Origin of the sequence: Phaeodactylibacter sp. (assembly GCF_022763345.1) — a bacterium.
In the GTDB taxonomy this organism is placed as follows: domain Bacteria; phylum Bacteroidota; class Bacteroidia; order Chitinophagales; family Saprospiraceae; genus Phaeodactylibacter.
Genome location: NZ_JALEGS010000090.1, coordinates 1 through 41,562, shown reverse-complemented (window position 1 = coordinate 41,562; position 41,562 = coordinate 1). Strand labels below are relative to the sequence as shown.

Here is a 41,562-nt window from a genome sequence, read left to right as displayed (position 1 = left end):
AGTATCTCGTCGGCAACTTGTTCTAGCTCGCTCGGGGTGGGGGTTGGCTTCTTCATACTTTAAAGATAGCTAACTTGTGCAATTTGTTATACACACCTCTCGATATGCCTTCGTATATAATTCCAAAGGCAATCATTTGAATTATCCGTGAGCCTTGTTATTGAATAAAACGGATAATACACCTCAGACGGACGCACAATTTGATGCGCGCCCTGGCAAACAAAAAACAACAGACAAGTCTGCACTTTACTATTCGTTACACTTTCGGTCCATCCGAAAGGTGTAATAGCTATGTTTTTTGCAGCCCTTTTATAATCGCAAACTCAATAAAGTCAATTTATGAAGATTAGAGACTACTTAATTTTATTACTGGTTTTTTGCAGCCTGCCATTTGTGGGCAGCGCGCAGATGACCTTTACCGCCGAGCTTAGCGGGCGCAATGAAGCGACTCCGGTAGTTAGCCGTGCTTTCGGGGAAATTACGGCTGTACTGGACGGCAATGAACTGGCTGTATCGGGCAGTTTCACCGGGCTGGAAGGCAACTTCGACGTCACGGTAGCGGGCGGTTCTCACATTCACACCGGTTATGCCGGAGAGAATGGAGGGATTACCTTCGAGCTAAGCCCCAATCTTGGTATCCTCCTCAAAAGCGGTACATTTGAAGCCGCGTCCAATACCTTTACGCTGTCTGCCGAGGAGATGGATGCGCTGATGGAACGCCGGATGTATGTGAATATCCATACGACTCTTTATCCCGGTGGAGAAATCCGGGGGCAGCTTTTGCCGGAAGGCAACAATTACTTTATCAACCTCTCCGGAAGCAATGAGGTGCCATCTGTCTCTACCAATGGACACGGTGCTCTTGCACTTGATCTAGTGGATGATCAACTGACCGTTACCGGTAGTTTTGCGGACCTGGAGGGCGATTTTGATGCCTCCGTACTGGGGGGTGCCCACCTGCACCTTGCCCTGCCCGGGCAAAACGGAGATGTAGACATTCTGCTGAATGCCACAACTAACCCTGATCTGAAAGGAGGCGTATTCACCGCTGCGGATAACACGTTCGGGCTGGAGCAGAGCCAGGTTGAAGCACTGGAAAACCGCCTTTACTACGCCAATATCCATACGACAACCTACGGCGCAGGCGAACTCCGGGGGCAGGTTGCCTCCATAGCAGCTTCAACCGTTCTGCGGGCACACCTCTCCGGCACCAATGAGCAGCCGGCGGTAACGAGCTACGCAACAGGCGTGGTGCAGGCAGAAGTCATTGAAGACAGCCTGATTGCCTACGGTAGTTTTACCGGTCTGGAAAGCGAAGTAGCCACCGATATCGCTGGTGGTGCCCATATTCATACCGGTCTGGCTGGTGAAAATGGTCCTGTCACCTTTGCACTGACAAGCGACCTGGAGAACAACATGACCGAGGGTACATTTGAGGCGGCAAGCAACCGGTTTGCCCTTACACCAGATGATTTGACGGCCATTTACGACCGCGGCTTTTACGTTAATATTCATACGGCTGATCAGCAAGCTGGCGAAATACGCGGGCAATTATTGCCTGAAGCGCCAATATACCTGACAGCAGTCCTCGGCGGCGGATTTGAAGCCCCTCCGGTCACGACCCGTGCCTTCGGTGCCGTGAAAGCTGAACTTCGGGGCAATATGCTTACCGTATCAGGTTCTTTTAGTGAGTTGAGCAGTGCCGTCGATGTAAGTATCGTCGGTGGTGCCCACCTGCATGTGGGGCTGCCGGGCGAAAACGGGCCGGTGGAATTCCCACTCGCCATTGACCTAAACGATGACCTCAACGGGGGTACATTTGATCCCGTAGACAATACCTTTGAACTGACAGAAGAACAGGTCATGTCGGTCATGAACCGTGCTTACTACGTCAATATTCATACCTTAACGAATGGCGGTGGAGAGCTGCGCGGGCAGCTGCTTGGCGAAGCACGCTATTATATGAATGCAGCTCTGTCCGGAACAAGTGAGGTGCCTGCTGTAAATACGACCGCCACCGGTCAGGTACTGATGGAAGTTCGATCTGATGATATTATCAGTGTCGGCTCTTTTTCCGGGCTTTCCGCTCCGTTTGATGCTGCTGTAGCAGGTGGCGCGCACCTGCACAGCGCACTGGCCGGAAGCAATGGAGGCATAGAAGAAAACCTGTCTTCAGATATCGCCGGAGATGGGCTGAGTGGCGCTTTCCCGGCTGCTGATAACGTGGTGCCTTCCACGGAGGCACTTCGGTCGAGCCTGCGCAACCGCGGGCTATATGTGAATATACACACTGAGGACTTTCAAAGCGGTGAATTGCGCGGACAGACCTTGCCTTTTGCCACGGCTTATTTCACCACATCGCTGGACGCTTTCAATGAAGTGCCGGTAGCTGTGAGCCCTGCCGTTGGTGGCCTTAAGCTGGAGCTCAACGGTGACCAATTGACTGTAACCGGCGCGTTTAGTGGCCTTACTGATGAATTTGATCCGAACATTGGCGGAGGCGCGCACCTCCACCTTGGTGCTCCGGGCGAAAACGGAGGTGTTGATATTGTAATCAATGCCATGACCGCTTCCGATAACCTGTCCGGAACCTTTATGGCCAATAATAACACCTTTACACTTTCAGAAGAGCAGGCCGTTGATCTTATTGCCGGAAATTACTATGCCAATATCCACACGATGGCATACCCTGGTGGTGAACTGCGCGGGCAGATACTCCAACAGAGTAACTTCTTCCCGGTATCCGCCCCTATGATCAACTTCCCACCCGACGGGACAGACTTTCTGCTGGAAGGTGGTGCAACGACGGATTTCTCAGCCACCTGGAGTGCGGCTACCGATGATAGTCCGCTCGCCTATGTGTGGCAGTTGTCCACGGATGCAGACTTTGAAGATATTGTCTTCCAGCAAAATGTAGGCAATAGCACCGAATTCGTAACAGATTTCGAAACGGTTGACGGCCTGTTGGGCAGCCTTGGCGTAGACGTAGGCACAGAGGTCACGGTCTACCACCGGGCGGTAGCCACGGACGGTGCCGTAGCTACAGCGGGTGCGGCTTCTGCTGTCAACATTACGCGTGGAGAAGTAATGGAAGACCTCTTCGAAACCACGCTTTCAGGGCATAATGAAGCACTGCCCATTCTAAGCACAGCAACAGGCTTTGTCTCTGCCTCCCTGTCTGGCAACGAACTGACCGTCTCCGGTGGTTTCGAAGGCCTGAGCAGTAAGATTGCAGAAGAAATTGCAGGGGGTGCCCACCTGCATGCCGGTTTTGCCGGTGAGAATGGACCGGTACTTTATCCGCTAAATATTGAAGTCAGCACGGATTCGCTCAGTGGAGCATTCCTTTCTGACGACAACGTATTCACCCTGAGTGATGAAGAAGTGGCGATGCTTCGCAACAGAGAAATGTACGTCAATATCCACTCTGATAACTTCGGTGGCGGTGAACTTCGAGGTCAACTTACGCCAGTATCCGAAGCCATATATACCATGTCCCTACTGGGTAGCAATGAAGTGCCATCAGCCGTGACATCTGGTCAGGGTGCACTGGTGCTGGAAGTTGCGAATGGCGAACTGACGGTCAGTGGTGCCTTCTCCGGGCTGGAGAGCGATTTTGATGCTGATATTGCTGGTGGTGCCCACTTGCACATTGGGCAGGCGGGTGAAAACGGTGGTATCGAAATTGGTCTCAACGCCGACGTGGATGCCGAACTGAGAAGTGGGGTCTTCCGCGCGGAGGACAATACCTTTACCCTAACCGAGGATCAGCGCGAACTGCTGAACAACCGGTCCCTGTATGCTAATATCCATACGGCAGACTATCCGGGCGGCGAGCTGCGCGGTCAACTTGCAGGTACGCCAAGAGCGGTCTTCCGTGCGCACCTGTCTGGTGCCAATGAAGCTCCTGCTGTAACAAGTATGGCAGGCGGTGCTGTTGTTGCTGAATTGATGGACGACTCGACGATTGTGGTTTCCGGTTCCTTCTCCGGTCTGGAAAGCGCATTGAATACGGATATTGCCGGTGGCGCTCATATCCACATGGGCTTGCCGGGTGAGAATGGCGATGTCATTTTCCCGCTCAACGTTACCGATGAGGGTGGAAATGCAGGTCGTTTCCTGCCATCCGATAACACCTTTACCATCAACGCGGATCAGCTGGAAGCCATGATGAGCCGTGGCTTGTATGTCAATATCCACTCTTTGAATCAGCCATCAGGTGAAATCCGCGGTCAGCTGATGCTGGAAAGCCAGGTGGTCTTCACCGGGTACCTGTCAGGCATTTTTGAAGTGCCTGAAGCTGCCACCGAAGCCCTCGGTGCAGTACAGGCAGAATTGTCTGGTAGCCGGATGACCCTTGCAGGTACCTTCGCCGGGCTGAGCAGCCCTGTAGCTACGGATATTGCCGGCGGTGCACATATTCACGCCGGTTATGCCGGTCAGACGGGTGATGTACTTATTCCATTGGATCTTGACCTGGACGGTGATAATCTTGGGGGTACTTTCGCAGCTATGCCCAACACCTATCAGCTGGAAGAAGATCAAATTGAACTGATGAAAGCCCGTGGTCTGTATGTCAATATACACAGTACCAATATTCAGTCGGGCGAATTGCGTGCCCAGGTGCTGCCCGAAGCCCGGACCTACTTCTATGCGCCCCTCAGTGGTGCCAGTGAGGTACCAGCTGTCAATACGGAAGCAGTAGGTGCGCTCGCACTGGAAGTCAACCCCGGACGGATTACTGCAACAGGTAGCTTTAACGCCCTGTCGAGCATGCTGGAAACCGATATTGCCGGTGGCGCGCACATCCATTTGGGCTACGCCGGTGAAAATGGTGGCGTCCAGAATGTACTGGGTGTACTGGCTGACGCCAATGGCACCAACGGCATCTTCCCCGCCGCCGACAACACCAACATGGCGAGCGAAGGTTGGATAGACACTTTGCGCATGCGTCAGTACTACGTGAACGTCCACTCTATGGATTTCCCATCGGGCGAAGTGCGTGGCCAGCTGCTACCCTTGTCTACCACCTACTTCACCAGCAGCCTGAGTGGCTTCAATGAAGTACAGCCGATCGGATCAGAAGCAGTGGGCGGCATTAAGGCCGAACTGACTGGCGAGACCCTAACGCTGACTGGTGCGTTTTCCGGACTGGAAAGCCCATTCGATGAGAATGTAGCCGGTGGTGCACACCTCCACCTCGGTGGCCCGGGTATGAATGGAGATGTTGATCTTGGGCTGATGCCTACGATAGATGCCGATCAAACAAGTGGAGCATTTATTGCTGCCGACAACACCTACGCCCTCACAGCAGAACAGGTGGAAGCGATCCGCAGTGGCAGCTACTATGTGAATATCCACACGGAGGAGCAACCCGCCGGAGAACTCCGCGGGCAGGTACTTCCGGAAATCAACCGCTTCCCATCGGATGAAGCAGAGATTACAGCTCCCATGGACGGTGCCGCACTGACCATTGAGGGCGATCCAGAAACGCCATTTGCAGCAACCTGGTCTGAAGCAAGCGATCGCGATGACTTGGTGTATATTTGGCAGCTCGCTTCTGAGGAGGATTTTACCGAAGTGCTCGTACAGCAAAATGTGGGCGCGGAGCAGACCTTCGAGACCACCTTTGGTGTGGTGGACCAAATCCTGGAAGACGGGGGCATTGCCATTAACCAAACCGTAACGCTGTACCACCGTGCAGTAGCTTCAGATGGAAGTGTAGCCACTCCGGGCGGCTTCTCAACCGTAGAAGTGACCCGTGGGATGATTACTTCCACACTGGATGTGGCCGCAGCCGGTTTGGGCTTGAAAGCTTTCCCAACGGTTACCCGCAATAACCTAACCGTAGAAATGAGCAGTCAGCAAACCCGGAAAGGACAACTGATGGTGCATAACGGCAACGGGCAGGCGGTACACATTGTACCTGTGGAGCTGTCTTCCGGTACAACAGTTGAGCAACTTGACGTCCGGCAAATGCCTGCGGGCACCTACTTCCTGCGTCTCATCGTAGAGGGGCAGCAAGTCGCAACCCGTCGGTTCATCGTCGAATAAGGCGCTTAATTAGTTAATGGAGAATTGATCAGAGCCGGTAGTGCACGTCACTGCCGGCTTTTTTTAGAGCTTGTTGGGATTTTGCTTTTGGAGCGAACGTAGCCAAATTTTGTTCTGGTCAAGGCGTGATGAGGAAACATAGCCTTAGCTACGTGACCGAAGAATAACGAAGAGCAGGATAAAATTTGGCAAGAGCAGCCCGAAGTGTGAAATCCAAACAAGCTCTTACATTGAAAGGCGCTCTACGGTAAAATCAGGCCCGATCATATGCCGGGCAAGGGCTTTGGTGCCCTGCAGAGGGCCGGAGAAAAAGAGTTGGTGCCTGGTTTCCGCAGAAGGGGAGGCGAGCAGGTGGTGCTCGGTAAGGACCCGTTGTAGTTGGCGGGCTACGGCGGGAGCCGGGTTGATGATAGTTCGTTCCGGGCCGATGATGTCCTGCAGTAGCGGTGCTACAAAAGGGTAGTGGGTACAGCCCAGCACAAAGGTATCGGCCTGCTGCCGGATCATAGGCAACAGGATAGCCTCCAAAAGTTGCCGGGTAGCGGAGGTGTTGAGCTCGCCGGCTTCGATTTGCTCCACCAGGCCAATGCAAGGGTCTTCCAGCAGCGTGATGCCACTGGCGTAGCGCTGCATGAGGTCCGCATAGCGCTGACTTTTAAAAGTGCCGGCGGTAGCGAGTACGCCCACCACACCGGTCTGCGTGGCGTTGGCACCAGGCTTGACGGCCGGCTCCATGCCTACAATGGGTATGTCCGGCCAGGCAGCCCGCAAGGTGCCCAATGCAGCAGCAGAGGCGGTATTGCAAGCCACCACAATAGCTTTAGCGCCTGACTCGATCAGGTACCGGGTAATATCCAGGCTGTACTGACGGATGGTATCGGCAGGCTTAGTGCCGTAGGGGATACGGGCGGTATCGCCGAAATAGAGGAAGGGCTCGGAAGGTAGCAAATCGATAATGGCACGGGCGACCGAAAGGCCGCCTATGCCAGAATCAAATATACCGATGGGTAGGTTGGGCATTGCCGGCAGGCTTAGTTGGCCAGCTTCGCCTTTACCAAATCATTCACATTCTGAGAGTCTTCAGCGTAAAGCAGCACATTTTGGTCGAAAATGAACTGGAAGCCATTCTCTTCTGCTACATCCTTGATGGCCTGATTGACCTTCTCGTAGATCGGGCCCAACAGTTCTTCACGCTTATCGGAAACCTGCTTGCGCATGTCCTGCTCAAAAGCAGCAATTTCCTGCTCGCGTGCCTGCAGCTTTTGTGCTTCTTCCTCCTGTTGCTTAGGAGACAAGTCGCCGCTCTGAACTTTCTGCTGCAAGACACCATAGTCTTGCTGCAACTGCTCCAGCATGCTCTGGCCTTTTTTCTGCAACTGCTTTTGCAGGGCTTCAAGGTTGGCATCCGCTTGCTTTACCTCCGGCATTTCAGCCAGGATAGCTGCAGAGTTGACATAGCCAAACTTTTGGGCCTGTAGCGTGCCAGCGGTCGCTGCAAAGAGGGCTACAAGACAAGTGATTTTCAACAAACTTTTCATTCGTATGCGGTTTGAATTTGTATTGGATCAAATAATTGATCTTTGTTTTTTGCGGGTGCAAAAATAAGAATTTCGTGCTTTTTTGCCTGAAATCCTGCGCCTTATTACTTCAGCTTCTTCATGACGTCTTCCGTTTTGTCGTAAGACGGGTTGGAAAAGATCATGCCGGCACCGCTGGATTTATCAAAAATGAAGTCATAGCCGCGCTCCTGAGCATATTCTTCAATCGCAGCGTAGACGCGTTCCTGAATGGGGCGCACGAGGTCCTGCCGCAGCTTGAATAGATCGCCTTCCGGGCCGAAGCGGGACTTTTGCAGGTCGCGCACTTCCTGCTCCTTGCCCATGATCTCTTCCTCACGGCGCTGTCGTTCGTCTTCGCTCAAAAGGACTTGCTCCGCCTGATAGCGGTTGTACATCCCCTTGATTTTATCGTATTCCTGAGCGATTTCCTGCCGCCATGCCTGTGCGGTTTTGTCGAGGTCGCGCTGCGCTGCCTGGTATTCGTCAATGCTTTCCAGAATGGTATTGACATTCACATAGGCAATGCGCTGGGCGAAGGTGGTGAAGGTGCCGGCTGCCACGATGGTTAGGGTCAGCAGCGCCTTCTTTAGTGATAACTGGTTCATATTTTCGTTGTTTTTGATTTTTTGACGAATGTACGGAACACAACACCATAACGCAACATCCTTCTGTTTGGGTGCCTCAACTGCCCGTTGTTTAACCTCGATTTAACGCACAAAGGCTTTTTTAACGCGGGCGCAACAATTGCCCCGGTTGCTGCTGTTGTACTCATCAATACAACACAACTATGGCTGCATCTCAATCCGTTACCACCATTTCTTTTTTCCGGTATCAGTCTCTGCCCAACCGTTGGTGGGGCTTTAAGCAAATGGGGCTGGCCGGGGAATCGCTGTCTCAGGTAGAAGGGTTGCGTTTCCACAAAATGCTGGGCAGCGGGGCAGGCAATGGCTTCAGCATCTGGCCCAATTTCGGTGTTTACGGTCTGCTTGGAGTATGGGAAAACGAAGGTGCGGCAACGCGCTTCTTTCAAAAGCATGCGCTGTTTGCGGAATTCCGGGAGCGCTGCGCGGGCTGGTGGACGGTCTACATGGAGGCGGCCAAAGCGCATGGCGAGTGGGAAGGGGAGATGCCTTTCCCCATCACTACAGATTATGATCCCGCCCGCCCGGTAGCGGTAATCACCCGGGCGACCATTCACACCCGCCACCTGTGGCGATTCTGGCGTTTTGTGCCCCCGGTAAGCCGCTCGGTGGAGGACAAGGAAGGGCTGCTGTTTTCCGTAGGCATTGGCGAGCTGCCCCTTGTACAGCAGGCCACCTTCAGCCTCTGGCAAAACAGTGAGCTCATGACCGCTTATGCCTACCGCAGCCAATACCACAAAGAGGTGGTGCGCCGTACCCGTGAATTGGGCTGGTACAAGGAGGAGCTATTCTGCCGTTTCCACCCTTACCGTACGGAGGGAGATTGGGAAGAGGGGCGTACGCCGGCATCGGTGTTGTTTCAGCCAGCATAATTACAGACTTTTGCACAAAAGAAAAACGACCCATGCTCGAACTCAACTATAAAACCTTCGGACAAGGCGAACCGCTCATCATACTGCACGGGCTGTTCGGCACCCTCGATAACTGGCAGACCCTTGGCAAAAAACTGGCGGAGCATTACACCGTTTATCTGGTAGACCAACGCAACCATGGGCGCTCGCCCCACGATGAGGCACATACCTATACCGCCATGGCCGAAGACCTGCACCACTTTATGGAGTCCCACTGGATTTTCAAAGCCCACATCCTGGGGCACTCCATGGGCGGCAAAACAGCCATGGCCTTCGCCCAACATTACCCGGACATGGTGGACAAATTGATTGTGGTGGATATTGCCCCCAAAGCCTACACCGGTGGGCATGAGGAGATATTCAAAGCCCTGCAAAGCCTTGACCTGTCCGCGATTGACAGCCGGGGAGAAGCCGAGGATATGCTGAAAGCCCAGATCAATAGCCTGGGTATCCGCCAGTTTTTGTTAAAAAACCTGACCCGCAGCAAATCCGGTGCTTACCGTTGGAAAATGAACCTGGATGCCCTGTGGAACCACTATGCTGATATCCTGGATGCTTTGCCCGGGCAGCACCCGCCCTTTGAAGGCCCCACGCTGTTTGTGCGCGGCGGGCGCTCCGATTACATTCAGGACAGCGACCTGCCTGACTTGGAAGCCCACTTCCCCAAATACCAGCTCAAGACCATCGACAAAGCCGGGCACTGGGTGCATGCCGAGGCACCGAAGGCACTATTGGAAGCCTTAGAATCGTTTTTAGAGGCTTAAACTACGGTACATGCCAGGTATTTATTTTCATATTCCATTTTGCAAGCAAGCCTGCCACTACTGCAATTTCCACTTCTCCACCTCGCTGAAGTACAAGTCGCAGGTAGTGGAAGCCATGCTGAAGGAGCTGCACTGGCGCGCGGGCTACCTGCCACAGGAGCCTTTGCAAAGCCTTTACTTTGGCGGGGGGACACCCAGCCTGCTGGAAGCGGAGGAACTGGCTGCGTTTTTCGACGCCGTTGCCCGGCACTTCGAACTCGCGCCGGATGCCGAAATCACCCTTGAGGCCAACCCCGATGACCTCACACCGGAAAAGCTGCAAGCCCTGCGCGCATCGCCGGTCAACCGGCTGAGCATTGGCATTCAGTCTTTTTTCGAAGAAGACCTCACCTTTTTCAACCGGGCACATAATGCGGCTGAAGCCCGTCAGTGTGTGGAACGCGCCCGCGCCGCTGGCTTCCGCGACCTTACCGTCGACCTCATCTACGGCGCGCCCACCATGCCTGATGCGCATTGGGCCGCCAATCTGCAAACGGTTTTGGAGGCTGAAGTACCCCACTTTTCCGCCTATGCTCTGACGGTAGAGCCGCAGACCGCCCTCGACTATTTTGTAAGAAAAGGCAAAGTTCCCCCGGTGGAGGAAGCTGCCGCTGCCCGCCACTTTGAGATGCTGGTAGAGCTGACTGGTGCCGCAGGGTATGAACAATACGAGGTGTCCAATTTTGCCCTGCCCGGGCGCTACGCCCTGCACAACAGCAGCTACTGGAAAGGAGAGCCCTACCTCGGCATTGGCCCCTCTGCCCACAGTTTCAACGGGCATAGCCGGCAGTGGAACGTGGCCAATAACGCGAAGTACCTCAAAGCGATGGCATCCTCTGATCTGGGCCAGGCGATCGGCTTAGGGCTGTTTGAAAAAGAGGAACTCAGCACTGCCGATCAGTACAATGAATATGTGATGACCGGTCTTCGGACCATCTGGGGGGTTAGCCTGGGCACTATCCGGAGCCGTTTTGGAGTGGAATATGCGGCACACTTTGAGCGGGAAGTTGCCCGTTTTGAGGCGGCGGGGCAGGTGGCTTCAGCGCATGGCAAATACTGGCTGCCTGGCACCCACCGTTTTATGGCAGATGGTATTGCTGCCGATTTATTTTGGTAAGAGAAAATTTTGAGCATATGAGCAATTCCATTCGGGTGGCCCTTTTTATCGCCGCCTTTCAATTGTTTTTTACGGCTATTTCGGCACAGATGTTTCCACAATGGCTCTTTCCGGCTGATGCGCCCGGTACGCATGCCTATCTGTTGACTTACACCGTCAGTGAGCAGACCGGGGCATGGGATTTTGAGCAGGCTACCTTGTCTGAGGTCCAATGCAGCCAGCCCGATGGCGTGGATCAGCTACAGGTAACCCGTATGCCCGTTTACGGGGCCGCCCAAAAGTGGACATTGGAATTGGGCGAAGAGGGTGCAATGCAGGCCCGGTTCCACACCGGTCAGCTATGGCACAGGGCACCTGGCACGGCCGGGTTGTTTTATGACACCACCGCCCTGAGACCCGCAGCGACCCCGACCGCAGCTATGGATACGCTGCTCGCCGTAATGCCTGAGCTTTCCGGTACGCCTGAAGCTAGTCGCCTTTCGTTGGTCAGCATAGATGGGCAGCGGGCGTTTGCTTATTTGCTCAATGCGGAAGGCTGGCCCGTGGCAGAATCTTGGCTCGATAAGGGGCAACTGACCGCCTGGCGGACCTATGAATACCGTTGGGATAATTCCGGGCGCTGGGACCGGCAGTTGGTACACAACCGGCTATCCGGACAGCAGCAGCTCGTAGAGCGGCGGATGGTGCAGGCAACGGAGGAAGCCTCTGGTTGGATGGCTGTGCAGGGCGGAGCTGCATACTGGCTGCTGGCAGAAAATGGGCACGCCCGTTACTGGGACGGGCGTAGCGCACAATCAACAACGGCAAGGTGGCAGCTAAAAGGGGAGGCGCTAAGCATTCAGCGTGCCGATCAGCGGGAATCCTTGGTGTACCAGATCAAGTCCAGAGAATCCTGGGGTTGGCAGGTCGCTACAGCGGACGGCGCTCAGGAAGACTGGGTCTGGCTAAATGCCCTTCAGAAGGTACCCCGCAAACTTAAGCGCTGGTGTGACGCTGCTAACGCCGCACACTTTCAAACCTTCATGGAAAAAGGGCGGACCGGACTGCGCGATGGGGAGAACCGTGTGTTGCTCCCCGCCCAATACGATGAGATTGAGCCGGTGCATCCCCGCCTTGCCCTGGTCAAACTGGAAGAGCGGTACGGTCTGGTACAAACGGACGGAAAAGCGTTGTTCCCCATCTACTTTGAAAAGCTGGAATATTTAGGCGACAGCCTGCTGCTGGCTCAACGCAATGGAGGGCAGGGGATACTGCACCTTTCAGGCGATACGCTGGTACCCTTCGTGTATGAACGCCTGATCCCACGTGATGACACCACCTACTGGGCTTTTGCAGGCGGGGAAATGGGCCTGATCAACGATCGCGCCGCCATGCTCCTGTCGCCACAGTTTGACCTCATCCACCCCTTTCAGGGCAATCAGGCCGTAGCTTTAGAAAACGGGCAGACTGGCGTTATTGATACCCAAGGGCAGTGGATGGTAAGCCCAGGCAAGTACGCTGGCCTTATTCCGGTGGACCTGGAAGGCTACCTGGTACAAGCGCAGGACAACAACTGGGGCTTTATCAACCGGGAGGGGCAATTGATGATTGAGCCCGTCTATGGGCATTTGCGGGCACTGACTAAAGGTGTGCTCGTAGGGCAGCAGGAGGGGCGCTTTGGCCTGCTGAGGACGACAGGGGAGCTGCTGACGCCCATGAAATACCGGATGCTTAAAGGTTGCGGGGATTACACCACCACGCAGGAACTTTGTCAGATACTGGCTGAGAACAATGCCGTGGCGCAATTCGTATCCGATGACCGCTTCGGGTACTTCGATGCCCGGGGGCAGGCGCATCCTCCGGTATTGCCTTCGCCTGCGGAACTTGAAGCGGATTACAAAGCGGATACGGTGGAGCATGGACTCATTCTGACCTATCCAAAGACATGGCAACTGGAAAGAAGCATTCAAAAGCTCTACAAGCAGGGCGACTACGGGCAGTCCCGGGTGGTGTACGAATTCCTGCCTGCCGGCGGGCAATCGCTGGAAGACTGGGCGGGCAAAAATCTGGCAAAAGCCACTGCCTCAATCACTTTGGACCAACAACCTGCATTAGCCTATACGGAGCGGGAGCGGGTCCGCTACTATGATTTTTTCAGGAAGCATATTTACTGCTTGTCGGAGGATGGGCAGACGGTCATACACCTGGAGTTATCCTGTAAGGATGCTAATTTTCTGGAGAGTATTCCTGATTTGTATGAGATCGGGCAGCTTCTCAGGTTTGAACAAGAAGGAGGATAAAATGCACAGGGTTTATCGTTATTCCATTGAAACTTCTATATTTGGTGCCGGAATAATAGCATAGTCTACTCAAAACATTGAGAATCGGATAAAAAGTTTAATCCTAATTAACCATAACTTTTTACTATGAAAAGACTATTATTTTTCTTGCCATTGCTCTTCAGCTTTATGCTGATTACGGATTCTGCTACTGCACAGGAATACCGCACTGCTGTAGGGGCCCGGCTTGGTTATCCACTTTCTCTTTCTATCAAGCATTTTCTGAATGATAATGGACATGCCGTGGAAGCATACGTCGGGACAAGAGGATGGGGTTACGGGCGCTGGGTAAATGTTAGCGCAGGTTATCAGATCCACAAACCGCTGGATATAGAAGGGCTTGAGGGTCTGCACTGGTATTATGGTGGCGGAGCTACTGTATTTTTCTGGAACTATGACAATGCCTTCGCTTTTGACGATGACTACTCTTCAACCGCTATTGGCATACAAGGGTATCTTGGTCTGGATTATGCATTTGATGACGCGCCGGTTAATATAAGCGTAGACTGGATACCGACGTTTTCCTTCAATGGCTATCTTAGCGGCTTTGGTGGCGGCTACGGAAGTGTAGGCGTCCGTTACATTCTGGGGCAATAGCCTAAACCGCTTTACACCAAACTAAAAGAAGCAGCTGAGCGTACGTTCAGCTGCTTCTTCTGTTAGGTGGGGCCACCGTGGCCTGCCGGAGTTTTAAGCATGCATATTGCGGAGCCCCTCCGGATCAACGATCTTGATCGCACCGTCAATCACTTCAATATAGCCATCCTCCTTGAATTCGGTAAGCATACGGATAACGCTCTCTTTGGCGGTACCTACGATGCGCGCCAGGTCATCACGCAGAATACTGATATTGCCTTCGCCCTGCTTTTCGTGCAGGAGCAGGATGGCATCCGCTACTCGCCGCCGCACGGAGTTGTACGCGAGGTTGAGCAGTTGTTCCTCCTTGGCAGTGACGTTGCTGGCCAGCATTTTAATCATCTGGGAAGCTACGTCCCGGTTGGCATTCAGCAGCTTTGAAAAATCCTCCTTTGGGATCAGGCTGATCTCTGTTTCCTCCATGGCGGCTGCGGACTCTGTGTACTTTTCCTCTTTCAGCAAGTCCAGGTAACCGAAGAAGTCCCCTTCCTTGCAGATTTCAATGATGTATTCCTTCCCATCCTCGTTGGTCTTAAAGACTTTGGCTTTGCCGGATTTGACAAAGTAGAGATAGCGGGGGTAGTCGCCCTCTTCAAAAATGAGGTCACGCCGCTTGTAGTGTTTGACTTTCCGCTCATCCGATAGTTTGCGGAGTTCTTCGTACCCTTTCGCCTCGTTGATGAAAGCCGTAAGGCCCTGCTCGGTTTTGTCAAACTGCTTTTTGAGCCGTTCGCTTTTTTCCAGGCGGGTTTCGATGACATCGAGCAGCTCGTCTTTGTAGAAAGGCTTAGTGACGTAGTCGTCGGCCCCGAGGTTCATGCCCCGGCGGAAGTCGGATTTTTCCGTTTTTGCGGTAAGAAAAATGAACGGCACATTGGAAGTCGCGCTCTTCTTGCTAAGGATATTGAGCACGCCAAACCCGTCGAGGTGCGGCATCATCACATCGCACAGGATGAGGTCAGGCGGGTTGGTCAGGGCTTTTTCAACACCTACTTTACCATCTTCGGCGGTTGTCACCTGATAGCCGGAAAGCTCAAGGATTTCTTCCAGGTTTTCACGTACTTCCTCATTATCTTCAATGACTAGGATTTTTTTCATCGCTGTTTTTTATCTGGTTACAGTCCTCAAATATAGTTAGAATACCTGTTCTTTAAATAAAGCGGGTACCTGTTATCATGGCTTACAGCTTGCGGAGTGTTTTAGTGATGCTCTAAGGGGATCGTTACCCTGAACGTTGAGCCTTGTTCGGGTACGCTTTCAAAAGTGATATGCCCGCCCAGGAGATCCACATAACCTTTGACGATATTGAGCCCGAGCCCCGTGCCCTGTATGTTTTCTACATTATGCGCCCTGAAAAAGCGGGTGAATAAATGCTGTTGCTCGGATTCAGGTATACCGATGCCATAGTCCTGTATGGCGATTTTCAAATCCCCGTTTTTCCTTTCTACCTTGCAATCTATGGGCTGCCCCTCACCGCTGTACTTGATGGCATTGGAAAGCAGATTGTAGAAAATATTTTGCAGGATTCTACGGTCCGTATTCAGGTCGGGAATTTGTTCAAGGCCTTTGATGTTTAGCTGTTGTCCTTTTTTAAGCATGCCCTGTACGCCCTCTTCCACTTCCTTCCAAACTGCTGTAAGTTCAAACTCGGAAGGGTTGAAGCTTAGCTTGCCCTCTTCGAGCCGGCTCAGCGACAGAAAATCGTTGAGGATACTGGTCAGGTTGGCTACCGAGGTCTTGATCCTTTGGGTATGCCGAAGGCGCTTCTTTTGCTGTTCTTCGTTCTGATAAGCTTCGATGAGATCGGCAGAGGAAAGAATTGTACTCAGCGGCGTCCGGAACTCATGAGAAGCCATGGAGACAAACCGGGATTTGAGCTCGTTGAGCTCCTTTTCCTTTTCCAGGGCGGTGGTCAGCTGTTTCTCTTTGGTTTTCAGTGCAGCCTCGGCGGTTTCCCGCTCTTTGATCTCATGCTTGAGCTGTTTGTTGATGCCAAGCAGCTGATTGACCACCTCGGCAAGCTCTTCCGTACGGGCAGCGACCCGCTTTTCCAGCTCCTGATTGAGCCGGATGATCCGGTCTTCAGCCTCCCGTTGCGCACTGATGTCTATGCCGGAGCTCAGGGTGCCGGTAATTTGCCCCTCGTCATCCCTCAGTAAAGTGTTGTGCCAGGCCACCAGGTGTTGCTTTCCGGAAGCAGACTGTATATAATTCTCATAGTACTCAATGTCCCTGCCATCCATCAGAGCCCGGAAGACCACTTTGACTTCGCTCCGGTAGTTGTCAGGGATGAAATGGTCCACCCAGTCCTTGCCAATCGCTTCGTTGGGTTCGACTTCAAGAATCTTCCGGCCTTTGTCGTTGAGTAAATTTATTTTGCCATCGCGGTCCAGAATAACAATGATCGTATTAGCGATATTCAAATAGCGTTGGGCGCGCTCCTTCTCCCTTTGTAGGGCCGATTCGGCGGTCTTTTGCTGGGTGAGGTCGTGGACGATGCCGGTGAACAATCGGCGGTCCCCCATTTCCACTTCGCTAATGCTGAGCCTGATTGGAAATTGAGAGCCGTCTTTGCGCTGAGCCATTACTTCACGGCCGATGCCAATGATTTGAGCCTCCCCGGTTTTCATGTAGCGGGCAATGTAGTTGTCGTGCTGTTGGGCATGATGCGCCGGCATGAGCATATTGATGCTTTGTCCGAGCATTTCCGCTTTCGAATATCCAAAAAGTTGAGCGGCAGCCTGATTGACTAAGACCATGCGACCCCTGGCATCAATAGAAATGATGCCGTCCGTTGCAGACTGAATAATGGCCTCCAACTGAAGGGCTGCTTCTTCGGGCGCTAAAGATTTAAATAATTGGCTCAAAATGTTTGTGCGTGAAATTGGTATTTGCGATAATGGCTTGGTCAGGGCAAAATCAGCAGGCAAGTTAACAGGTAAGCCCGGTGGAAAAAGATGACAAATGTCACCCCTCTGCCTTGATTGATGTCATGTCCTGGTCTGCTGAGACCCCGTTAAATTGATGTAGAATCCTACCAAAACGCCAGTGCTATGAGAAAAATACTGATTCCAACCGATTTCTCCTCTAATGCCATGGGCGCCCTCCAATACGGAGTTGGGCTGGCCAATGCCATAGGCAATGTAGAGCTGACTTTACTGCACACTTACGAAGTGCATAGCAACGCAGGCATGTTTGTATCGGTCAGCGACTTTATGAAAAAGGATGCCGTAGACCAGTCCCTTGAGGCTATAAAGGCTGTAGAGCCCAGGCTGCAAAACGGCGTCACCATTGATAGCCAAATCCTTCGGGGGCCTACTGTAGACCTGATCACCGACTTTGCCCAGCGCAACCGGTATGACCTCATTCTGATGGGTACACAGGGCGCCTCAGGTTTGCAGGAGATATTTTTTGGCAGCACCACAAATGCTGTGCTGAAGCAGGCTGACGTACCGGTACTTGCGGTCCCTGCCGGCTACAGGTATACGCCAGTGGAAAAGATTGTACTGGCCATCGATGAAGAAGGGCTGGAAGATCGCGAAATGGTAAAGCCGATGTCGGTGATTTCTAAAGCATTTGATGCACCGGTTTGTGTTTTTCACCAATCGGCCGCCTTTGAAGAGGATGGCATCGACCCCAGCGTGGACGAGGCGCTGAGCGGCATTGACCATTCTTTCCACTACGAGCTCGAAGAAGAAAACGTCAATGAGAGCATCAATAACTTCGTAATAGACTGCGGGGCGCAACTGCTGGTGATGGTGCGGCGGCAGCGAGGCTTCCTGGAGGAAGTTTTCCACGTAAGTGCCACGACCAGGAAGGTGTTCAATACGCCCGTACCCCTGCTTATTCTGAAAGAGGGTTAAGGGGGGGCTAATGCGTCCGGTCAAAGTCTTCAGCAATTTCTAGTAACATGTGGATGTCGCTGAAAAACTCCCGTATCAACTCGAAGCTGAGGTTAGAGCGCAGAATGTGGGGCTCCAGCAGGTCTTTATCTTCCGTAACGGCAGCATAGATTTCCCGGTTGATGAAAGACATGTAAATTTCCTTGCCTGTTGCTTTTCTGAAATCCACAATGGCTTGCTGCATGGGTTCGGAAAGGATACCGATGACGTGCGTCCGTTGAGTGGCGTAAACAAGGTAGACTTCCCGGAATTCAGGGTTAAGGATTTCATCGCTCACGTCAATGCCGCCCAGCCAGGTAAAGTCCCGGATGGCCCGGAAGTGCCGGTGGCGGTACCTTTTGGGCCAGATGATGATCCTGCCTTTTGCTTCTTCCGGAAAAGTAGCGTGCATGAAAACGCCCTTGAACAACTGCTGTAGCCCGTTCTTCACCGGAGAGGTTTCTGAGACAAACAACTCGCACATTTCAAACTCCAGGTTGCCTACTTTTCCGGTGATGAAATCCTCCCCGTGGTAGCTGTCAGCAGGGGTGGCAAAGAGTTGGCTGGCCAGGAAGCGTTTGCGGTCAATAAAACCCTTGGGGTCATATTTCAGGGGGTAATTGACATCATAATTGATACCATCATCAATAAAATCAAGGACCAAATTAATGACATTCGGCTTGAAGGTATTCCGGAACCGCTGAATCCGGTAGGCGAGGTAGAAAAGAAAAAGCCCGATCGGAATGGCCAGTGCAAGGGTAAGCGCCCAGATATCGAGGTAGAATTCGAGCAGGAAGATACCGGCAAGAAGGAGACCGGACAGCACAAACAACCGGATCAGGCGAAGCCGCCGCCGTTCCATCCGCAGTAACTCCGGATGAATGGTATGGTTGTAATACATTCGGAACTCTTCAATCCGCTTCATACGGGCTAAAATAGGTCAAAATTCATTCTTCCGGGCTGCTCAGCCAACCTTAACGCTCTTTTTATCCTCCTTGAGGAGCACAAAGTTTGAACTATTGTCTAAAATGCTGTAATTTTGCAAACTTATGAAACGACTACTGTTACTCGTGATCATCAGTATAAGCCTGGCTTCCTGTAAAAGCGAGTTTGAAAAGATACGTACGAGCGGTGATGTGGACCGTATATACACCAAAGCGATGGCGTATTACGAGGCGGAGGAGTACCAAAAGGCGCAGGCGCTGTTTGAGATTATCATCAGCAGCTACCGTGGCAAGCGTGAGGCAGAGGATATCTACTTCAAGTACGCCTACACCTACTACCATCTGGAGCAGTTTATCCTGGCCGCTTATTACTTTAAAAATTTCTCGACCACGTACGGTACCAGCGAACTCAGAGAAGAAGCAGATTTTATGTCGGCTTATGCCAACTATCAGCTGTCTCCAACGTTCCGTCTGGACCAGCAGTACACCATTGAAGCGATTGAAGGCTTTCAGCTGTTTGTCAATACTTACCCGAACAGTGACCGGGTGGAGCAGTGCAATAAGCTGATTGATGCCATGCGGGCCAAGCTGGAGCTCAAAGCTTATAAAGCGGCAGAGCTTTACTATGACCTGCAGGATTATCAGGCGGCTATTCAGTCGTTCGAAAATGTACTCAAAGACTTCCCGGATACCCAAAACCGTATTGAAATCGGTTACATGATTATCCGGTCGGCTTACCTGCTGGCAAAGAACAGCTTTGTCGAAAAACAAAAAGAACGCTATACGGATGCAGTGGAGCGTGCTTCTGAGTTTCTGGAAAGGTATAGCGACAGCCGTTATGCCGACGAAGTTCAGAAGATGTATGAACAGTCAACCGATCAATTAAAAGAATTAGAGAATGTCAGATATCAAGACGAAAGTACAGGGGCTAGATCCTAATGTTAAGGCGCGTGATGTGCACGGCCTGGCTGCCAATACCGGCAATGTGTATGAAGCACTCGCGATCATCACGAAGCGGTCTCGTCAGCTGGCAATAGAACTTAAGCACGAGCTGCACCAGAAGCTTGAAGAATTCGCGGTATCTTCTGATGCCATCGAAGAAGTAAGCGAAAACAAGGAGCAGATCGAAATTTCCAAGTTCTACGAGCGCCTCCCTAACCCTGTGGTTATCGCTTCTGAAGAATATATCAATGGCGAGCTTTACAGCCGTTACAACAAAAAGCAGGAAGACGACCTCTAGCGTTGTCTGTGCACACTGATTTTTCCGGAGAGCAGAGGATAGGCGCGCCCTTTCCCCTGCTCTTCGTTATTCATAGGGTATCTATGGCCAACCAATCGTCCTGACCATGTCCGCACTCCACGGCAAGAAAATAATATTAGGCATTACCGGTAGCATAGCCGCCTACAAGGCAGCCTCGCTGGTGCGGCTGCTGATCAAGGCAGGAGCCGAAGTACAGGTGCTGATGACTGCGGCGGCTACTGACTTTATCACGCCCCTTACCCTGGCTACCCTTTCCCGGAACAAGGTGCATACCGATGTGGCATCCGGCGACAGCTGGAACAACCATGTGGAGATGGGGCTCTGGGCGGATGCTATGGTGCTTGCTCCGCTAACTGCAACCACTCTGGCTAAGCTGTCGCAGGGCATTTGCGATAATATCATCGCTGCCACTTACCTTTCTGCGCGTTGCCCCGTGTTCTTTGCACCGGCTATGGACCTGGACATGTGGAAACATCCGGCAACACAGGAAAACGTTAGTCGGCTACAGCGCTTCGGGAATCAGCTGATTCCGGTCGGGAAAGGCGAGTTGGCAAGCGGACTGGTAGGAGAGGGGCGCATGGCAGAGCCGGAAATCATCCTGGAAGTCCTTGGCGGGCACTTCAGCAGGGCGCAAAGCCTGAGCGGCAAACGGGTACTTGTCACAGCAGGCCCAACGTACGAGCCTATTGATCCGGTCCGCTTTATCGGTAACCGCTCGAGTGGCAAAATGGGAGTGGCCATTGCGGATGAACTGAGCGCGCGTGGTGCGGCGGTTCATCTGATTTTGGGGCCCTCAGCTTTGTCGCCCGGCCAGCCTGGGGTTGAGGTCGTTCGGGTAGGCACCGCCCTGGAAATGCACGCCGCCGCCACAGCCGTATTTGACCGCTGTGATGCTGCTGTACTGGCAGCCGCTGTAGCAGACTACCGGCCGGCTGAAGCCGCTGAACAAAAAATAAAGAAATCAGGGGACGAAATGCAGGTGTCCCTGGTCAGGAACCCAGACATTGCTGCATCGCTCGGTCAAAGCAAATCTGCCCATCAAAAACTGGTAGGCTTTGCGCTGGAAACCCAAAATGGGCTGGAAAACGCACAGTCCAAGCTGGAAAGCAAAAATCTGGACCTTATCGTTCTGAACAGCCTGACGGATAGCGGCGCGGGCTTTAACCATGATACGAATAAAATCACTATCCTGGATCGAGGCAATAAGAAACGCGAATTTGAGTTAAAAACCAAGGCAGCTGTAGCTGCTGACATCGTCGATGCCCTTCAGGAACTATGGGGCTGAACCGAAAAGCATAAGTACCATGAGAAAATTAATCCTATCCGGAATATTACTGTGCGGCCTGTTCGCTATGCAAGCGCAGGAGCTGGAAGTTATCGTCCGTACCAATACCCAGAAACTCCAACAGGCAGATCCGCAAATTTTTGAGACGCTGGCTAGCTCCATCGCAGAGTTCATGAACAACCAAAAGTGGACGGATGACGCTTTCGAGCCTGAAGAACGCATTAAAGCCAATATCCTGATTACCATTCAGGAAGAGCTTTCGCAGGTGGCTTTTAAGGCAGATATTGCCGTTCAGGCTTCCCGGCCCGTGTACAATAGCAACTACGATACGCCGCTGCTCAACTACATCGACAAGGGCGTAGTCTTCAGCTATGAGCCTTTTCAGCCGATTCAGTTTAGCCAGAACCGATTTAATGATAACCTGTCCTCCTGCCTGGCTTTTTACGCTTACATTATTCTGGGGCTCGACTACGACAGCTTCGCTGCCTTCGGGGGAGAGCCCTACTTCCAGGCGGCACAGGAGATTGTAAATATGGTACCCGATGGTGCGGCAGCGGCAAGCCCGGGATGGCGAGCTATCGATGGAGACCCCAGCCGGTTTTTTCTGATTGAGAACCTAACCTCGCCAAGGGTACGCCCATTCCGGCAGGCTTGGTATGAGTACCACCGGCAGGGGCTGGATGTGGCTGCAAATGATGTGGCGACCTGCCGGGCTATCATTGCCGCGTCTATGGAACAGTTCCGGGATGTAGATCAGGCCTATCCCAACTCTATGATCATACAGACCTTCTCGGATACCAAAGCCGATGAAATTATGGAGATCTTCAAGAAAGGAACGCCTCAGGAAAAGAACAAAGTGGTGCAAACCATGACCCGCCTAGATGCTTCCAATACCTCTAAATTCAGAGCGTTGAAATAAACGGCCCAAACTCACTCAGGACTATGCCATTCAAGACCCTTCTTTCGCTCCTTTTTTTGCTGGCCTTCAATGCCGGTTTGCTTGCACAGCAGGACCGTGTCCCAGGGGAAATATCCTGGGGGCCGGATATGACTGAGCCCTCCAGGTCCAGTATCACCAAGGTTGTGGAGGTCGCTCCTGAGGCCTACTACGTTTTGCGGGAGCGCCAACCCAGTGCAATCGCACGTGGCGAGGTCTTCATCGAACAATACGATAATCAGCAGCGGCTGAAACGTTCTGTGGAGCTGCCGCTCAAGTACAAGCGGAAGTGGCGCGAGTTTGAGGATTTGATGAAAATTGGCGGGAATTTTTACTTTTTTACCAGCTTCAATAACGAAGCTCAAAAGACCAATTACCTCTTTTATCAAAAACTGAACAGCCGCCTGCAGCCTGAGCGCAGCCTGAAAAAAATCGCAGAAATCCCTGCGGCTAACCGGGCGCGTGGCGGTGCTTTCAACCTGCTTTTGTCCCAGGATAGCTCCAAGGTGCTGCTATACAGTCAGCTGGACAGCAAACGCAAAGAGCCAGAGCGCTTTGCCATCCGCGTATTTGACAATCAAATGCAGGAGCTTTGGTCCAAGAATATCCGGTTGCCCTACAGCGAACAGCAATTTGCAGTGGAGGACTACCGAATCGACGAAAACGGTAATGTTTACCTGCTTTGTATTCAGTTCCTGGACGGTTCAACGCAGGCGGTTCGGCGTGGGCTGGCCAATTATCAATACGTCATCCTGGCTTACACCAATAACGGTGAAAACAAACAAGAGTACCGCATCGCCGTAAAGGATAAGTTTATCACAGACATGACTTTCCGGATTGGCAATGAAGGAGACTTGATTTGCGCAGGCTTCTTCTCGGACAGAGGCACCACAAGTATCAAAGGGACTTGTTTTTTCCGGGTAGATCCGGAGACAGAAGAAGCCTTCAATATCAGCCTCCAGGAGTTCGACTTTGACTTCAGGACCGCTTTTATGCGGGCAGGCCAGCAAAGGCGTGCCGAGCGTGCTGAGGAATCCGGAAATGCGAATCAGCAGGCAGAGCTCGACCGCTTTGCCCTCAATGATCTGATCCTGCGCAGTGACGGTGGTGCCGTTATTGTGGCTGAACAGTACTTTGTATACCAGCGCACCTACCGGATGTGGGATGGCACCCTTCAGTTTGATGAATTTTACAACTACAACGATATTATTGTCGTCAACATCAGGCCGGACGGCTCTATGGAGTGGTCCGTGCGCATCCCAAAACGGCAGGAAACCGTCAACGATGGCGGCTATTACTCCTCCTATGCAATGGCGGTTGTGCGGGACCGGCTTTACTTCATTTTTAACGATAACAGCCGCAATTACACCTCGGATAACGACAACTTCCTGTACAATTTTAATGGGCGGAACTCCATCATTACGCTGGCCGAAATTCGCAAAGGCGGTGAACTGGAGATGTACCCGCTTTTCAATAACCGGGATGCAGGAGTGATCACCCGCCCAAAAATTTGTAAACAAACCGGAAGCCGGAAAATGATCATTTACGGAGAACGCGGGCGTTCCTATCGGCTCGGGGAGTTGCAGTTTCAGTGATAGGAAGTTCTTCATTAAGGAAAGTTGGGTGATTTGGGCATGCCCAACCTCCTAATCTGCGGGCAGTCCAATGGGCAGCAGCCTGGACTGAATGATCGAGGGGCCCACCATCTGTACTATTGCCCGGTCCAAAGTCTCGATACCGAATCTTCAGGGTGTCCCAAAAAAGTGTAATTTGGGGCGTGTGGCCATGCAAAGCCATATATACTCATATGCTCGACCGAAACATCATGGAAAGAATCGCCATTTTTGCTTCCGGAACAGGGAGTAACGCAAAAAAAATTATTGAATATTTTAGTGGACATCCTAATATTGAAGTAGGGCTGGTCGTTGCTAATAAACCCGATGCCCCTGTTTTGACAATGGCAGAGGCGCACGGTATTGAGACCCTTCGCATCAACCGGTCAGGATTTTATCAGTCAGAAGCCATACTGGGGCAACTGGCAGATTTAAAGGTCACCTTCATTGTGTTGGCCGGATTTTTATGGTTGGTCCCTGCATATCTGGTCAGTGCGTACCGGGAGCGTATGGTAAACATACACCCCGCTTTGCTGCCTGAATTTGGAGGCAAAGGCATGTATGGCATGCATGTACACCGGGCAGTGAAAAATGCCGGTGTGCCTCAAACCGGAATTACCATACATTTGGTAAACGAAGCGTACGATGAAGGGGATGCTCTTTTCCAGGCTCGTTGTACCGTCAACGCATCGGATACCCCTGAGCAAATCGCAGGTAAGGTCCTTCAGTTGGAACACGAGCACTTTGCACCTGTTATCGAGAAATACATTAAAGCATTAAATTCTTAATATCGAAGTCATGATCCGCAATTACTTATTACTCCTTCTGTTTCTGATTGGCCTGGCCCCTGCGCTGGAGGCACAGAGCTGGAGGAGCCTGCGCAAAGATGCTGAGCAGGCGTTTGAAGAGGGAGACCTGAAAACTGCTGCTGAAAAATATAGCGAAGCTTACAGCAAGAAGCGCAAAAAAGAAGAGCTCACCTATAAAGCGGGCGAGATCTACTACACCATGCGGGATTACCGCAAGGCCGTGGAAGCCTATCAGCCCGTTAAGGACGCGAATGATGATTTTCCGCTGGTCGGATTGAAGTACGCGCGTTGCCTGAAGCAGGATGGTCAATACGACCGGGCAATTAATGCCTTCGAGGAGTTTCTGGAAGGGTATACTGGCGATGGCAAGGAAATCCTGGAGGAAATCATCCGCGTGGAAATTGCAGGCTGCCGGTTTGGGATGGAAGCGCCTGCTAATGCTAACCGGGAACTGAATATCGCACTGCCCGGCGATGGGGTCAACTCCGAAAAAGAGGACTTTGCACCGTTTCCCATTTCCGACAATGAGCTGTACTTCTCCTCGAATCAGGGAGATCGTGCCCGCATATTCGTTTCTGAGCGTGAAAATAACAAGTGGACAGAAGGGGAGGCGCCCCGCAACTTCCCGGTGATTCAGAAAGGGCACTTCTGCAACAGTGCGATGTCTCCGGATGGGAACCGCATCTACTTTACTGTTTGCAATGACGACAATAAGAACTGGAACGATGTGAAAACCCGATGCGAGATTTTCGTAAGCAAGCGGGTCGGGAGCCAATGGTCACAACCGGAGCGTCTGCCGGATTATATCAATACGCAGGGTGTGACGGCCACGCACCCCTATGTAGCCCATCAGCGGGGTAGTGAGGTGCTGTACTTTGCGTCCAACCGCGAAGGTGGCCTTGGAGGGATGGACCTTTGGTATGCATCGCGTGACCTGGGTATCGATAATAATGACTTTACCTTCCCTGTCAACCTGGGGCCGGTAGTAAATACACTGGGGGACGAGGTTACGCCTTTCTATGACCGTGAAAACCAAGCCTTGTACTTTGCCTCTAACGGGCATGTATCTATGGGGGGCTTTGATATTTTCCAATCCATTGGGGATGAGGTAAGCTGGTCGCAGCCCGATAATATGGGGATACCTGTCAATTCTAGTGCAGATGACTACTTTTATATTCTTAACCCGTCCCGGAACGGAGGCTTTTTTACCTCCAACCGGGTGGATGCAGGCAGCAAGATCACCACTTCGCACGAGGACATCTTTGAATTTTCAGAGGGTGGGCGCCGTGTAGTACTGAAAGGCAATGTATACGACCGGTCGACCGGAGATCCTATTGGTGCCATCACCGTGCGCCTTTTTGAGGTAGGCCCGAGCGGAGAGTCCGAGTTACGCAGCCAAAGTTTTAATGATGGCCGCTATTCTTTTGATATTCTGCCAAACCGTCAGTTTCGGGTGGAAGTCAGTGCGTATGGCTATAAACCAGGTTCTTACCGAGTGAATGCCAATGACGAAAATTCCTATTCCTACGGGCAGCCTATTTTTCTGGAAAAAGAGGGGCAGGCATCAGATATCCCCGAGCCCCCAGTGGTGAACGACGGCAATGATCCGTATCCGGGCAATACCAACCCCGGGCGCACGCAACCTCTTGAACCAGACGAACCGGTAACAACCTATCCGCCTGCAGGGCCAGCTACCCCTAACGGCATGGACCCGGTTGCACCTTATCGTACGAGAAGCCAGAACCCCAATGACAACTACGAGTACGAAACTACAGCGCCACGGCACAGCGGCACCTACTATAAGGTGCAGATTGCTGCAGTCGGTAATTTTGATCCTGCCAGGTTCAGCAATATCGCAGATGTTGGCACAATTCAAACTGAGTTTATCATTGAGCGCAACCTTAACCGGGTGATGCTTGCTGATTTCTTCTCCCTGCCTGACGCCCGTGCAGCCCTGAGTAAAGTAAAAGCAAGAGGCTATGACGGAGCCTACCTGATAGAGTACGTTAACGGAGAGCGTTACGGTCGCGTGCGGTAGGCAAGACCGATGGTTTTTTAGCACGTGTTTATGATAAGGAAGGGGCATCCGGTTGTGTTTCAATCAACCGGGTGCCCTTTTCAGATTTTATGGAGTATAGTGAAGCAGGCCTCCGAAGCGCTCGTTAAAGCCATGAATGCCCTGCAAACCTCCGGTGTGTACGGCGACTAGGGTACTGCCTTTGGGAAAAAAGCGGTGCTTTGCCAGGTCAACCAACCCAAAGAGGAGTTTGCCAGTATAGATGGGGTCTAGCGCAATCCCTTGTTCTTGGTAAAAATGATTAAGAAACTGCAGTAGCTCCGGCCGGTATTTGGCATAGCCCCCGAAGTGAAAGTCTGTGATTAATGCCCAGTCGCCCGCAGCAGGGTAGCCAGCTAACAGCGAGGCGAGATCACGCTTTAAAAAATCACCCTTCAGGGCAGAAAAGGCCAGGACTTTGCTTCCGGGCTTCGCTTCCAGCGTCATTCCGGCAGCAGTTCCACCGGTACCTGCGCTAACGCACCAGTAGTCTGCCTTAAGAGTGGGTTGTTGATACTGGCACTCTGTGACAATTTCCCGGGCGCCTTCTAGGGCTTTTTCGTTAGTCCCTCCTTCGGGCAGATGGTAGAAGGGCCCATAAGCTTGCTCCAGCCGATGAAGGAAGGCGGGGTTTTCCTTGCTTCGAAAAGTGGCCCTGTCCACAAAATGCAGATGCATGCCACATTCCCGGGCAAACCTAAGGGTTGGGTTGAGGCCGGGCGGTGCTTCCCCGCGAATGATGCCAATGGTCTTAAACTTGAAGGCCGCACCTGCACCAGCAACGGCCGCAATATGGTTGGAGAAGGCGCCCCCGAAGGTAAGCAGCTGAGTATGCCCGCCAGACCTGGCAGCAGCAAGATTGTACTTCAGCTTACGCCATTTGTTGCCACAAAGCGCAAGGCCAGGGCCCATACGGAGCAAATCATCCCTTTTTATCCATACAGATAAGCCTGCCGATTCAAATTCGGGTAAGGCAAGGCGCTCGAGGGGGGATGGCGCATGCTGAAAAAGGGTGGAAATTACCGGCATGCCCCAAAATAAAAAATCTGCCGGATGGGACATATACTCGGAACGGAGAGTTTTGGGCGTAAGGCACAAACCCGACGCACGAGTATATGCCGACACGAAGTCATGGTTGGTCCCAAACTACTTCGTCGTCGGTATAAGCCCATCCGGCAGAAAGTATCTAAAGGCTATTGATTTTATTGTCCGTTGGTGCGGCGTATGGAAACCGGCATCTCCCGGTCGTAGTCGCCTTCAATCATTGGTGATTGCTTAGAGCCGGTGTAGTTTTGTACGTTCTGGCTGACAAAACGGAAAAGCTCGGAAATGTCTACATAGCGGTCGCCATTTTGATCAGCTTCTCCCTTCAAGCCGCGGATTAGATAATGGCTGAATACGCCCTGGCGCAAACCCTTGGCTTCCAATGAAGTTTCATTCGACTTGGAAGACATGATGAGTGCGGTGCCGGGGGCTGCTTCTGCGAGCCGGTCGTAGAAGTCCTGAGTAAGCTGACTGGGGGCTCCTCCCTTGGCCGCCAACAGGCCGCCACTGTAACACGCATCGGCAATACAAAGCTTGTACTTAGCCGGGCTGCGCTCCAGGATACCAATTATTTCTTTGTGGAATAATTTATTGCGGAACCCATTAAAGTCTATGGGCAGGAAGGCATCGTCATAACCATGGCCGGAATAGTAGAGCATGATCAGGTCTTCAGGCCCGGCCCGGCTGTAAACTTCTTCCATGGTATACTTTATGCGGTTGAGCGTGGCTGCCTCATCAATAAGAATACTGATGTGGTCATCGTCTAACGCGCCTCCTTCCGGGCTTTTCAAAAATGCATACATTTGGTAAGCATCGTCATCCGTGTAGTTGAGCGGGGGCATATGGGTGTAGGTGGAAATGCCAATCACCACAGCGAATACCTCCAGCTCCGGGTTCTTATTGCCGGAGGCAGGGATGCGGGGCGAAGGTAAGGTTTCAGGAGAGGGCGCTTGTGCCTCGACTTTTTCACGGACCAGCTCTCCGTTATGCCAGATACCAGATCTTTGTTCACCCGTGTTGGTAAACAGCACACCGTGCCCGCTGAGGTAGCCCATTTTGAGTTCTCCCTCATAGCGCTCACCGTTGGCATAGATAATGGTGCCCTTTCCGTGCGGGTAACCATCTTTGAAAGTACCAGTGTATTTGTTGTCGTTTTTGAAGATATAGGTGCCTGTGCCGTTGCGGCAGTCACCTGAAATACATCCTTTTGAAATTGGGGTCTGATGACCAATGAATTCACCATCCATCCACTGCCCATCCAGTGCAGGTTGGTTAGGGCGGTACAATACGCCCTCTCCATGGTAAAATCCGTTTTTGAATTCGCCAACATAGCGATTGCCATTGGCCCGGTACATAACGCCCCGGCCGTTAGGCTTGCCTTTATTAAACCATCCTTCATATTCGGAGCGGTCAAGGTAAACGATACGCCCTTTTCCATTAACACAGTTGCCTGAAACACAACCGGACTGTACCTCATTGCCTGCTTTCATGGTGTTTTGGCACCCTTCAACAGATCGGCCATTCTCCCATTGTCCATAACACTCTTGTCCGTTGGCATAAGTCATAGTGCCATAACCATGTGGATGACCGTTTTTCCAGTCGCCTTCGTAGGTATTTCCATTGGGGTAGTGGCAAATGCCCTGCCCGTCCCGGTTGCCATTCCGGAACCACCCCGTATACATAGCTTTGTTGCTATAAACGTAGACGCCCCGGCCGTTTTCGCAAGTGCCGGAAATGCACCCCACCGAATACCGGTCGATGTGGTAATCACTGCCCTTGGCTTGTATACCTTCACCGGGTTTGGAATGCCCTTGAAAGATACCCTTCTCAAACCAGCCTACCTGCCTTTTGCCCGTACTCAAGAGGCGGGAGCCTTTGCCATGAGGCAGGTTATCTTTCCATTCGCCTTCGTACCGGCCACCACCATTGGGCCAGTAACATATACCAACACCATTATAGGCTCCATTTTGAAATTGGCCAACGTACTTGATGCCATTTTCCAGAATCAACGTTCCTTCTCCATTCTCGCAGTCACCTTCTATACAGGTTTGGGCAAAGAGCGAACCAACGCTCCAAAAGACTGCTAAGGCAATAATAGTAAAAGTGTTTCGTCTCATGATTTGTTACTTGCTTTGGGCTATGATGAATGCTTTAGTTGACATTACATTTGCTGGAAGGAAGTTAATCACAGATGCAACTTACAGGCTGCCCCTCCGTAATTATTGACCCTTTTCCAGGCTTACAGCAACCGAGTGTCATTTCAAATCAGAGCCGTCAGGTATTTATGTGCCACTTTGAGGCGAAAAGGTTCTGTATTTGCATCAACATCTTCGGTTAACCAAGTCAGCCCCAAAATCGCTTAGAGGGATAGGGCCGTATGGCGTTCGAAAAGTAATTACTTCCCCACTCAAAGGAAGCAGGATTTAGGAAAGGTATCAGGAAGGAATAGTTTCTGCCAATTAGGACAGAATTTTCAGGAGGCTTCATCGTATCGGTTTTTGGAACAACTGCTACTATAACGGCAACAGTTATCGAAAAATTTTATATCGAACGTTTTTTTATACGTACGAAGCCGCCTTAGTTTAGGTTGCAATCAGGACCCTGCTTTTTCATCTTTAACATTCAGCCCCGTTTGCAACAACCAGGTTTGGATAGCAATATCTTATATTAAAAAGATTATAAAATGAATGTATGGATCGATTTGTGACATTGAAAATTGATTTTCGCGGAAGGAAGGACAGGATGCCGGAGAGGAAAAAGTGAGGTAAAATAAAACAGGGGATTTGCACTTTGCAAATCCCCTGTTTTTCATTAGGCTTTGAAATCATCTACCTGCATTTGCTATATACGCTTTTGAGCAGGGGAGGTGGGTGTGGGTAAAGGCTTAGATGCTTACTTTTCGTTTAACGAAGTCCGTTGCTGCTGATAGAGCCGCCTTTGAAAGAGCCGGTGCGGCTGCTAACAGGCTCACCAATGGACGAAAGATTTTTCTGTAATACGCAGGCAATCATGACTGCTTTAGAAGAACCTTCACCCTTGTAATCGTTGTAAACACCTGCACCCTGGAAGTGTGCCTTGTTGGAGATGAAGCGGCATTGCTTTACAAGCGGAGCCACCTGCCCGTCATGAGCATGATTCATCATGCCGCCTCCGTAAGTAGCGATGTTGTACTCAAACTGAACATTAGTCAGCTTTGGAGCTGCTTTGCTGTTTGCGCCAAGTGTACCGTTGTAAATTGCACCACCGTCAAGGGCTGCAGTATTTTGGATGAACTGAGATTTTTCAATGATTGGGCTGCACTCTCCACCATTGATAGCGAGATTGTACATGCCAGCACCTTCGCGGGCTTTGTTGTCAACAAATTTGCAGTTGCGGATGATAGGAGAAGAGTGAGCGCCGTTCGCCAGGTTATACCAACCAGCGCCGCAGGACTCCTTAACTTGGCTTGAACCATCCTGCTCCACATTTGCGGTCCCACCTGTGATGATGAAGCCATCCACCACGGTGTTTGAGCTAACATTTTCAGTAAAGACAACAGTATAGGCGTTGTCTTCGAGGGAAGAAGTGCCAATCTCACCACTGAGAATCGTGCGGTTTGCACCGATATTACGCTGGGCAAGAGAAGATTCTGTACCTGCAAAGCCTCCGTATAGCTTTACACCATCTTTGATTTTGAAATACAGGTTACGGTTGTTACCTGAAGTTGTGAAGTACTCGCCTCGGGCTACCCAGATGGCATCACCTGCCTGGGCAACGTTCAGTGCTTGCTGAAGGGAACCGAATGCGTCCGTCCAGGACATACCATTTCCTTGGCTATTTTGCTTGACGAAGAAAATATTCCCCGCATGTAGCTGGCCCATAGCCATGACCATGATGAGTAAAAATGTTACTTGTTTCACGCCTAATGAAGTTTTGAAGTTGGTAAATAACCGAGGCATGGGAAATACCTTCAGTTACGTAAGGCTGGAGTTGCTTTCAAAAGCTGGGAAACTAATTGAAAAAACCCCATCCTAAAAGGCGTCAAACGAAGAACAAAATTTAGGATATTGGGAATAAAGGGCGTCACCCCTTTATTTTCTCAGATTCAGAGCTTGGGATGCCCCGTATCTGAATTTGATCACAAGATATAACTTTTTTTCTAATAAAAACAAGTTCAATTTAGAAAAAAATATATCTAAAGCCTATCCCTGAGATGCTTTAAGTGCAAAAATCACACTGACATTTCCTTTGGAAAGACTTGATGGTTAACGGGCACAAAACCCGAAATGTTACATAGCGATTGAAAAAATGAGATAAGGTATCGTCCTAGTTACCCGATAAAGTTAGTAAAACCATAGCATTCGTACCAAAAAACAAGCGATAAACTGAAATATTTTTAATTATATTTTGGTTTTATGTAACGAAACAGTGCTCTGCCTCGTATTTCTATTTTGTATTGGCAGGCTAATGTTCCTGCCAAAATAATTCCCCCCTTGTGATATACAGGTTAAGTGATCTTGGTGCGATCAGTAAAGCAAGTATGCAAATTGGCCTAAGGCTTCAGCAGGGTTTGGGCTGGCTTACAGCTTAGCCCTTTAAATGAGGAGCAGTTGCCCTTCCACCTGCTATGCAACAGGATTTGCCAGGAGGCTGCACTTTGGAAAAAGGCTATTGATCTGCTTCCTCCGTTGGGCTGCATAAGTGTGGGCCATACTGGGTATCGATACATTTGCAGGGCTGCGATGCGCAAAGTCTGTCAAAAAGGTGCCATAGGGAGCCCATTGTTTAATGATTAACAAAGCACTAGCGGAATCTTTTCTGTATATTGGGCACGGACCCGGAATAATAGCAACTTTTCTATACGGATGATTGGGTGGTTTGGAGCTTCCTGCCTTCCTGTTGCCGGTAAATATTTATGAGTGTTTGGTGTGCTGATTTGCGCACACATGGAACAACTCATAACGGAACGCTCAGCCCCCCAAGCGTGATTCAAAAGTATTAAACTAAGTTAAAACGGTCCATTTTGAGAAAGTTACTATACGTTGCGTTTTTGGCCCTTTGGGCTATTCCCGGGGTCAACGCTCAGGATATCCACTATTCTCAGTTCGGATATGCGCCTGCCACGACGAACCCGGGGCTCACCGGCATATTCAGGGGGAAGTTTCGGGCGATTAGCAACTCGAGGCAGCAGTGGCGGACAGTCCCCGTTAATTACCTGACGTTTTCTGCCAGCGCGGATGTGAAGCTGCCCAACCGTAACCAGATGAAAAATGGATTCTGGGCCGTTGGGGCTTCCTTCAATTACGATCGTGCGGGATTGGCCCGGCTGCAAAATACCAACCTTAATTTCAACCTTTCCTACACACACCGGCTGGCCGAAAAGGTATTCATCACTGCCGGCGCCCAGTCAGGAATTGCCCGCAGAGATTTCGATATTAACCCGTTGCTGTTTAATAGCCAATACGACCCCACCACCAGTAGTGGCAATCCTGATCTGCCCCCCAACGAAATTTTTCAAAACTTCGAAAACGACTTCGCTGATTTCAGTGCGGGCATCAACCTGCGTATTCAGGATTTCAGCAACTGTGAGATCGTAAACACGCTCAAAAACCGGTCCTCAATAGACATAGGTGTGGGCGTTTTTCACCTCAATCGCCCGGACCAGGCATTTAATGAAGTGAGAGGGCCAAGGGCAGAACTGCCTATGCGCATTAGCCCGTACATTCTGGCTAATAAGCAGGTTGACCCTATCGTTGATGTATTTGCTAACCTGAATTTTCAGTTCCAGGGCGTCTATAAGGAATGGCTGACCAATTTTGGCGGCCGGGTATTTTTCGATAAGACCCCTGGTAGTGTCACCGCCCTTGAGCTAAGCTGTGGCTATCGCTTCAATAATGAGCTGGGGGATGTGGTATACCCAACAATTGGAATGCAGTATGGCGATATCTTTGCCGGGTTTTCGTATGACATTAATATTTCTGCATTTGACGTGGCTACCCGCAACCGGGGTGGCTGGGAGCTGACGGTACGATATACCTTGAGCCAGATATGCCTGGACAACTATTTCTGTCCGTTGTTATAATGAGAAAACGGCGCTTTGCGCCTGCACAGGTACTATGAGCAAACCAGGCCGCGCTTGTCTTCGGCAAGCCGGCGGTGCCGGAATAATAAGAACGACCAACACACGACCGGCGCCCTGTCATCCCCCCAACTACGATGGTTAAGGCGTTTCATCATTGTACCTGCAAATAAATTATTAGTGGTACGACCTGCTTGCGGCCGCAGCCGTGCCAGACCAGCATAAAGCATCGAATTGGCCTGCATTTTTGAGAGGCCGGTTGCTATGTATGGATAGCAGGCCAGCTTTGATTACCTAAAAGATGAAGACAATTACTGACTTATGAATATCAAAATGTTGTCCCTGCTGTTGGCGCTTCTGCTCCCGCCCCTTTGGGGAGTGTCCCAGTCATTGGAAAAGGTGCTTGAAGCCGGGGACGAGGCGTACCAGAGCCGTGACTACTTTACGGCTTTCAAGTGCTATGAAGTTGTATTGGAATACGATGATGATAAGTACAGCCGCCCACAGCGGCTTCTTGCTTTTCAGTACGGGCTTTCGGCTCAGCGCTTCAACTATTTCTCTAAAGCAGATTCGGTTTTCGCTAACCTGATGGTGGCCTCTGAGGATAACAACCGTATAGATTCCATATATGCCCGCACTGTTTATTATCGTGCGCAGTTGCTCCTGTCCAAAGGGGAGAGCGAAGCGGATTACAGCCTTGCCAAGTCGCTCTTCGAAAAAGTGGAAACGGAGCTCAGCTCAAAAGTAAGCGCGGATCCGGTTTTACAGGAACGGTACCGCGAAGCTGCGGCCGCTGGTATTCAAAAAGTCGAATACAGTATTCAGCGCAATGGATGGCTGGAAAAAGATACGTTGCACCGACTGACAAGCAATAAAATCAACTCCGGCTACTCCGATCTTGCTCCTGTTATGGAAGGCGATACCTTGTATTTCTCCTCCCTGCGCTTTGATAATAACCCCTTAAGGCGAAAGCGGCAGTCGACTACTTATGGTATGAATTTACGGGCCGTTTTTGCTCCGTTGGATACAGGCGGGATGGATACCCTGCTGACTGTTCTGCCAACCGCTGAACCCTTCAACAAAGAAGATCAATTCACTCTTCATCGGGCCATCAGTCCTTCCGGTGGCTGGATGGTCTTCTCTGTTTGCGAATCCGTTGAAGACTCTATCCGTTGTAAGCTTTACAAGCGTCAGTCACAAGGTCCCGGCATTTGGGGCGAGCCACAGCTGATGGAAATTAATCAGGGCGGTCGCTATACCACTACACAGCCTGCTTTTGGCTATGATTGCGCAACAGAAGCTGTAGTGCTTTACTTCGTGTCTGACCGTCCCGGTACGCTGGGCGGGCTAGATATCTGGCAGGCCAGCTTCGATGAAGCTTCAGGGACCGCAAACGCCATCACCAACCTTGGCGAACCGGTAAACTCCCAATGGAATGAATCCACACCTTTTTATCATCAGTTATCGAGTACATTATACTTTTGTTCAGATGCGCCTCCGGGCTATGGGATGTATGATTTATTTAAGACGCTAAAAACTGAAGAGGGGTGGTCTCAGCCAGATAACCTTGGTGCACCTTATAATTCAGGCTTCAACGACATGTATTTCTTTACTTCCGAGGAAGGGAGTACTGTATATTTGTCTTCTGACCGGCCGAGGTCAAGGCGCTTTGATGAAGCCATTGATGCCTGCTGTCAGGATATATTTACCGGCCAGCGAAAGCTGGATCGGGAACTGTACGTAGAAGTCATACAGTGCGATCAAAAACCCAGAGGATATACAGACACAGAGTTGAAAGTCATTGATGTTTCGGATTGCCGACAGTTGGACACGCTCCTCAATACAGCCACAATGGACGATATTGCAGAGACATTGCCCGTGAGGCAATACCGGCAGTACCGGGTTATTGCTTCCAATCCATCAATCGGAGCCATGGTGGATACGGTCATTGACCTGAGGCTTGCCCATTTTGATACCGCCCAAACCGCCAGTGTCATCATAGATCTTCTTCCTGATTATGTGGAGTTGGCGGTTTCCACTGGTTTTTTTCTGGAGGGCGAACTGATTGAAATTGGCGAGGTCACCGTTGAAGACCAGAGCGGCAATTTGCTCAGTGCAGTCGAAGGGCAGTCAGGCCTTTACCGGTTGGCTTTTGATCGGGCTTACAATATTGGTGTTTCAGTGGATTCTACAGAGCGTACCATTCAGGGTGTACTCCCTGGTGTCGTCACTTTATATCCGGATACGCTTGAGGGCGTTTACTTTCCTAAAGCGCAGTGCCAGAAAGTCTGTTACCAGGAAATAGACATTCCCCTGCCTGCCGATCAGCGCCGGGAAGTCCGGGTGTATTTCCATAACGATAAGCCAAACCGCGCCGGGCGTGTCCCAGGTGGCTTCCGGGGGTATACCAGCGTTACGGATCAATCCTTTGATGATGCTATTGAGGAATACCTTGCTTTGGATGACACCTACTTTGAGAACAATCCTGACAGGGATACTGTACAAAGCCGGATCCGCCTTTTCTTCGAAAGGGATATCGAAGAAGGCCGGGATGCACTAATTGAGCTGTCCAAAACCTTGATTGAAGCGGCTGGTGAACTTGAAGCCGACCAGCATATTCAGGTTGAAATTCAAGGCCTATGTAGTGCCCGGGGTAACAAGATTTACAACGACAGCCTCGCGCTGCGGCGGATACAGTGTATTCAGGAATATATGGAAAAACAGGAATGGAATGGCGTAAGGCTCGGCGATTTGATGGGCCCCAATGGCTCTAATGCAAAGGTGCGCATCATTCCCCTACCTTTGGGTGAATCCAAAGCAAGCGGAAACGTACCAGGCGGAGATGAAGATGGCAAGTACAATATTGCTGCTGCAACAGACCGCCGGGTAGAACTCAATGTGGTATTGCCTGAGCAAAATGCTCCAAAACTTTCCCTCTTTGACCTCGACGAAGACTGTACCCAAACCAATAACGAAACGCGAAAAAATCCCGAACAATGATACATATCGGATCAGTATACCTTAACCGAAGCTGGCTTTTGGTGTTGCTCCTTGCCATAGGGAGCAGTACATCCGGAGGAAGTAAGTCTTTATACCCCTGGAACGATGCCAGTGCCCTTTGCGAATGGCAGGCAACATCAGGCTCGTATGCCCTGCAATTGCCTTTTTATGGTGTGGAGGAAGACACCATTTCTCCCGCCCTTCCTGACTTTGTTTGCGATGCCGTTTGCCCGGATTTTCAGGTCACCTGGATTTCCATTGATGCAGACTGTGGGCAAAGCAATGGCTCGGCTACCGTAACGCCAGTAGGCTTACCTGCGGGAACGGAGTTTGTTTACAACTGGGAAGGCGGCATCAGCACTGGCCCAACTGCCGAAAACCTTGCACCTGGCGTTTACAAAGTGACCATTGGGATTAGTGAGTTGCTCGAAGATCAGTCGCTACGGGATTGCCTGATCGAGACAGAAGTAGTCATTGACACTAAAGAAGGCCCAACTGTAGAGGTCAGAAGCATAACGGCAGGTAATTGCGCAACGCTTTCCGGTGGCGTCAAGCTAGACATAAGCGGAGGCACACCGCCCTACCAAATTTCATGGGGCGATGGTGGCAGCAACACACTGAGTGCAGACGGTACAATTAATATTTCAGGGCTCGCCCCTGGGGATTACACCTTTATAGTTACAGATGCAGCAGGATGTCTGACCTCTTTGCCAGTCACCATTCCGCAGGCGCAGGAGCCCATCTCCCTAACAGGCACGCCACCTTCCCTTTGCAGTAGCGATGATGGAACCATCACGGTGACCATGGAAGAAGGTTTCCCTCCATATACCATTACCTTGAATGAGGGCCTGGAAATTACTACCAATAATAACCCCTACACTTTTGAGGGGCTGCCTGTTGGCCTGTATACCGTAAAAGTGGAGTATGGGTTTGTCTGCGAGGCAGAAGCTTCGATCGAGCTGAATACGCCTGGCTTTGAGTGTAACGAAGGCTGGTCGGTCTTTGACCCGGTTTGCCCGGGGGATCCGGCGTATCTGTACTTTGATGGCAGCGGCACAGCAGATGAGACTTATCAGGTCCGGCAGGTCAATGCGGGATTCTTGCTGGCTTCATTACCGGGCAACGGGGCTGTATTCATCGAAGTACAATATGGAGACTACGAAATAAGACGCATCAGCTCGGCGGATAACTGCTTTTGTGAATTTATGTTGTCTGTGGAACCGGTAACCCTGGAAGCGCAACTGACCGTTATTGACGGTACCTGTGAGCCCGGGAACATTATCCCCGGCAGCATTGCCCTGAACGCAGCCACAGGCGGAACACCTCCTTACACCTTGGAGGTCACCGATCTAAATGGCAACCCAGTTGACGCATCGAACCTGGACGAGGGCAGCTACATTGCCACCGTACGGGATGCCAACAATTGCCCACTTTCGGATACTGTTGCAGTGGAAGGCGGCGCTTTGTCCGGAGGTATAGAGGAGCAGGAAGTAGTCGTTTGTGAAGGGGATACTTTCCAGCCTTCTTTTGAGAATGCAACTAACCCTAACCTGATATTTAGCTGGTCTCCCACTACGGGGCTGAGCGACTCCACGATTGGCAATCCTGTGATTACACCTACAGAAGACATTACCTACGTCTTAAATATTACCGATCCCAACTGTGGATCGTTTTCAGATACCTTGGTTATCGATTTCGTCCCGGGGTTGAATCTGTCTGTAGACGGAAATGCTTTTCAGTTTGGACAGGATGAAATCACCATTACCGTGTCTTCCGATAGCGATGAGGCGGTTTACACCTGGTTCCAAAACGATGGCACGGTCGTTGATGACGATGGGAATGACACCTTTATATTGGCTGCTGATGACCTCGCATCCCCTTATACGGTGGTAGGCGAAGTCAACGGTTGCCCGGATACCCTCACCTTCCCGGTATTGCCCCCACCTGAAGCGGACTACACCATCAGCGTGCCGGATATTGAAATTTGTGAGGGTGAAGACGGGACACTAATAGCTACTATTATCCCGGACACTATTCTAATTGACAGTATTATATGGAATGATGCGCAGGGCCAAACAGCGGGTCAGGGCTCTGAGCTTGTGCTTAGTGGCTTATCCGCCGGCAACTACACTTACACGGCCACGGCCTTTAGCCCGGTAGGCATCACGCAAACGAACGCTCTGGTAACGGTACTGCCGCTTCCGGATATTGATGCACAGCCAGATGGCGTGCTTTCCTTATGCATTACGGATCAGGGCAATCTGGTGGAACTGACCGCCACGGCAACAGGATATCCTGATGCCATGATTGTATGGACAGCCTTCGATGGCACTGTCTTAGGCAATGGTGGAATGGTCATGGTGCAGGCCGAGGCAGGAACGAGCCAATACATAGCTACGTTGGCTTCTGTCTGTGGTGAGGTAAGCGATACAGTAACTATCGAGGTAGATACCGAACCTGCACTTCCGGCATTACCAGACACGCTCAAGCTTTGTGTAGGCGATGAAACTGTTATTGAACTGAGCGATTATGCATTCCCTTACACCTGGTCCGATTGTGACGGTCAGGCCATTCCGGTATCAGGAGATAGTATTATTGTTTCAGGCGATGTTGTTGGAGAGACTTGTTTCCGGTTTAGCGCTTCTAATGAGTGCGGTACGGTAGAAGCCGAGGTGACAGTATACGTTGTCCCCGAACAAGTTGTAGATGCACAGCCTAATGATACCATTCAATTATGCATACCCGCACCGGATACCTGCCTGGCCGCAACTGTAATTGGTTTGCCAAACGACTGTATAGAATGGACGGATCTTAGTGGAAACCTTTTAGGGACCGGTAGCGAATTGTGTGTGACGCCTCCGCAGGGAACGAGCCAGTATATCGCAAATGTACCCGGCCTGGATTGTATCACTGCTGACACCGTTACTATAGTCGTGGAAACAATGCCACCGCCGCCACCTGATTTGCCTGATACACTGACGATTTGTACCAATCAAGATACTGTATTGGACCTGAGTAGCTACAGTCACCCATACACCTGGTCCAACTGTGATGGCCAGGTTATAGCTACCAATAATAACGAAATCCAAATCTCTGGTACCCAACCAGGAGAAGATTGCTACACCTTCTCCGCTTCTAATATTTGCGGTGAGGTAGAAGAGCAGGTAATCGTTTTTGTAATTGCAGCCCCTGAAATCAGTGCCCAGCCAGACACGACTATCGAGTTATGTGCTCCTGTAACAGACAGCTTAGTTTTGACGGCTACGGCGCCGGGTTTTGCTCAGAATGCCATCGCATGGTTTAGCGAGGATGGGGATGCATTGGGTACAGGAGGTACGCTTAGCGTCTTGCCTGCTGTAGGGACCAGCTACTACATCGCCAGCATTACTGCAGCTTGTGGTACCGCCACAGATACTGTGACTATTGTAGTGGATGATTTCGTGCCGCCGCTGCCTCCTGGGCTTCCGGATACGTTGAAAATTTGCGAGGGCAATGATATTATTATAGATCTCAGTACTTACGGTTATCCTTATGTATGGTCGGACTGCGAAGGGCAGGAAATCCAGGTGAATAATAATACTATTGAAATCAGCGGCAATGAAGAAGGAGAACAGTGTTTCAGGTTCAGTGCATCCAACGCTTGCGGCGCGATTGAAGAGCAAATCACCGTTTACGTGGTCCCGGAACAACAGGTTGATGCACAGCCCAACGATACCCTGCGCTTTTGTGCGCCGGCTCCAGATACCTGCCTGACCGCTACGGTCACCAACTTGCCTGATGATTGTATAGAATGGACAGACCTGGATGGGAACCTCCTGGGGACCGGAGGCGAGCTTTGTGTAACACCGGGCGTTGGACTGAGCCAGTACATTGCCAGTGTCTCAGGCCTGCCTTGCGTAGCACCAGATACCATAACGGTTATCGTGGATAGCCTGCCAATGGCTCCTCCTGCACTGCCGGATACGCTTACCTTGTGCATAGGGCAGGATACTATATTTGATGTGAGCAGCTACGGCTTCCCTTACACCTGGTCTGTCTGCGATGGTCCGGTGATACAGGAAAATAGCAACGAAATTGAAATCAACGCCACTAACGTAGGCGAAGCATGCTATACCTTCACCGCTTCTAATGCCTGTGATACAGTAGAAGTAGACGTGATTGTATACGTCATTCCGGAACCAGCAATAGACGCACAACCAGACACCACCATTGCTTTGTGCGGACCGGTCAACACGTCTATAAATATCTTTGCCACAGCGGATGGATTCGCAGATAGCGATATTACCTGGACAAGCGAAGAGGGGACCGTTCTGGGTACAGGCGCTACCTTGTCTGTAATGCCGATGGAGGGCATAAATCGATATATCGCGAGTACGCCACAGTTGTCATGTGGTAGCGCGAGTGATACGGTAACGATTGTGGTCAGCAACCTGCCCCCACCCCCGCCGGTCGCATTGCCAGACACACTGAAGCTGTGCGTGGGCGATTCAGCGGTGATCGACCTGAGCGGCTACGGCTTCCCGTACACCTGGTCAGCATGCGGCGGCGCGGAGATCCCGGTAGCCAATGACGAGATTATCATTTTGGGCGATCAGGCCGGCGAGTTCTGCTACGAGTTCGGGGCAGTGAACGCCT

General features: G+C 51.3%; 26 protein-coding genes. 17 read left to right on the top strand and 9 right to left on the bottom strand.

The window, feature by feature from the left end; genetic code table 11:
- Positions 1-339: 339 nt before the first annotated feature.
- The gene (locus tag MRY86_RS22810; protein WP_293567362.1) at positions 340-6,054 is read left to right on the top strand and encodes a CHRD domain-containing protein; all 5,715 of its coding nucleotides are present in this window, start codon (positions 340-342) and stop codon (positions 6,052-6,054) included.
- 225 nt (positions 6,055-6,279) lie between these two features.
- Here MRY86_RS22810 and murI read toward each other — a convergent pair whose 3' ends face one another.
- The 3 genes from murI to MRY86_RS22795 all read right to left on the bottom strand — a co-directional run bounded on the left by murI (position 6,280) and on the right by MRY86_RS22795 (position 8,218).
- The gene (gene murI, locus MRY86_RS22805; RefSeq protein WP_293567360.1) at positions 6,280-7,074 is read right to left on the bottom strand and encodes a glutamate racemase; all 795 of its coding nucleotides are present in this window, start codon (positions 7,072-7,074) and stop codon (positions 6,280-6,282) included.
- 11 nt (positions 7,075-7,085) lie between these two features.
- Positions 7,086-7,592, bottom strand: coding sequence for an OmpH family outer membrane protein (locus MRY86_RS22800; protein WP_282778843.1), 507 nt, complete (start codon positions 7,590-7,592; stop codon positions 7,086-7,088).
- A 104-nt stretch (positions 7,593-7,696) separates the two neighbouring features.
- Positions 7,697-8,218, bottom strand: a complete 522-nt coding sequence (locus MRY86_RS22795) for an OmpH family outer membrane protein (RefSeq protein WP_293567356.1) — start codon at positions 8,216-8,218, stop codon at positions 7,697-7,699.
- A gap of 182 nt (positions 8,219-8,400) precedes the next feature.
- On the opposite strand from MRY86_RS22795, the gene MRY86_RS22790 reads away from it, so the two are divergent.
- The 5 genes from MRY86_RS22790 (at position 8,401) to MRY86_RS22770 (ending at position 14,000) form a co-directional block, all read left to right on the top strand.
- The gene (locus tag MRY86_RS22790; RefSeq protein ID WP_293567353.1) at positions 8,401-9,126 is read left to right on the top strand and encodes a hypothetical protein; all 726 of its coding nucleotides are present in this window, start codon (positions 8,401-8,403) and stop codon (positions 9,124-9,126) included.
- Positions 9,127-9,158: 32 nt separating this feature from the next.
- Complete coding sequence (locus MRY86_RS22785; RefSeq protein ID WP_293567351.1) at positions 9,159-9,929, top strand: alpha/beta fold hydrolase; 771 nt, start codon at positions 9,159-9,161, stop codon at positions 9,927-9,929.
- 10 nt (positions 9,930-9,939) lie between these two features.
- Entirely contained in the window at positions 9,940-11,085 is a 1,146-nt protein-coding gene (gene hemW, locus MRY86_RS22780; RefSeq protein WP_293567349.1) for a radical SAM family heme chaperone HemW, read from the top strand.
- A gap of 17 nt (positions 11,086-11,102) precedes the next feature.
- Positions 11,103-13,364: a WG repeat-containing protein gene (locus MRY86_RS22775; RefSeq protein WP_293567347.1), complete on the top strand. Its 2,262-nt coding sequence runs from the start codon at positions 11,103-11,105 to the stop codon at positions 13,362-13,364.
- 126 nt (positions 13,365-13,490) lie between these two features.
- The gene (locus tag MRY86_RS22770) at positions 13,491-14,000 is read left to right on the top strand and encodes a hypothetical protein (RefSeq protein WP_293567345.1); all 510 of its coding nucleotides are present in this window, start codon (positions 13,491-13,493) and stop codon (positions 13,998-14,000) included.
- A 93-nt stretch (positions 14,001-14,093) separates the two neighbouring features.
- Here MRY86_RS22770 and MRY86_RS22765 read toward each other — a convergent pair whose 3' ends face one another.
- Together MRY86_RS22765 and MRY86_RS22760 are read right to left on the bottom strand one after the other, a co-directional pair.
- Positions 14,094-15,137, bottom strand: a complete 1,044-nt coding sequence (locus MRY86_RS22765; RefSeq protein ID WP_282783670.1) for a response regulator — start codon at positions 15,135-15,137, stop codon at positions 14,094-14,096.
- Positions 15,138-15,238: 101 nt separating this feature from the next.
- Positions 15,239-16,906 carry a PAS domain S-box protein gene (locus MRY86_RS22760; RefSeq protein ID WP_293567339.1) on the bottom strand — a complete coding sequence of 556 codons (1,668 nt, stop codon included), beginning with the start codon at positions 16,904-16,906 and terminating at the stop codon, positions 15,239-15,241.
- Positions 16,907-17,092: 186 nt separating this feature from the next.
- On the opposite strand from MRY86_RS22760, the gene MRY86_RS22755 reads away from it, so the two are divergent.
- Complete coding sequence (locus tag MRY86_RS22755; protein WP_293567337.1) at positions 17,093-17,902, top strand: universal stress protein; 810 nt, start codon at positions 17,093-17,095, stop codon at positions 17,900-17,902.
- Positions 17,903-17,909: 7 nt separating this feature from the next.
- On the opposite strand, the gene MRY86_RS22750 is transcribed toward MRY86_RS22755, so the two are convergent.
- Positions 17,910-18,845, bottom strand: coding sequence for a DUF3137 domain-containing protein (locus tag MRY86_RS22750; protein ID WP_293567335.1), 936 nt, complete (start codon positions 18,843-18,845; stop codon positions 17,910-17,912).
- 124 nt (positions 18,846-18,969) lie between these two features.
- Between MRY86_RS22750 and bamD the strand changes: the two genes are divergently transcribed.
- The 7 genes from bamD (at position 18,970) to MRY86_RS22715 (ending at position 26,807) form a co-directional block, all read left to right on the top strand.
- On the top strand, positions 18,970-19,803 hold the full coding sequence (bamD, locus tag MRY86_RS22745; protein WP_293567333.1) for an outer membrane protein assembly factor BamD: 834 nt from the start codon (positions 18,970-18,972) through the stop codon (positions 19,801-19,803).
- Positions 19,763-20,104, top strand: a complete 342-nt coding sequence (locus MRY86_RS22740) for a DNA-directed RNA polymerase subunit omega (protein WP_044216754.1) — start codon at positions 19,763-19,765, stop codon at positions 20,102-20,104. The genes bamD and MRY86_RS22740 overlap by 41 nt, the downstream gene beginning before the upstream one ends.
- A gap of 106 nt (positions 20,105-20,210) precedes the next feature.
- A complete protein-coding gene (gene coaBC / locus MRY86_RS22735; protein ID WP_293567330.1) occupies positions 20,211-21,410 on the top strand; it encodes a bifunctional phosphopantothenoylcysteine decarboxylase/phosphopantothenate--cysteine ligase CoaBC in 1,200 nt (399 codons plus the stop codon).
- Positions 21,411-21,429: 19 nt separating this feature from the next.
- The gene (locus MRY86_RS22730; RefSeq protein WP_293567328.1) at positions 21,430-22,329 is read left to right on the top strand and encodes a DUF4835 family protein; all 900 of its coding nucleotides are present in this window, start codon (positions 21,430-21,432) and stop codon (positions 22,327-22,329) included.
- 23 nt (positions 22,330-22,352) lie between these two features.
- Positions 22,353-23,942: a hypothetical protein gene (locus MRY86_RS22725; protein WP_293567326.1), complete on the top strand. Its 1,590-nt coding sequence runs from the start codon at positions 22,353-22,355 to the stop codon at positions 23,940-23,942.
- 212 nt (positions 23,943-24,154) lie between these two features.
- Entirely contained in the window at positions 24,155-24,748 is a 594-nt protein-coding gene (locus MRY86_RS22720; RefSeq protein WP_293567324.1) for a phosphoribosylglycinamide formyltransferase, read from the top strand.
- Positions 24,749-24,758: 10 nt separating this feature from the next.
- On the top strand, positions 24,759-26,807 hold the full coding sequence (locus MRY86_RS22715; RefSeq protein WP_293571966.1) for a carboxypeptidase regulatory-like domain-containing protein: 2,049 nt from the start codon (positions 24,759-24,761) through the stop codon (positions 26,805-26,807).
- Between the two features lie 87 nt (positions 26,808-26,894).
- Here MRY86_RS22715 and MRY86_RS22710 read toward each other — a convergent pair whose 3' ends face one another.
- From MRY86_RS22710 to MRY86_RS22700, 3 genes are all read right to left on the bottom strand, one after another.
- Positions 26,895-27,854: a pyridoxal-phosphate dependent enzyme gene (locus MRY86_RS22710; protein ID WP_293566403.1), complete on the bottom strand. Its 960-nt coding sequence runs from the start codon at positions 27,852-27,854 to the stop codon at positions 26,895-26,897.
- A gap of 173 nt (positions 27,855-28,027) precedes the next feature.
- Positions 28,028-29,986, bottom strand: a complete 1,959-nt coding sequence (locus MRY86_RS22705) for a caspase family protein (protein ID WP_293571965.1) — start codon at positions 29,984-29,986, stop codon at positions 28,028-28,030.
- Positions 29,987-30,772: 786 nt separating this feature from the next.
- On the bottom strand, positions 30,773-31,768 hold the full coding sequence (locus MRY86_RS22700; protein WP_293571964.1) for a DUF1565 domain-containing protein: 996 nt from the start codon (positions 31,766-31,768) through the stop codon (positions 30,773-30,775).
- A 1,103-nt stretch (positions 31,769-32,871) separates the two neighbouring features.
- On the opposite strand from MRY86_RS22700, the gene MRY86_RS22695 reads away from it, so the two are divergent.
- The 3 genes from MRY86_RS22695 to MRY86_RS22685 form a co-directional block, all read left to right on the top strand.
- Positions 32,872-33,930 (top strand): PorP/SprF family type IX secretion system membrane protein, encoded by a 1,059-nt coding sequence (locus MRY86_RS22695; protein WP_293563263.1) that lies wholly within the window; start codon positions 32,872-32,874, stop codon positions 33,928-33,930.
- A gap of 318 nt (positions 33,931-34,248) precedes the next feature.
- The gene (locus tag MRY86_RS22690; RefSeq protein WP_293563262.1) at positions 34,249-36,927 is read left to right on the top strand and encodes a hypothetical protein; all 2,679 of its coding nucleotides are present in this window, start codon (positions 34,249-34,251) and stop codon (positions 36,925-36,927) included.
- The coding region (locus MRY86_RS22685; protein WP_293571963.1) for a hypothetical protein at positions 36,924-41,562 on the top strand (4,639 nt) is incomplete at its 3' end. The genes MRY86_RS22690 and MRY86_RS22685, both read left to right, overlap by 4 nt.

Bases quoted from the DNA above. Each gene is read 5' to 3' on its own strand.
- MRY86_RS22770 (WP_293567345.1), top strand. From the start codon at position 13,491: ATGAAAAGACTATTATTTTTCTTGCCATTGCTCTTCAGCTTTATGCTG.
- MRY86_RS22795 (WP_293567356.1), bottom strand. From the start codon at position 8,218: ATGAACCAGTTATCACTAAAGAAGGCGCTGCTGACCCTAACCATCGTG.
- MRY86_RS22775 (WP_293567347.1), top strand. From the start codon at position 11,103: ATGAGCAATTCCATTCGGGTGGCCCTTTTTATCGCCGCCTTTCAATTG.
- MRY86_RS22750 (WP_293567335.1), bottom strand. From the start codon at position 18,845: ATGAAGCGGATTGAAGAGTTCCGAATGTATTACAACCATACCATTCAT.
- MRY86_RS22710 (WP_293566403.1), bottom strand. From the start codon at position 27,854: ATGCCGGTAATTTCCACCCTTTTTCAGCATGCGCCATCCCCCCTCGAG.
- MRY86_RS22790 (WP_293567353.1), top strand. From the start codon at position 8,401: ATGGCTGCATCTCAATCCGTTACCACCATTTCTTTTTTCCGGTATCAG.
- MRY86_RS22800 (WP_282778843.1), bottom strand. From the start codon at position 7,592: ATGAAAAGTTTGTTGAAAATCACTTGTCTTGTAGCCCTCTTTGCAGCG.
- MRY86_RS22810 (WP_293567362.1), top strand. From the start codon at position 340: ATGAAGATTAGAGACTACTTAATTTTATTACTGGTTTTTTGCAGCCTG.
- coaBC (WP_293567330.1), top strand. From the start codon at position 20,211: ATGTCCGCACTCCACGGCAAGAAAATAATATTAGGCATTACCGGTAGC.
- MRY86_RS22755 (WP_293567337.1), top strand. From the start codon at position 17,093: ATGAGAAAAATACTGATTCCAACCGATTTCTCCTCTAATGCCATGGGC.
- MRY86_RS22725 (WP_293567326.1), top strand. From the start codon at position 22,353: ATGCCATTCAAGACCCTTCTTTCGCTCCTTTTTTTGCTGGCCTTCAAT.
- MRY86_RS22730 (WP_293567328.1), top strand. From the start codon at position 21,430: ATGAGAAAATTAATCCTATCCGGAATATTACTGTGCGGCCTGTTCGCT.
- MRY86_RS22740 (WP_044216754.1), top strand. From the start codon at position 19,763: ATGTCAGATATCAAGACGAAAGTACAGGGGCTAGATCCTAATGTTAAG.
- MRY86_RS22785 (WP_293567351.1), top strand. From the start codon at position 9,159: ATGCTCGAACTCAACTATAAAACCTTCGGACAAGGCGAACCGCTCATC.
- MRY86_RS22715 (WP_293571966.1), top strand. From the start codon at position 24,759: ATGATCCGCAATTACTTATTACTCCTTCTGTTTCTGATTGGCCTGGCC.
- bamD (WP_293567333.1), top strand. From the start codon at position 18,970: ATGAAACGACTACTGTTACTCGTGATCATCAGTATAAGCCTGGCTTCC.
- murI (WP_293567360.1), bottom strand. From the start codon at position 7,074: ATGCCCAACCTACCCATCGGTATATTTGATTCTGGCATAGGCGGCCTT.
- MRY86_RS22705 (WP_293571965.1), bottom strand. From the start codon at position 29,986: ATGAGACGAAACACTTTTACTATTATTGCCTTAGCAGTCTTTTGGAGC.
- MRY86_RS22765 (WP_282783670.1), bottom strand. From the start codon at position 15,137: ATGAAAAAAATCCTAGTCATTGAAGATAATGAGGAAGTACGTGAAAAC.
- MRY86_RS22690 (WP_293563262.1), top strand. From the start codon at position 34,249: ATGAATATCAAAATGTTGTCCCTGCTGTTGGCGCTTCTGCTCCCGCCC.
- MRY86_RS22720 (WP_293567324.1), top strand. From the start codon at position 24,155: ATGCTCGACCGAAACATCATGGAAAGAATCGCCATTTTTGCTTCCGGA.
- hemW (WP_293567349.1), top strand. From the start codon at position 9,940: ATGCCAGGTATTTATTTTCATATTCCATTTTGCAAGCAAGCCTGCCAC.